Origin of the sequence: Collinsella aerofaciens ATCC 25986 (genome assembly GCF_964259375.1) — a bacterium.
GTDB lineage: Bacteria > Actinomycetota > Coriobacteriia > Coriobacteriales > Coriobacteriaceae > Collinsella > Collinsella aerofaciens_BO.
This window is the reverse complement of the sequence record NZ_CAXVJM010000018.1, coordinates 1-45,209: the sequence shown is the minus strand read 5'-3', so window position 1 is coordinate 45,209 and position 45,209 is coordinate 1. Positions and strand designations below refer to the sequence as shown.

The 45,209-nt window shown below is 61.5% G+C and carries 33 protein-coding genes; 25 read left to right on the top strand and 8 right to left on the bottom strand.

Annotated elements, in window-relative coordinates:
- From ACEXKH_RS08310 to ACEXKH_RS08285, 6 genes are all read left to right on the top strand, one after another.
- A partial coding sequence (locus ACEXKH_RS08310) for a hypothetical protein (RefSeq protein WP_373573756.1) occupies positions 1-210 on the top strand: 210 nt, incomplete at its 5' end.
- 30 nt (positions 211-240) lie between these two features.
- Positions 241-1,686: a glutamine-hydrolyzing carbamoyl-phosphate synthase small subunit gene (gene carA, locus ACEXKH_RS08305; RefSeq protein ID WP_373573755.1), complete on the top strand. Its 1,446-nt coding sequence runs from the start codon at positions 241-243 to the stop codon at positions 1,684-1,686.
- A gap of 1 nt (position 1,687) precedes the next feature.
- Positions 1,688-5,002 carry a carbamoyl-phosphate synthase large subunit gene (carB, locus tag ACEXKH_RS08300; protein ID WP_195644884.1) on the top strand — a complete coding sequence of 1,105 codons (3,315 nt, stop codon included), beginning with the start codon at positions 1,688-1,690 and terminating at the stop codon, positions 5,000-5,002.
- A 534-nt stretch (positions 5,003-5,536) separates the two neighbouring features.
- The gene (gene purE / locus ACEXKH_RS08295) at positions 5,537-6,001 is read left to right on the top strand and encodes a 5-(carboxyamino)imidazole ribonucleotide mutase (RefSeq protein ID WP_006235810.1); all 465 of its coding nucleotides are present in this window, start codon (positions 5,537-5,539) and stop codon (positions 5,999-6,001) included.
- 35 nt (positions 6,002-6,036) lie between these two features.
- Positions 6,037-7,035, top strand: a complete 999-nt coding sequence (locus ACEXKH_RS08290) for a class B sortase (protein WP_373573754.1) — start codon at positions 6,037-6,039, stop codon at positions 7,033-7,035.
- Between the two features lie 67 nt (positions 7,036-7,102).
- Positions 7,103-7,519: a molybdenum cofactor biosynthesis protein MoaE gene (locus ACEXKH_RS08285; protein WP_373573753.1), complete on the top strand. Its 417-nt coding sequence runs from the start codon at positions 7,103-7,105 to the stop codon at positions 7,517-7,519.
- A gap of 100 nt (positions 7,520-7,619) precedes the next feature.
- Here ACEXKH_RS08285 and ACEXKH_RS08280 read toward each other — a convergent pair whose 3' ends face one another.
- Positions 7,620-8,849 carry a putative ABC transporter permease gene (locus ACEXKH_RS08280; protein ID WP_117564037.1) on the bottom strand — a complete coding sequence of 410 codons (1,230 nt, stop codon included), beginning with the start codon at positions 8,847-8,849 and terminating at the stop codon, positions 7,620-7,622.
- Positions 8,850-9,145: 296 nt separating this feature from the next.
- On the opposite strand from ACEXKH_RS08280, the gene purF reads away from it, so the two are divergent.
- The 11 genes from purF (at position 9,146) to ACEXKH_RS08225 (ending at position 19,366) form a co-directional block, all read left to right on the top strand.
- A complete protein-coding gene (purF, locus tag ACEXKH_RS08275; RefSeq protein ID WP_055251559.1) occupies positions 9,146-10,816 on the top strand; it encodes an amidophosphoribosyltransferase in 1,671 nt (556 codons plus the stop codon).
- A 157-nt stretch (positions 10,817-10,973) separates the two neighbouring features.
- Positions 10,974-12,077: a phosphoribosylformylglycinamidine cyclo-ligase gene (purM, locus tag ACEXKH_RS08270; protein WP_055251557.1), complete on the top strand. Its 1,104-nt coding sequence runs from the start codon at positions 10,974-10,976 to the stop codon at positions 12,075-12,077.
- Positions 12,067-12,768 (top strand): phosphoribosylglycinamide formyltransferase, encoded by a 702-nt coding sequence (gene purN, locus ACEXKH_RS08265; RefSeq protein WP_373573752.1) that lies wholly within the window; start codon positions 12,067-12,069, stop codon positions 12,766-12,768. The genes purM and purN overlap by 11 nt, the downstream gene beginning before the upstream one ends.
- A gap of 152 nt (positions 12,769-12,920) precedes the next feature.
- Positions 12,921-13,385, top strand: a complete 465-nt coding sequence (locus ACEXKH_RS08260; protein ID WP_373573751.1) for a PTS sugar transporter subunit IIA — start codon at positions 12,921-12,923, stop codon at positions 13,383-13,385.
- Positions 13,386-13,572: 187 nt separating this feature from the next.
- On the top strand, positions 13,573-14,796 hold the full coding sequence (locus ACEXKH_RS08255; RefSeq protein WP_373573750.1) for a peptidylprolyl isomerase: 1,224 nt from the start codon (positions 13,573-13,575) through the stop codon (positions 14,794-14,796).
- Positions 14,797-14,850: 54 nt separating this feature from the next.
- Positions 14,851-15,294, top strand: coding sequence for a GatB/YqeY domain-containing protein (locus ACEXKH_RS08250; RefSeq protein ID WP_006235801.1), 444 nt, complete (start codon positions 14,851-14,853; stop codon positions 15,292-15,294).
- A gap of 247 nt (positions 15,295-15,541) precedes the next feature.
- Positions 15,542-16,273, top strand: a complete 732-nt coding sequence (locus ACEXKH_RS08245; RefSeq protein ID WP_022094215.1) for an amino acid ABC transporter ATP-binding protein — start codon at positions 15,542-15,544, stop codon at positions 16,271-16,273.
- A gap of 8 nt (positions 16,274-16,281) precedes the next feature.
- Positions 16,282-17,157 carry a transporter substrate-binding domain-containing protein gene (locus tag ACEXKH_RS08240; RefSeq protein ID WP_082435536.1) on the top strand — a complete coding sequence of 292 codons (876 nt, stop codon included), beginning with the start codon at positions 16,282-16,284 and terminating at the stop codon, positions 17,155-17,157.
- Between the two features lie 25 nt (positions 17,158-17,182).
- Positions 17,183-17,929, top strand: coding sequence for an amino acid ABC transporter permease (locus ACEXKH_RS08235; protein ID WP_035136546.1), 747 nt, complete (start codon positions 17,183-17,185; stop codon positions 17,927-17,929).
- A gap of 3 nt (positions 17,930-17,932) precedes the next feature.
- Complete coding sequence (locus ACEXKH_RS08230; protein ID WP_055285379.1) at positions 17,933-18,571, top strand: amino acid ABC transporter permease; 639 nt, start codon at positions 17,933-17,935, stop codon at positions 18,569-18,571.
- Between the two features lie 171 nt (positions 18,572-18,742).
- Positions 18,743-19,366: a cytidylate kinase-like family protein gene (locus ACEXKH_RS08225; protein ID WP_373573749.1), complete on the top strand. Its 624-nt coding sequence runs from the start codon at positions 18,743-18,745 to the stop codon at positions 19,364-19,366.
- A gap of 49 nt (positions 19,367-19,415) precedes the next feature.
- On the opposite strand, the gene ACEXKH_RS08220 is transcribed toward ACEXKH_RS08225, so the two are convergent.
- A complete protein-coding gene (locus tag ACEXKH_RS08220) occupies positions 19,416-20,819 on the bottom strand; it encodes a helix-turn-helix transcriptional regulator (protein WP_373573748.1) in 1,404 nt (467 codons plus the stop codon).
- Positions 20,820-21,045: 226 nt separating this feature from the next.
- Here ACEXKH_RS08220 and ACEXKH_RS08215 point away from each other — a divergent pair, with 226 nt between their 5' ends.
- Positions 21,046-23,406: an LPXTG cell wall anchor domain-containing protein gene (locus ACEXKH_RS08215; protein ID WP_373573747.1), complete on the top strand. Its 2,361-nt coding sequence runs from the start codon at positions 21,046-21,048 to the stop codon at positions 23,404-23,406.
- Positions 23,407-23,742: 336 nt separating this feature from the next.
- Positions 23,743-30,345: a leucine-rich repeat protein gene (locus tag ACEXKH_RS08210; RefSeq protein ID WP_373573746.1), complete on the top strand. Its 6,603-nt coding sequence runs from the start codon at positions 23,743-23,745 to the stop codon at positions 30,343-30,345.
- A 397-nt stretch (positions 30,346-30,742) separates the two neighbouring features.
- On the opposite strand, the gene gltA is transcribed toward ACEXKH_RS08210, so the two are convergent.
- From gltA to glmU, 5 genes are all read right to left on the bottom strand, one after another.
- Positions 30,743-32,152 (bottom strand): NADPH-dependent glutamate synthase, encoded by a 1,410-nt coding sequence (gene gltA / locus ACEXKH_RS08205; RefSeq protein WP_022094914.1) that lies wholly within the window; start codon positions 32,150-32,152, stop codon positions 30,743-30,745.
- Positions 32,143-32,982, bottom strand: a complete 840-nt coding sequence (locus ACEXKH_RS08200) for a sulfide/dihydroorotate dehydrogenase-like FAD/NAD-binding protein (RefSeq protein ID WP_117647773.1) — start codon at positions 32,980-32,982, stop codon at positions 32,143-32,145. The genes gltA and ACEXKH_RS08200 overlap by 10 nt, the downstream gene beginning before the upstream one ends.
- Before the next feature lie 372 nt (positions 32,983-33,354).
- On the bottom strand, positions 33,355-33,984 hold the full coding sequence (gene pth / locus ACEXKH_RS08195) for an aminoacyl-tRNA hydrolase (RefSeq protein ID WP_373573745.1): 630 nt from the start codon (positions 33,982-33,984) through the stop codon (positions 33,355-33,357).
- 242 nt (positions 33,985-34,226) lie between these two features.
- Entirely contained in the window at positions 34,227-35,213 is a 987-nt protein-coding gene (locus ACEXKH_RS08190) for a ribose-phosphate diphosphokinase (protein WP_006235790.1), read from the bottom strand.
- A gap of 192 nt (positions 35,214-35,405) precedes the next feature.
- Positions 35,406-36,818, bottom strand: a complete 1,413-nt coding sequence (glmU, locus tag ACEXKH_RS08185; protein WP_118094046.1) for a bifunctional UDP-N-acetylglucosamine diphosphorylase/glucosamine-1-phosphate N-acetyltransferase GlmU — start codon at positions 36,816-36,818, stop codon at positions 35,406-35,408.
- A 199-nt stretch (positions 36,819-37,017) separates the two neighbouring features.
- Here glmU and ACEXKH_RS08180 point away from each other — a divergent pair, with 199 nt between their 5' ends.
- The 3 genes from ACEXKH_RS08180 to ACEXKH_RS08170 are packed head-to-tail and all read left to right on the top strand — an operon-like array spanning position 37,018 to position 40,266.
- A complete protein-coding gene (locus ACEXKH_RS08180; RefSeq protein WP_373573744.1) occupies positions 37,018-37,905 on the top strand; it encodes an energy-coupling factor transporter transmembrane component T in 888 nt (295 codons plus the stop codon).
- The gene (locus ACEXKH_RS08175) at positions 37,905-39,548 is read left to right on the top strand and encodes an ABC transporter ATP-binding protein (RefSeq protein ID WP_373573743.1); all 1,644 of its coding nucleotides are present in this window, start codon (positions 37,905-37,907) and stop codon (positions 39,546-39,548) included. Before ACEXKH_RS08180 ends, ACEXKH_RS08175 begins: the two co-directional genes overlap by 1 nt.
- A gap of 4 nt (positions 39,549-39,552) precedes the next feature.
- Entirely contained in the window at positions 39,553-40,266 is a 714-nt protein-coding gene (locus ACEXKH_RS08170; protein ID WP_373573742.1) for a DUF6580 family putative transport protein, read from the top strand.
- Positions 40,267-40,801: 535 nt separating this feature from the next.
- On the opposite strand, the gene ACEXKH_RS08165 is transcribed toward ACEXKH_RS08170, so the two are convergent.
- Positions 40,802-41,620, bottom strand: a complete 819-nt coding sequence (locus ACEXKH_RS08165; RefSeq protein WP_373573741.1) for an exodeoxyribonuclease III — start codon at positions 41,618-41,620, stop codon at positions 40,802-40,804.
- Positions 41,621-41,733: 113 nt separating this feature from the next.
- On the opposite strand from ACEXKH_RS08165, the gene ACEXKH_RS08160 reads away from it, so the two are divergent.
- The 3 genes from ACEXKH_RS08160 to ACEXKH_RS08150 all read left to right on the top strand — a co-directional run bounded on the left by ACEXKH_RS08160 (position 41,734) and on the right by ACEXKH_RS08150 (position 45,010).
- The gene (locus tag ACEXKH_RS08160; protein ID WP_373573740.1) at positions 41,734-42,486 is read left to right on the top strand and encodes an NAD-dependent protein deacylase; all 753 of its coding nucleotides are present in this window, start codon (positions 41,734-41,736) and stop codon (positions 42,484-42,486) included.
- Between the two features lie 94 nt (positions 42,487-42,580).
- Complete coding sequence (gene folP / locus ACEXKH_RS08155; protein ID WP_373573739.1) at positions 42,581-44,308, top strand: dihydropteroate synthase; 1,728 nt, start codon at positions 42,581-42,583, stop codon at positions 44,306-44,308.
- The gene (locus tag ACEXKH_RS08150; RefSeq protein WP_373573738.1) at positions 44,309-45,010 is read left to right on the top strand and encodes a hypothetical protein; all 702 of its coding nucleotides are present in this window, start codon (positions 44,309-44,311) and stop codon (positions 45,008-45,010) included.
- The last annotated feature ends 199 nt before the right edge of the window (positions 45,011-45,209 follow it).

Genomic DNA, 45,209 nt, shown 5'->3' with positions numbered 1-45,209 from the left:
ATTCGACAAGGGGCGACCATTGTGCAATCGCAAGAAGATGACGGGGCGGAATGTCAATCCTGGTCTAACAGAGCCTTTTTAATCCCCGTCCCAGAAAAATCATTATGCATAGAAAGTCATAATTATCATTTCGTAAACATTTCGATGAAATTAACGCCTTGGCGCATACTTGCGGTTAAAATACCGCAAGGCCTAACTACCAACCTTTAAGCCGGTCCGGAGAGACCGGGAAGGAGAATTATGGCGAACAACCATACTGCGGGCACCGCTGCCCGCACCTTCGCGCCCAGCGAGCTTTGTCAGCGCATGCTGGCCAAAACCAGCAAGGGCACCTGCGGTCCCTGCATCCTGTACCTTGAGGATGGGACCATTTTTTATGGCCGTGCATGCGGTGCCGAGGGTACCGCGACCGGCGAGGTGTGCTTCAACACCTCGCTTGAGGGCTATTTTGAGGTCATGACCGACCCGAGCTATGCCGGCCAAATTGTAACCATGACCTATCCGCAGATCGGTAACTACGGCATCGACGGGACCGACGTCCAGTCGGCCTTCCCCGGCGATACCGCTCGCCCTGCGAGCGCTCCCGCCATGCGCGGCATGATCGTCCGCGACATGTGCGTCACGCCTTCCAACTGGCGCTCGGCCGTCAGCGTGCCGGAGTACCTGCGTGCCCACGGCATCGTCGCTATCGAGGGCGTCGACACCCGCGCTCTTGTGCGCCACCTGCGCGACAACGGCTCCAAGATGGGCATTATCTCGACCGAGATCTTTGACGTCGCCGAGCTTGCCGAGCGTCTGGCCGCAGCGCCGACGCTGGTGGGCGAGAACCTGGTCAAGACCGTGAGCTGCCCTGAGCCCCACGCTTTTGCCGCGTGCGACCTGCCCGCTACGCATGACTTTGCGCTTGCTCCTGCCGCTCCTGCCCGCCACAACGTGGTCGCCTACGACTGCGGCGTCAAGCGCGGCATTTTGGAGGGTCTCGTCCGTGCCGGCTGCGGCCTTACTGTCGTGCCGTGGGATATGCCCGCGAGTGAGGTGCTCGACATGAATCCCGACGGCGTCTTTTTGTCCAACGGCCCCGGCGACCCCGATGCTGTGGTGGAGACCTACGAGCAGGTGCAGCAGCTGATCGGCAAGGTGCCGGTCTTTGGTATTTGCCTTGGTCACCAGATGATCAGCCTGGCATGCGGTGCCCAAATGGAAAAGCTTAAATTCGGTCACCGTGGCGGTAACCAGCCGGTTATGAACCTGGTGAGCCGTCGCGTGGAGATCACCGCGCAAAACCACGGCTTTGGCCTGCTGTTCCCAAGTCTGGGCAAACTGATCCCGGAGCTTTCCGGCGGCGAGACCGAGCATGAGGCCGACGGCGACCTGCGCGCCTGGGTGCGTCGCGGCATCGCGCCGGTCGTGATGAACGAGCGCTTCGGCCGCATTCGCCTGACGCACGTGAACCTCAACGACGGCACCGCCGAGGGCATCCAGCTGCTCGATGCCCCGTGCTTCTCGGTCCAGTACCACCCCGAGGCCTCGCCCGGCCCCACCGATGCCCACTATCTCTTTACCGCCTTTACGCGACTCATGGACGGCGAGGAGAACTACCTGGACATCGACACCGCGAAGGACCGCCTTGCCGGCTGGAACTTTGCTGAGTCCGAGAACGCCGCGACCGAGACCGAGGAGAACTAACATGCCGAAACGTACTGACATCAAGCGCATCCTCGTCATTGGTTCGGGCCCCATCGTTATTGGCCAGGCCTGTGAGTTCGACTACTCCGGCGCCCAGGCCTGCAAGGTGCTCAAGGAGGATGGCTTTGAGGTCATCCTGGTCAACTCCAACCCGGCGACTATCATGACCGACCCGGGTCTTGCCGACCGCACCTATGTCGAGCCCATCACCGCCGAGTTTATCGAGCGCGTAATCAAGAAAGAGCGCCCGGACGCGCTGCTGCCCACGCTGGGCGGCCAAACCGGTCTGAACGCCGCCGTCGAGCTGGCGAAAGACGGCACGCTCGACAAGTATGGCGTCGAGATGATCGGCTGCGACCTGGCCGCTATCGAGCGCGGCGAGGACCGCAAGCTCTTTAACGAGGCCATGGCTGAGATTGGCCTGGAGGTCGCGCGCTCGGGCTATGCCTACAGCGTGGCCGACGCCGAGGCTATTGCCGAGCGCGTGGGCTATCCCTGCGTACTGCGCCCGAGCTTTACCCTCGGCGGCGCCGGCGGCGGCATCGCTCACACCCACGAGGAGCTTGTCTCCATCGTGAGCCAGGGCCTGGAGCTCTCGCCCGCCCACGAGGTGCTGGTCGAGGAGTCCATCGAGGGTTGGAAAGAGTATGAGATGGAGGTCATGCGTGACCACGCCGGCAACGGCATCATCGTGTGCTCCATCGAGAATCTCGACCCCATGGGCGTGCACACCGGCGACTCCATCACCGTGGCGCCGGCGCAGACGCTCTCCGACCTTGAGTATCAGCGCATGCGCGTGGCCTCGCTCGCCATTCTGGAGAAGATCGGCGTCGAGACCGGTGGCTCCAACGTGCAGTTTGCCGTGAACCCCAACACCGGTCGCTTGATCGTCATCGAGATGAACCCGCGCGTGAGCCGTTCGTCCGCGCTGGCCTCCAAGGCCACGGGTTTCCCCATCGCTAAGGCCGCCGCGCGCCTGGCTGTGGGTTATACACTCGACGAGATCGTCAACGACATCACCAAGGCCACGCCCGCCTGCTTTGAGCCCACGATCGACTACTGCGTCGTTAAGGTGCCGCGCTTTGCCTTCGAGAAGTTCAAGGGTACCGACCCCACGCTCACCACGCGCATGAAGGCCGTGGGCGAGATCATGGCGATCGGCCGCACCTTTGAGGAGGCCTTCGGCAAAGCCATGCGCTCACTGGAGGACGGTCACCAGGGCATCTGCGCCGGTGGCAAGGAGGGTGCCGACAAGCTGAGCGACGACGAGCTCGCCCAGGCTGTGGCCACCCCGACCGAGCACCGTATCTTCTTTGTGGTCGAGGCCCTGCGCCGCGGCTGGGACATCGCGCGTATCCACGCTATTTGCGGTATCGATCCGTGGTACCTCAACCGTATCAACGACATGGTGCAGGTTCAGGAGAGCATCCGCGGCCTGCGCGTGGAGGATATCGACGCCGACGCGATGCGCCTGCTCAAGCAGTACGGCACGAGCGACGCCGAGATCGCTGCGCTGACCGGATCGGACGAGCGCTTTGTGCGCGCCTACCGCAAGGGTCTGGGCGTGGTTCCCAGCATGAAGACGGTCGATACCTGCGCAGCCGAGTTCTCGAGCGCCACGGAGTACCACTACAAGACCTACGAGAACATCTACCGCACGAGCCCGGATGCCAAGAAGTGCGTTGCCCCTGACGAGACCACGCCGGCAGACAAGCCCAAGGCGATGATCCTGGGCGCCGGTCCCAACCGCATTGGCCAGGGTATCGAGTTCGACTACTGCTGCGTACACGCGAGCTACGCGCTGGCGGCCCGCGGCTTTGAGACCATCATGGTCAACTGCAACCCCGAGACCGTCTCGACTGACTACGACACCTCGGACCGCTTGTACTTTGAGCCGCTCACCTACGAGGACGTCATGGATGTCATCGATGTTGAGCGTCCCGACGGCGTCGTGGTGACGCTCGGCGGCCAGACTCCGCTTAAGCTGGCGCGCATGCTCGAGGAGAGCGGCGTGAACATTATGGGCACCAAGCCCGATGCCATCGACTTTGCCGAGGACCGCGAGCGCTTCGCCGCTCTGCTCGACAAGCTGGGCATCATGTACCCGCCGGCGGGCCAGGCCACCTCGTTTGAGGAGGCCGAGGCCGTGGCCGCGCACATCGGCTACCCGCTGCTGGTGCGTCCGAGCTACGTGCTGGGCGGCCGCGGCATGATGATCGCCTACGATGCCGAGCATCTGCGCGATTACATGGCCGAGGCTGCGCGCATTAGCCCCGACTACCCGGTGTATCTGGACCGCTTCCTGGAGGGTGCGATCGAGTCCGACGTCGACGCCCTGTGCGACGGCGAGGAGGTCTACATCGGCGGTATCCTGGAGCATATCGAGGAGGCCGGCATCCACTCCGGTGACTCTGCGACGTGCATTCCGCCGTTCAGCTTTAGTGAGAGCCTGCAGGCGAAGCTCCGCGAGACCACGCGCCGCATCGCGATGGCGTTGGGAGTCCGCGGCCTGGTCAACGTGCAGTACGCCATCAAGGGCGAGACCGTCTACGTGATCGAGGCAAACCCGCGCGCGAGCCGCACCGTGCCGTTTATCTCCAAGGCCACCGGCGTGCCGCTGGCCAAGTGCGCGGCGCGTATCATGGCAGGCGATTCTATCGCGAGCCTGGGCCTGCCGAGCGACGAGCGTCAGCTCGATTGGTTCTGCATGAAGGAAGCCGTTATGCCCTGGGGCCGTTTCCCGGGAGCCGACGTTATCCTGGGGCCCGAGATGAAGTCGACGGGTGAGGTCATGGGTATCGCCAAGAGCTATCCCGAGGCATATGCCAAGACGCAGCTGGCGATTGACTACAAGCTGCCCGATCCGAGCTGCGGCAAGGTGTTCATCAGCGTGTGCGACCGCGACAAGCGTCATATCCTTTCGGTCGCCCGTATCCTGCGCTACCTGGGCTTTGACATCTGCTCCACCGAGGGTACGGCGCGCGTGCTGCGCGGCGGCAACGTGACGTGCGAAGTCGTGGAGAAGATCAGCGGCCCGCACGACGGCGAGCGTCCCAACATCGGCGACCTCATCGCCGATGGCAAGATTGCGGTAATCATCAACACGCCGTACGGTCCGGGCTCGCGTGGCGATGGCTACCTGCTACGTACCGAGGCCGTGCGTCGCGGCGTGACCTGCGTGACGGCGATGTCTGCCGCCAACACCTACGTGAGCGCCATCGAGGCGGTGCGCGAGGACCAGCAGGGTCACGGCAGCGCCAACGACATGGGCATGGACGTCATCGCCCTGCAGGACCTGCCACAGCACACGGTGTAGTTGACCTGGCCGGCCGGGGCGGGAGGGGCCGAGATTTCCCCCTTTCGCTCCGGCTGCAAGCAGAGTCGCTCAGGAGGAAACTCAGCCCCTCCCGCCCCGGCCTGCGGTGACTTGGCTGCACTGCGTGCTGCCGAAGGGGCTTTGCGCGATGACTAGGGCTGAGAAATAAAGTGAGTGTGGGCTCTGTCGTTCGAATGAACGACAGAGCCCACGTTAATATTTCAGCCAACGTACGTCATAGCAATCCCCGGTAGGTCCCCGGGTGCCCCGCGGCGGTCTGGTGTTTTCATCTGAACGACTTTGCGAAGCAACCGGAGCTCATTTATTTCAGCAAACGTACGTCATAGCAATCCCCGGTAGGTCGCAGGGTGGCGGCTGAGCCTTTCCCTCGGGAAACTTCGCGAAGCCCAGTTCCCGAGGGAAAGGCTCAGCCGCCACCACAAAGACCGCAGGGACGGGAGCAGCTATACTACTCTCAGTAGTTAAGGGTCGCGGATTCGCTGCGTCACCGCTCTCAACAGGAGGTCTATGTTTATGGCAGATCAGAAGCCGGTTGTCGGGATCATCATGGGTTCCAAGTCCGATCTGGGCGTTATGGAAGGCTGCACCGCCGAGCTCGAGGCACTGGGTGTGCCCTATGAGCTCGTCATTGCGAGCGCGCACCGCACGCCGGCGAAGGTCCACGAGTGGGCTTCGACTGCCGCCGATCGCGGTATCAAAGTGATTATCGCCGCCGCCGGCAAGGCCGCCCACCTGGGTGGTGTCGTGGCTGCCTTTACGCCGCTGCCGGTTATCGGCGTGCCTATGAAGACGAGTGACCTGGGCGGTATGGATTCGCTGCTGTCGATGGTGCAGATGCCTTCGGGCGTGCCCGTGGCCTGCGTTGCCATCAACGGCGCCAAGAACGCCGCCATCTATGCCACACAGATTCTGGGTGCTTGCGACCCCGAGTACCGCAAGGTTATCGAGAAGATGAAGCAGGAGATGGCTGACGCCTAAGCGTTCCGCCGTTTCACCGCAGTATAAGGAGAGCCATGTCCGATTATCAGGGAAAACGATTCAAGGCTTCTCAGATTCCCGATCCGTCGAAGCCGGGTGCTGCCCGTGCGGCACAGCAGGGTCGGACATCCTCTCCTCAGCAGCCGCGCGCGCCGCGCCCCGTGACACCGGCGACGCATCGTCGACAGGACGCGCCGGCCGCATATCGTCCTTCGTCTTATAGCTCCGCTAAGAAGCCGCCCCGGGCTTCATCGCATGCCGCGCCGTCGGATTGCACCGAGCCGCCGCGCAAAAAGCGCCGCTCCATTATTCCCATTCTGCTCATCATCATCGGTATCGGTCTGATTGTCGCCGCCGCCGCTATTTTTATTAATGCCCAGATTGGCTATAAGCAGGCGAGCGATTCGTATCAGAAAATCGAGAAGCAATATGTAAGCGATAAGGACGCCAGCGGCGTGCCGATTATCGACTTTGATGCGCTTGCTCAGACGAACCCCGAGATTGTGGGTTGGATTTACGTGCCGGGAACCAACATCAACTATCCCGTGGTGCAGACCAACAACAACTCCAAATACCTCAACACGCTGTTCGACGGAACGGCTAACGCGTCCGGTGCCATTTTCCTGGATAGCGATGACACCGCGCCGGGAATGGTCGACCAGCAGACCACGATCTACGGCCACCATATGAACGACGGATCGATGTTCAACGTGATTTCGGACACCACTGATCAGGCGACGTTCGATAGCATCGAGTTTGTGTACTACATCACGCGCGATGCGACGTATAAGCTGCGTCCGCTGGCGACCAAGGTGGTCGAGGACACGTATGCCAAGGCGCGCACGACCAATTTTGAGGGCGACGACGGACTCAAGAACTACCTGTTCGAGATGCTCGACGGCGCTTCTGCCGTGGCGAGTGATGCTACCGATCGTGCCGCTTCGGCAACTAAGGTTGTAACGCTTGTGACCTGTCGTTCGCTGTCGCTGAGCAACACGCGCGCCGTCATGGTGCTCACGCCGGTCGAGGAATAAGTTGTTCGAGAGTAGCTAAAAAGGCCCCGTCCCAAATTGGCTACTCGACGACGGTAAGGGAGAAACGATGCTTGAGAGTGGCAAATTGATGCCTTCGATTGATGCTTGGCTGCGCGAGGCCAAGGCCGATGCTTCGGCGGCAGGCTGCGGGATGTATCTGACGCATAACGGTGTGGTGCGTGCGACGCCCAAGGCCGAGGTGCGCGGAGTCGAGACCGATGGCGTGGCACCAGGCCGCAGGGTGGGCGGCATGGTCTTTGACTACGACGCCGAAAAGGTACGGTCTGCTATCGGGGCCACGCGCGCGATGCCGGGTATCGGCTATGTGCGCGTGTGGCTGGCAAGCGGCGAGCTTGCCGTAGGTGACGACATCATGCTCGTGCTCATCGGCGGGGACATTCGCCCGCACGTGGTCGATGCGCTGCAGGCGCTCGTCGGCACCATCAAAAATGAGTGTGTGAGCGAGGTCGAGCGCGAGGCGTAAGGCCGGCAGCGGCGGCTCGCCAACAAAAAGCCCGCTGGCAGTTCAATCAGTCTGCCAGTGGGCTTTTCTGTGCGTTGGAAAATCTCGGCATTGCGTGGCGCTACACGCGCGTCGCATCCTTGGGGCTCATGGTCATGCTCTGGAAGCGGTTTTCCATGTATTCGTTATCGAAGTGCTCTCCGTAGAACTGTGCGACGGGAATGTCCGGCTCCGTGCCGTTAACGCGCTGGTACCAGTAGTCGAGCGACTGCAGCGTCATGACGCCGTCGACCAGCATGATAACGGTAAAGATGACGGTGGCCGAGTAGCGGCTCTTCCAGGGGATCTTGTTGATAAGCTTAAGCAGCCTCGGCAGCAGCAGCTTGATCCAGATGAGGCCGCCCAGGCCCCACAGGCAGGCGAAGCCCGTGCAGGTGCGTCCGCCCGTGAGGACCACGAGCGGATCGGGCAAACCGAACAGCGTTATGTGCGAGTAGCTCCACGAGACCACGCCAAACGCGGTCTGCATAAACCAGCCCACGAACACCTCAAAGCTGGCGCCGAGCAGGGCGCTCACCAGGAAAATGATGATGGGGTTCTTTTTGTAGAAGCGATTAAGCACCATGGTCATGAGCACGGCGCCAAATCCGTAGATGGGGCTGAAGGGGCCAAACAGCATGCCGGCGCGGTTCTGATAGACGCCCGGGTCGTCGACCGTCATGTGCCAGATGTCCTCGGCGATCAGGCCGAGTATGCAGCAGACAAAGAACACCCAGAACAGGTTGAAGTAGTTGAGCTTGATGTAGCCTTCGCCGGTTTCATCGCGCCCGAGCATGCCCTCGGCGGCGGCGTCGCGGTCGAGCATCTCCTGCAGGCGGCGCTGCAGTTCGCGCTCCTGACGAAGCGTGGGGTCGACGGTTGCCGAAAGTGCAACGAGGATGCCGAGCTGGATCGCGGGACGCAGCAGGAAGGGCCCGATGCCCTGGAGCATCACGTCGACCAAAAGCTCGACGACCGTGAATGCAATAAGGATGTAGGACAGGCGGGCGGCGTTGCGGCGCTGGTTTTTGATAAGGTCCAGGCCAAAGATGATTAGGATGACGGCACTTGCCGCAGAGAGCATGATGCCGGCGACGATAAGGCCGACTGCGACGAGCGTGTTGTCGCCGAGCTTTTCGGTGGCGTTGCCGTTAACAAGTGCCGTGATGACCTGCCACATAAAGGCAGCGACCGACGGGAGCGTGCCCACGCCGGAAAGGATGCACAGGACAGCGTACACCTTAATGATGAGGGGGATCTTCTTGACCTCCGTGGCGCTGGGGACGCTGGGGTCGAGTTCGTTTCGATCCATACAGAACCTTTCTCGCTTTGTTGTAGGTTATAAGGATACGCCGCCGACCTGCCAAAAGACAGGACGAACGTCCCAATTGCAACAATGTAAGCCCTAACGGCGGGCGAGACGCGCCGCAACGGAAGCATGCGGGATCGTCGGTCCCGAGGCGATTGCCCAATAAAATGTTTGGCTGCAAAACGGATTATAAGCTCGGTGGGCTTTTAAAAAGCGCTGCTCATGCGCCGGGGAGCGCGTCGCGCCGTGCGTATAATAAGGCGGGTAACGCCAAAAATACGAGGCTCTGAGGGGATGCCATGTCTCAAGAAACCATCCGCGCGGCCGAGCGTGCCGCGGGACAGGTGAACACCATGTCGACGTATGATCCGGACTCCGACCAGCTGCATGAGGAATGTGGCATTTTCGGCGTATGGGCGCCCGATCGCGACGTGGCTCGACTGACGTACTTTGGCCTGCGTGCACTGCAGCACCGTGGCCAGGAATCGGCGGGAATCGCCGTGGGTGACGGCGGCACGGTTATGGTCCGCAAGGATCTGGGCCTGCTCGACCGCGTGTTCTCCAATGCCGACCTGTCGACGCTCTCCGGCCAGCTGGCCGTGGGTCATGTGCGCTACGGCACCGCCGGCGCCAAGAGCTGGGAAGCCTCTCAGCCGCACCTCTCTACCATCAACAGCGTCATTATCGCGCTTGCTCACAACGGCACCCTCGTCAACACCGACGAGCTGCGCCGCCAGCTGATCGAGCTGGGCGTGCCATTCCTCTCCAATTCGGATTCCGAGGTCGCGACCAAACTCATCGGCTATTTTACCCAGCGTACGGGCCATCTGCGCGAGGGCATTCGCAAGACCATGGAGCTCGTGCGCGGCGGCTACGCCATGACGCTCATCAACGAGCAAGCGCTCTACGCATTCCGCGATCCACACGGCATTCGCCCGCTCGTGCTGGGCAAGCTGGTGGACGAGGGTCTGGACCAGGCCGATGCCGCAGCCGTTTCGCAGCTGCCGTCGCAGGACGGCGCCGCGACGGTCGACTCCGCCGTCCGTGTCACGCGCGCCGGCGGCTGGGTCGTTGCTTCCGAGACCTGCGCACTCGACATCGTGGGTGCCGAGTACGTCCGTGACGTCCGTCCCGGCGAGATCTTGCGCATCAGCGCCGAGGGTCTGGTATCCGAGCAGGGCGTGCCTGCAGCCGAAGAGCCCGCCAACTGCATCTTTGAGCAGGTCTACTTTGCCCGCCCCGACTCCATCATGAACGGCAAGAGCGTCTATGCCTGCCGTTACGACATGGGTCGCCAGCTGGCACACGAGGAGCCCGTCGAGGCCGACCTGGTCATCGGCGTGCCCGACTCCGGCCTGCCGCCCGCGGAGGGGTATTCGCACGAGAGCGGTATTCCCTTTGGCGAGGGCCTTATCAAGAACCGCTACGTGGGCCGTACGTTTATCGAGCCTACGCAGGAGTTGCGCGCCATGGGCGTGCGTATGAAACTCAACCCGCTGCGCGACAATATCGAGGGCAAGCGCCTGGTCGTCATCGACGACTCCATCGTGCGCGGCACCACCATGGTGCAGCTCGTCAAGATGCTGCGCAACGCCGGCGCCAAGGAGATTCACATCCGCATCAACTCGCCCGAGGTCATTTGGCCGTGCTTCTACGGTATCGATACCGACGTGCAGTCGCAGCTTATCAGCGCCAACAAGACGGTCGACGAGATTTGCGAGTATATCGGCGCCGATTCGCTGGCCTTCCTTTCGGTCGAGGGCCTGCTTAAGGTCATGCCCAAGGGCGGCTACTGCGACGCGTGCTTTACCGGCCGCTATCCCGTGGCGATTCCCGAGAGCTTTGGCCGCGACAAGTTTATGGAGGGCTTTAAGCCCCGCAACCTGGACAAGCCGCTGTACTTTGACGACGACGCCGTGGTCGAGAAATACGACGACCGCAGCTGGGAAGAGGAGCACGGCGAGGCCTAAAACCTGCCATATGGGGACAGGTATATTTTGGTAGGTTTTACCTGCTGTTTTGTTGATATGACGGCGGGTGCTGTTATGGCACACGCCGAAATGAACGCAATTATGAGCACCGTTTGGCGCCCGCGCGGCGCCACGGTAGTGGGAGAGGAAGGCTCAGATGAGCGACAGCAAGCATGTGACGTACGAGGACGCCGGCGTCGATACCGCCGAGGGCGGTCGCGCCGTCGACGCGATTAAGCAGATGGTCAAGGACACCAATCGTCCCGAAGTTATCGGCGGCATCGGCGGCTTCGGTGGCCTGTTCTCGGCTGCCGCGCTTAAGGATATGGAAGACCCGATCCTGATCAGCGGCACCGACGGCGTGGGCACCAAGCTTGTGCTCGCCCAGATCATGGACCGTCACGAGACGGTGGGCCAGGACCTGGTCGCCATGTGCGTCAACGACATTTTGGCTTCGGGCGCCGAGCCGCTGTTCTTCTTGGACTACGTCGCCATTGGCCACATCGAGGCCGAGCATATGGCAAAGATCATCAAGGGCGTTGCCGACGGCTGCAAGCTCGCGGGCTGCGCGCTCGTGGGTGGCGAGATGGCCGAGCACCCGGGCGTCATGGCTCCGGCCGACTACGACCTCGCTGGCTTTACCGTGGGCGTCGTCGACCGTCCCAAGATGCTCGACCCCGCGAACGTTCGCCCCGGCGATGTGATCCTGGGCCTGCCTTCCACCGGCGTGCACTCCAACGGCTACTCGCTCGTGCGCAAGGTCATCGGCGTCGACGGCATCAAACCGGGCACGCCCGAGGCCGCCGCTAAGGCCGAGGAGCTGAGCCGCCCGCTCGAGGAGCTCGGCGGTGCATCGCTGGCAGACGCCCTGTTGGCTCCTACGCGCATTTACGTCAAGCCGATTCTGGAGCTGCTCCGCGGTGGCGCCAACGTTCATGCCATTGCCCACATCACCGGTGGCGGTATTACCGAGAACCTCAACCGCGCGCTCGCCGACGACGTCGACGCCGTGGTCACCCGCAACGGCGCCGAGATGGGCTGGGACGTTCCGCCCGTTATCACCTACGTGTCGCGCCAGGCCGAGCTTGCGCCCAACGAGGCGTGCAAGACCTTCAACATGGGCGTTGGCCTGTGCCTGATCGTCGCCCCCGAGGACGAGGCCGCCGTGACCGAGGCTCTGGTCGCGCTGGGCGAGAAGCCGTTCCGCGTGGGCGAGTGCGTCGAGGGTTCCGGTAAGGTCGTGTACTCCGATGAGCGCTAACGAGCAGATGGCTGCTGCCGAGGTCCTGGCTTGGGGCCCGTATACCCGACCGACCGGCACCGATACCGCCGAGCCGCTCAAGATCGGCGTGCTCATCAGCGGCTCCGGCACCAATCTGCAGGCGTTGATCGACCTGATCGCCACCGGCAAGCTCAACGCCTCGATCGAGCTTGTGGTGTCGAGCCGTCCTTCGGCCAAGGGCCTGCGGCGTGCCGAGCGCGCGGGTATCCAGACGCTGACCCTTTCCAAGGATGTCTATGCCGACCCCATCGCCGCCGACGAGATCATCGCGCACGAGCTGCTCGAGCGCGGCTGCGAGTATGTGGTCATGGCCGGCTACATGCGCATGGTGCATACGCCACTGCTGGCGGCGTTCCCCAATCGTGTGGTCAATTTGCATCCGGCGCTGCTGCCGAGCTTTACCGGTGCGCATGCGATTGACGATGCCTTTGCGCGCGGCGTCAAGGTAACTGGCGTGACCGTGCATTTTGCCAACGAGATCTACGACAACGGTCCCATCATCGCCCAGCGTGCGCTGGCTGTTGAGGAGGGCTGGGATGTCGACACGCTCGAGGAGCACATCCATGCGATTGAGCACGTGCTGTATCCCGAGGTCGTGCAGATGCTCGCCGACGGCCGCGTTCACGTGCTGGAGAGCGGCAAGGTCGCAATTGACGCGCCTCGCGGCTAGCGGCGCACAGTACAATTTAGCCGAGTAGTCAGGGTGGTCATTGGCGCCAAGTCGCAAGTGGCCACCCTTTGTTTTAGGTAATCACCTGCGACGCTCTTCAATGACTAGTCGTTAAAGAACGTCGCAGGTGACAAGGTGAGAGAGGTGGGCCCATGGCGGATAACGAAGCATTGTTTACGCCTGAGCTGGTGTTTTTTGATTGGGAGTGTGCGACGCCGGATGAGGTGTTTGCGCAACTCGAGGACGAGCTTGCCCCGCGCGGCTACATTGCCGCGGGTTGGCTCAACGCCGTCCGCACGCGCGAGGACACCTATCCCACGGGTCTCGCCATGCCGGCGGCAAACATCGCCATTCCGCATACCGATCCGGGATTTGTGGCCAAGCCCTATATCGCGGTGGTAAAGCCCGCCGCACCTGTGACGTTCAACGCGATGGCGGGCATGGGCGCCCCGGTGCCGGCGCAGATCATCATCAACCTGGGCATTGCCGAGCCGGGCGGGCAAGTCGAGGCCCTGCAAGCGCTCATGAATATCTTTATGGATGCCGATGCCGCAGCCGATGTACTCGGCCAAACCACGCCGCAGGGCATGGTCGACGCCATCCGTCGCCACTTTTAAGGTCGGCGCTGGGGGACTGTCCCTAACTGCCGGCAGAAAAGGAACGTCCCTAATTGCCAACTGCCAGACTTGTCCCCTTTGCACCAAAATGGTGCAGATTAACCTGTCCCCCATGCACCAGGTGTGCCGCGGGGGCCGCGTTGTGACACAATGGCGTTTGTTCGATTCGTGATGCGAAAGGCCAAACATGGTAAACAAGAAAAAGAACCCCGAGGCCGCGCCGACGCCCGAGCAGCGGTCCCGCGCCGCCTCCAGCTCTCGTAAGAAGCAGCGCAAGACCTATGTGTCCAAGACCGTCAAGATTGTCCTGGTGGTCATCGGCGTGCTGGCGATGCTGCTTTCCGTCTCGGCCATGGCGTGCTCCGGCCTGATGTCGCAGACCGAAAGTGCCAGCTCGGGCTATAAGCTTACTGGTGGCGTGGCTGCTACCATCAACGGCACCAACCTCACCGAGGACACCGTGACCAAGCAGATCATGAGCATGCGCACGTCCTACGGCTACACCAAGGACAAGGACTGGGCACAGTACCTGGTCGACAACGACCTCACACCCAAGAAGTACCGCAAGCAGCTCATCGACTCCTACGCGCAGCAGATTCTGCTTCAGCAGGCGCAGAAGGAAAACGGCGTGACGGTGTCGGACAAGGAGGTCGAGAAGGCTTGGAAGGACGCGTGCAAGAGCGCGGGCGGTGCCAAGACCTTTAAGAAGACGCTTAAGACCTACGGCTACACCGAGGACACCTACAAGGATTCGCTCAAGGAGAGCCTGGCGCAGCAGAAGCTCAAGGATGCCGTGGCACCCACCAGCAAGCCCAAGGACAGCGAGATTGTCGATTACATCAATGAGAACCTGTCCAACTACAACGATGCCCGTCGTTCGTCGAATATCCTGATCAAGGTCGATTCTGACGCTTCCGACGAGGACAAGGCTGCCGCCAAGGCCAAGGCGCAGGAGTGCCTGGACAAGATCAACTCCGGCGAGCTGAGCTTTGAGGATGCCGTGAAGCAGTACTCTGACGACACCGGCTCCAAGGAGAAGAAGGGCGATGTGGGCTGGGACAAGCTCACTACCTTCGTCGACAGCTATCAGGCGGCACTCGGGGGACTCAATAAGGGCGATGTGAGCGACGTCGTCGAGTCGACCTATGGTTACCACATCATCAAGTGCACCGACTACTTCCATGTCGATAATCAGGTCGATGACATTAAGCAGGTGCCCAAGGCCATCAAGAAGTACGTCTCCAACGTGGTGAAGACGCAGGCGGCCAGTACTGCATACAGCGAGTGGCTGGAGCAGTACAAGAAGGACGCCGACATTACCGTCAACCCCATGCCCAAGGACGTGCCGTACAACGTCAGCCTGAAGGGCGTCACCAAGAGTTCGACCGACGATTCGTCGACGACTAAGTAATCATGGGGCGGCGCTCGCGCGAGTGCCGCCCGCACTATTGAGGAGGATTTGCAGATGACCAACGAAGAACTGCAGAAGGAAATGATTGCGGCCATGAAGGCCAAGGACAAGGTTCGCCTGTCCATCATTCGCCAGGTTAAGGCCGAGGTGAAGAACATCGAGGTCAACGAGCGCCGCGATGTGACCGAGGAAGACGTCAACAGCATGATCAAGCGTCTGATTAAGCAGACGAGCGAGACGTTGGAGATGTCCATCAAGGCCGGTACCGACCAAGAGCGTACCGACAACCTGACCGAGCAGGTCAAGATTCTGGAGAGCCTGCTGCCCGCGCAGGTTTCGGGCGAGGAGCTCGAGGCCTTGATCGAGCAGGTCATCGCCGAGCTGGGCGCGACCTCTAAGAAGCAGATGGGCCAGGTCATGGGCGCGCTCGGCAAGGCCACTGGCGGAAACTTCGATAAGCCGGCAGCAGCAAAGATCGTCGGTGCAAAATTGGCGTAAGCGCCGGCCGACACATAGCCGATGCTGAGGGGGCGTGACCATCGCGGTCGCGCCCCTTTTTGATGAGCTGGGTACTCATTGGGGACAGGCTTAAATGAGTACCCAATGAGCGGGCACTCATTTAAGTCTGTCCCCAATGAGTGGGTTAAAGGTTGCGGGTTCTTTACGGGAATGTAGTGTGGGCTGCGGAAACGTGGTTCTTTCCGTACAATGGTTCAACTCGTGTAAACGCAGGGAAGGGACATTCATGGCAGACATGATCGAGATCAAGCATCTCAACAAGTACTTTGGCGACCTGCATGTGCTCAAAGATATCAATCTCACCGTCAAGCGCGGCGAGAAGCTCGTGATGATCGGGCCTTCCGGCTCGGGTAAGTCGACGCTCATCCGTTGCGTCGATTATCTGGAGGAGCCCACGTCGGGCGAGGTCGTCATCGACGGTACGCCGCTCACAAAAAAGAATCACCTGGAGATGGCTCGCAAGTATAGTTCCATGGTGTTTCAGCAGTTCAACCTGTATCCCAACATGACGGTGCTGGGCAACCTGACGCTCGCGCCCATCAAGCTGCAAAAGAAGAGCAAGGAGGAGGCGACCGAGATCGCCATTGCCGCGCTCAAGCGCGTCGGCATGGCTCATAAGGCCGGCGAGTATCCGCAGAATCTCTCGGGCGGTCAGCAGCAGCGTATCGCCATCGCCCGTGCCCTGTGCACCAAGCAGCCCATCATCCTGTTTGACGAGCCGACCTCGGCGCTCGACCCCGAGATGGTCCAGGAGGTTCTGGACGTTATGATTGAGCTTGCGCAGGAGGACATCACCATGATCTGCGTGACGCACGAGATGGGTTTTGCGCGCCAGGTGGCCGACCGCGTCATCTTTATGGAGGACGGCCGCATCCTGGAGGAGGGCACGCCCGAGCACTTCTTCGATAACCCCGAGAACCCGCGCTGCCGCGAGTTCCTGTCCAAGATTCTGCACTAGGCGCGGTGATGGACATGACGGATATGACGAGGGCGGCCGTGTCGCGCCGTCACTTTTTGCAGCTGGCTGGCGCCGGCATGCTCGCGCTGACGGGGACCGCGCTTACCGGTTGCGGCAACTCCACCAGCGGCGAGGGCTCCGACAAGGGGTCCAAGCTTGCGGCCATCAAGTCGCGTGGACATCTGAATGCCGGCGTTAAGAAGGATGTTCCCGGCTACGGCTATTACGACACCGCCAAGGGCCGCTTTGAGGGCATGGAAGTCGATTTGTGCTACCAGATCGCCGCTGCCGTCTTTGGCGTGAGCTACAAGGAGGCCCGCGCTCAGGAGCTTGTCGAGTTTACCGACGTAACGCCCAAGACGCGCGGCCCGCTGATCGATAACGGCCAACTCGACGTGGTCGCGGCGACCTACACCATCACCGACGAGCGCAAGAAGAGCTGGGATTTCTCGACGCCGTACCGTACCGACTACGTGGGACTCATGGTCAAGAAGCGTTCGGGCTTTACCTCGATTGAGGACCTGGACGGCAAGGTCATTGGCGTGAGCCAGGGTGCCACCACGCAGGGCCTGATCGAGCAGATGATCAAGGACAACGGCTTTAGCTGCAAGCCCGAGTTTAGGGCCTTTAGCGGCTACCCCATCATCAAGAGTTCGCTCGACGCCGGCAATATCGACGTCTTTGCCATGGACCGCTCCACGCTGGCCGGTTACATGAACGAGACCGTTGAACTGCTGCAGCCCGAGGTCAAGTTTGGCGAGCAGGGCTACGGCGTGGCGACCAAGAAGGGCTGCGACCTTTCGGCCGTGGTCGATCAGGTGATTTGCGATCGCCTGGCCGATGGCTGGCTCGACCAAGAGGTCAAGACCTGGGGTCTTGTATAGGCGCATCGTCCAAGGAAGGAATCAAATGCTCGAAGGATTGTTTGACGCCGACCGCTGGTCGACGACATTTCAAAACATGGGGCCCTTCTGGGAGGGCTTTGGCGTGACGCTGCAGGTGGTCGTTGCCGGTCTGCTGCTGTCGCTGGTGCTGGGCACGCTGCTGGGCGTGTTCTCTACCACCCGTTCGCGCGTGCTGCGCGCCATAAGCCGCGTGTACGTGGAGTTTTACCAGAACACCCCGTTGCCCGTGCAGGTGCTCTTTATGTACATGGCCGGTCCGCAGTTTTTGCAGGCCATAACCGGTGCCGACCAGCCGGTGCGCATCGCGCCGTTCGTGCTGGGCTTCTTGGGTGTGGGCCTGTATCACGCGGCCTACATTTCGGAGGTCATCCGCACTGGTATCGAGGCGGTTCCGCGCGGTCAGATGGAGGCGGCCCAGAGCCAGGGCTTCACCCGTGCGCAGGCGTACTGGTACATCGTGCTACCCCAGACGTTCAAGATCATTCTGCCGCCGCTGTGTAACCAGGCGCTCAACCTGGTCAAGAACACGTCGGTGCTGGCGCTTGTGGCCGGCGGCGACCTTATGTACCGTTCCGACAACTTTGTGAGTCTGTACGGTTACCTGCAGGGATACATCGTCTGCTGCCTTATGTACTTCATCATCTGCTTTCCGCTCGCCATGCTGGTGCAGTGGCTCGAGCGCCGCTCCAAGGAGCGTCCGCGCGGTGTGAGCCTGGCCGAGCTGGGGCTCGACAACGTAGAGGAGGCCTAGCGCATGGAAATCTTCAACGCGACCAACCTGCTCTACATTTGGGGCGGCTTTGTTAAGACAATCGAGATCTCGGCGCTGTCGATCTTTTTCTCGCTCATCTTTGGCACGGTGCTGGCGCTTGTTAAAAGCTATGCGCCCCGCCCATTCCGTATTTTGGTGAGCGCCTATATCGAGCTGTTCCGTTGCACGCCGAACCTGCTGTGGATCCTGTTTATCTACTTTACGGTGCAGGGTTTGGACATTGTGATTTCGACCATTGCCTTTACGCTGTTTACCAGCGCTGTTATGGCCGAGATTGTGCGCGGCGGTCTCAACTCGATTCCGCGCGGCCAGTTTGAGGCAGCGCAGAGCCAGGGCTTCGGCTTCTTTGCCACCATGCGCTACATCATTCTGCCGCAGACGTTTAAGACGATCATTCCGGCACTGTTTAGCCAGTGCACGACCGTCATCAAGGACAGCTCGTATCTTTCGGGTATTAACGTGGCCGAGCTCATGTACACGGCAAATGTCGTGATGGCCCACGCGATCGACCTGTCGCAGGTGCTTATGCTCTACGGCCTGGTGTTTGCGATGTACTTTGTGCTCAACTTTGGTATCTCGCTGCTGGTCCGAGCATATCAGCGCCGCATCGTAGCCGCATAGTCCTGCTTCCCCAAGCACGGCACCTTGCCCCTCAATCGTCGCTTGCGTACATTTGGTACGCGGCGCTCCTCTTTCGGGGCAATCTGCCGCACTTGGGAAACCAGGACGGTCGTAAGTGACAAAATGGGAATCAGGAATCGCCTATTTCTCATTTGTTAGAAAGGAATCGCGATGAGCGATCTGGAGAACAAGAAGAGTCCTGTGGTCATTACCATCGCGCGCGACTTTGGTGCCGAGGGCCACGAGATTGGCCGTATCCTCGCCAACGAGTTGGGGATTCCGCTGTACGATAACGAGCTGCTGGTGCGCGCGTCGCTGCGCGCGGGCGAGTCGCTCGATAAGATGGCCGCCTACGACGAGCGTCTGGCCGTGGAGAACATGGCGTTCCTGCCCGACCGCTACGACGCGCGTTCGTACTCGGATAAGTTGTTCCAAAAGATGAGCCAGGTGATTTTGGATCTGGGCGAGACCGAGAGCTGCATTATCGAAGGCCGTCTGTCCGATTACCTGCTGCGTAACAACCCCAACCACATTGCCGTGTTGGTGACCGCACCCTTTGAGGACCGCGTCGAGATCGTGCGCAAGAAGCGCGGCCTTAACAAAAAGAAGGGTGCCAAGCTGGTCAAACAGCAGCAGAAGGCGCGCGAGGCGTTCTATAAGCGCTACAGTGCCGGCAAGTGGAAGATGACGAGCGGTAAAGACATCGTCGTCAACCGCGCCAAGTTGGGCCGCGAAGGCTGCAAGGACGTCATCGCCGCAGCTTACCGCTACAAAGTCGCCCAGCTCGAAGCTTAACCGACCAAAACCGCCACAAAGGGCAGGCACCTTTGTGGCGGTTTTTGTTTTAGGCCGAGGGGAAGGCCTTGGTGAGACCGGCGCGCGTTTGCGTGTCGGTCTTTTGGTAGATAGAGCTCAGGTGGCGCTGTACCATGCGCATCGAGATACCGAGCTCCTCGGCGACCTGTTTAAGTGGACGTTCGTCCCGGGTAACGGCTATGAGCACGTCAACTTCGCGCGGGGTGAGAGCGTGGTTGGCGATGAAGGCCTGACGCTGCTCCTCGACGGTGGGCGCGGCGAGTGCTTCCTCGGCAAGCTGTTGATGTTTGCGCTCCTGCTCGGTTTGGGGCAGGCGAAACAGGCCGGCTGCCACGAATGCCGCACAGGCGGCGACGAGCAAAACGAGCGCACCGATCATGATGAGGGCAACGTTGCCCGAGGTCACGAGGGCAAGCGAGATGCCCGCTGTAGTGAATGCACATGCATTGTTGGCGGCGCGTCCCATGCCGGCCCAGAGGGCGGGCGCATGCATGCGCGTTGCCAGCTGTGTAAAGGTGGCGGTAAAGAACGTGACGAAAAAGCCCGAGCTCAGGTAAAAGACGACAAGGCCCAGATTGGGATCGGCGCCGGCCTCCACGGCCAGGATGGAAATGGTCGAGAGCACGGCGATGCCGAGCATGACAAGTCCCATGTAGCGGCGCTCGGCAAGATCAAAGATAAGACCGGCGGCAAGACCGCTCGCCGCCAAAAAGAGGCGCGGCCAGGCTTGTACGGCGATGGTGCCGTGGGCATTGGAGAGCGTGACCACGTTGTCCAGGGTCGAGAACAAGCAGGCAAGAATCATGACGAGCGCGATGCTCCAGCATGCCTGTTTGGCGAGGGCGTGAGAGGGCTCAACAAAGGGATTGATGGCGGGGTTCGCGGCTGTGTCTGTGTTTTGAAGAGCAGCGCTGAGGGCAGAGATGGCGATCGTCGCTGTGCCGAGAACGATAAGCTCTGCGATACCGCCGCAATTGAGCAGGTTGACGGCGAACTGCATCAGGATGCCCGCGGCATAGGCCGCTCCCGCGCCGGTGGCGAGTTTGGGGTCATCCCGGAATGCCAACGAAAAGGCGTGGTGAGCAGCGGCGCCTAACAGTCCGAGTCCAAAGAATGCGATGCAGCCCAGGATCTCGAGGGCAAGTGGAGCCGTAGGGGACTGGATTTGGGTCAATCCCAGGATGGCGATGGGAACAGCGGCGTTGGCGGCTGCCAATGAGTGGCCTTTGCGCTGTGCGAGCCCGAGCAGCGGCGCGTATCCGATAAAGCCGAGTACACTCGCGCCCAGAATAAAGCCCTGTGCGATCACAACGCGTTCGGCACCGGCGAGCAGCCCGACATTGATATCGAAGCGAAACTCGGCGGCAAGGAAGGCGAAGGTGAAGAGCGCGAGTGCCAGAAGCGCGTTGATTTTAGGCCTGCTCAGGTTCAAGGACGGTCCTTTGGGTGGACGAGTAATCGTGTCCTCGATTGTAGCGTTCCCGGGACGAGTGTGGCGATGGCGAAATCATATTGAATTAAACCGCAGGTAGATGCCTAGGTTCGCATCTACGAACCTAGGCGTACGGAGTCATTTGACACATCTTGGTGGTACAGGACCACCACAAAGGGGACGGGCACCTTTGTGGTGGTATGCCCCTACGACCAAGGAGGCCGTTATGTGCGGAAGCCACTTTGGAAAGCAAATCCAGCGCGAGCGTACCTGCTCGCTGGTTCACGGTACCTGGCGTTGTGTGGGTGCCAAAATAGCTTGCGCCGGCGCGTGCGCGCTTATGGTCGGTCAGCTGCTGCTGCCGAGCGTGGCGCTGGCGACGGAATGCGCCGACCTCGCCGCTGGGACGGATGAGGTTGCCGCAGCTCCGGTGACGCCGACGGTTGCGGGGGATACGGCTGCAACGACCGCACCAGCTGCTTCGACCGCGCCTGCAACCGATGCTGCTCCGGCGGCGCAAGCCACCGTTGAGCCTCAGCAGACGGCCCCGACTGGCGCCACCGATGAATCCAACGATGCGGCACCCGCTGAACAAAATACTCCCAGCGACAACGCCGCCACGCCGGCGAATGACGCCATCATGCCCTGCGGTGTGACCGATGTTGTTGGCGGCAGCGGCGTTAGGGTCAATATTACGGTGCGGAACAATTACACCGACATCAAGAAAGAAGAAACGATTGAGTATGTGGAGGGGATTGCCCTTGTAGATGGAGACCAGTCTGCTCTCGATGGTAGCGCTTTGACTTTTATCGGCCTGGGGGACTTGATCGTCCATGCGGCGTATAACAGTGCGAGCAATAAAACAACGCTTACCCTGGATATCAGCAAGATTCAGAGACAGAAGGAGGAGCAGAAGTACTTTACGGAGTACAAGGAGAATAAGTCCAAGATGACGACCACCTATGATGGATCCAAGCTTACGTATACGGGTACAGAGCCCGGGAATATCATCATCGGTGATCCGGACGACGCCTTTAAAGGAGACACCGAGGCGACCGGGAAACCCACTATTAACGAGATCCGGGATGACTACTACACCCGCACCCATGTCTACGAGAGGGCGTGCCTTGTTATCCCGGCAGCGGAATCAGAATCGGAATCCATCTCCTTTGCCAATGTTCAGAATACGAACTTCAATTGGCAGCTGGATACTGGTCCGCAGGCGACGGCAGGTGTCCCTAACTACGATGCAGATAAATACGAAATCGCTTATGAATGCTGGCAGGAATTTGAAAACAACGAACCCGTTGCTGCCTGGTATTCCGATAACGGCTCACATGGTTCCCTGCCGACTATTACAAAGTTTAAAAGCGGGAAAGAGTACGTGTATTCTCTTATGCTGAAGCCAAAAGACGGATATTCCTTCAGCGATGAAACCGTTGTTACCGTAAACGGGGAAACCGTAAAGTCGAGTCTAAGCGGAGAATTCCTGTATGTCCCTGCTATTAAAACAATTACGATGCCTGCTTCGTCGGAAAACGAAGCCCTCCATAACCTGAACGTCAACGACGTGAAGACCGACTACGCGCCCGGCGAGGCGCCGCGTGCGACCGCGACGATTCCTGCCGCCGATGCCGATAAGTATGAGATCGCCTACGAGTGCTGGGAAGAAATGGAGCTCGATATGGAATCCGGGGAGTCGGTACCCGTCGCCTTCTGGTATTCCGATCCCGCGGAGTACAAGCCGGGCATGAAGAAGATTGACCACTTCGAAGAGGGCAAGTTCTACATGTATTCCGTCGAGCTGAGGCTCAAGGGCGACAATACCGTGGCCGATGACTGCAATATGAACGTCAACGGTCATTGGGCGCACCACATCAAGACCGACAACGGCGTCTTCGCGCCAAACGCTGACAATATGCTGTGCGAGCAGCCGATCGACGAATGGCGTGCCATCGACGTTATCGAGGTCAACGGCGCCACGACCACCTTCAAGGCGGGCGATAGGCCGGTCTTTACGGCGAATGTTCCGACGGGTTCCAACTCCCTTCCTCAATGTGAGTTCTGGACGGGCAGCGACGGCAGCGAAGTGAACTCCGTGGATTTCTGGGATCAGAACATTACGAACCACATCGACGCCTTTAAGCCTGGCGTGACCTATCGCTACGGCATCTACCTCAAGTCCGCGCGCGGCTTCTACTTCACGTCCGACACCAAGCTGGTGATCAACGGCCAGGAGTGCGGCTACCAGGTCGCGGACAGCGTATCCGATGAGGACAGCGGTTGGATCTACACCCTGTGGCTCAACACCGATCTGACCTTTACGCCCGAGGCCACGCCGACCCCCGATCCGCAGCCTACGCCGGATCCCAAGCCGACGCCGCAGCCTGGGGTGAAGCCCGCGGCCAAGCCGGCCACGACAACCGCCACGACCAAGACGGTTGAGAAAACCACGCAGGCCAAGAAGGGCGATGCTGTCCTGGCTACCACGGGGGATACCACCGCGATGACGGTCGCCGCCCTAGGCATCGCCGGCGCAACCGTAGCCGCCGCCGGCATCGCCGTGACCAAGCGCCGCAAGCGTTAGAGCTGGGTGACGGCTCTCGTTCTCGGCTTCAGTAAAATCTCAATCTGTAACACCAGACTGCCCAAAACGGCTCCAGATGTTACAGATTGAGATGAACCGAATGGCCGCCAATCTAATGTCTCGATCTGTAACACCAGGCGGGGAATTTGACCTCTAACTGTTACAGATCGAGACAAACTGGCCGGCCAAGTCCAGAACCGCCACAAAGGTGCCTGTCCCCTTTGCGGTGGTTTACGCAGGTAGAACGGTAGGTTCGTATATATGAACCTACCGTTCGCTTTGTTTTTGGACGACGATTACGCTGGATGACTTTAGGTTTGCAGGAAAGGAACGACCATGAGGTGGACTACTGTTCGAGCGCTTTGCCGCCGCCTGACCGTTGCCGCGGTGACCCTCGCTATGGTGACGGGCTCGTTGCCTGTGGGCGCGTTTGCTGAGGCTCTCAACACCGACGGCGCTTTTGTGCAGACGGATAACGGCCAAGCAGCCGACGCCGCTCCCGTCGATTCGGCTGACGCCCAAACGTCAGACTCTGCTTCCGCCGACCCCGCGCCCGATGCCGGCGCTGCCGACTCCACAGTGCTCGATACCGGTGATACCCCTACGCCCCCGCCCTTCGAGATTGCATCGGCGGCAGGCCTGACGGGCGCTGGGCAGACCGAGAGCACGCCCGTGGGCACGCTCGCCACCGATCTTGTCGAGGGCAAGGAACTCGCCGAGCAGCAGAAGCAGGAGGAGACCGCCGAAGCCGAAGTAACCTGGAATGAGGATCTTGGGCTCTGGATGACCTCGAAGGGCGCTACGGGCGTAAAAGGCGAATACGATGATGGCTACGTGGCCGGCGAGCAGACTCCCGCGCAGTACTACTTCTCGATCGATAGCCTCACCAACGAAATTTCTATCGAGTATGGCGACGCGGGCATTACCACGTTGGAGGTGCCCTCGACCATCGACGGCAAAAATGTCGTGAGTCTTAAGGGCATGGGAAACGTTGCGCTCACATCAATTACGTTTGCCCCCGATTCGCATATCCGCTCTGTGGGCGGTTTGGGCGGCAGCAGCATCAAGGAAATCGCACTGCCCGATTCGGTTGAGGAACTGGGCTGGAATGCGTTTACCGGAAGCAAGACACTTCACACGGTGACCTGGCCCAACAACGCGGCCTTTACCACGATTCCCGAGCAGGCCTTTGAGGGCTGCGAACAACTTGACGACAATGTGGTGGCAACGCTGCCGCCTTCGGTTAAGACTATCGACTATCGCGCCTTCGCCAATTGCGGCGTACCGCAGTTCTATGTCTCGGACACAACGGTACTCACCTTTACGCAGATCAACGTGCCGGGCACGGTGGAGCGGATTGAGCGCTATGCCTTTGACGGGTGCTCGCATGTGTCGTCGGTGACGATCGGCGACGGCGTTAAATATATCGGAGCGCACGCGTTCGCCTCTCTTGATCCTGCGATTGCCGGCAAAGAGATTGTGCTACCCAAAAGCGTGGAAATGATAGAGTGGGGAGCTTTTGAGAACACGAGATACGGAAACGAGACGAACCATAATGCCGTTGCCCTGCGCGTGATGAACCCCGATCTTCAGTTTGGTGAGGCGGGCTATCCGGGCGACTATAATGAGCGCGTGACAATCGATGGCGTAACGTATGCGATTCCCTTTGGTGAAGGCCAGACCATCTATGCCTATGCGACCGATTCGGCTGGCAACCCCTCGATGGTCAAAAAGCTTGCCGATGCCGTGGCCGATCGCAAGGACTCCGTCGATTCCTCGAAGCCTGCCTACACGTTTGAGTGGATGGGCGAGGCGGCCCAGGTGACGGGCAAACTTCCCCAGAGCGCGACGGCTACACTCGTGCAGGCGGGGCAGTCCACGCCGCTGGCGGTTGGCGATGACGGCAGCTTTACAGCGGACGCTCTCTCCAAGACAGCAGCCACCCTGCGCATTTCGCTCGGCGGTTACTATGACATGGTGCTGGCGCGCCCGGGCGACCAGATGACGGGCACATGGAATATCGGAGAGATTAAGGCGGAGGACTTTACCAAGATTCCGGCTTCGCGCGCGATTGAACTTAATGTGGCCTATCTCGAACCGGTCGCAGGCCAGGATAAGACCGAACGCATTGAGCTCGATAGTCTCGATAACATCGATCTGACGGTGAAGAGCGGCGGCAAGACGCTCAAACCTGCCAAGGGCGACAAGGAAAACGACTTCCGTATCCAGGGCACAGCACTCGTGGTGTCGCAGGCCATTGCCGACGCGGACCAGGATCTGGAGATAACGCTCGAGCCCAAAGACAGCCTCAAGCTGGGTGGGGCGACGGCGACGGTGAAGCCCTCGGCCGGCAAGGTCGATATCGACTTGAAGCCCTGGGGTACGGCGACGGTCACGACCAAGGGCGACTACCAGGGCGCCAACCGCGTGTTGGTGTTCCGTACGTCCGACGGCAAGCTGGTTGCCGACGGTGTCACCTATTTGATGGGTTACGAAGACGATGGCACCACGCCTATCATGAAGGCCGAGACGCCGCGCCTTAAGGCCGGTTCGTACACCATCGTCGCCTTTAACAAGACGAGCTACGACATCCAAGCGACGAGCTATTCCACGTTTAGCCGCCTAGGGCTGACCGTGGGTAAGCATATCGCGCAAAAGCAGGTGAAGATTGAGGACGGCAAACAGCTCGACGTGACGCTCGACGTCCCCACGTTTGACGTGGAGACGTATCGTGCCGAGCGCGGGCTGACGGCGGGCTCGGTTATCGCTGATTCGTCCGCGGTCGTTGGCGTGGAGACCGAGCTGCGCATTCATTACGAGCTCAAGGACAGCCAGGCTGCCAAGATTGAGATTCCGCTGGCCAAGGATGCCGTCGAGGATGTGTCCGCAGGCGCTCGCGAAGCCGGCGCCAGCTCCGATGCCATGTGGGCTGGCACAACTTGGGAGGGCGACAACCTCGTTCTCGATATGAAGAAGAGTGCGGGCGCCGATGTGTTTGTGCGCTTTAAGCCTAAGGCTGCGGGCACCTATGCCATCTCGCCGCTCATTACGCTGGGCGAGGTGACATTGCCGCTGGGAAGCACCACACTCGAGGTTAGCGGATCGCGCATCGAGGTTGACAACACCGACGTTCACAGCCTGCTGGGCAATGTGGCCTACGTTTATGCGGCACCGGGCAAGAGCGTGCAGCTCACCGTGGGGACGGGCTCGTCGGCTGCAAAGTACACCGGTAAGACCAATAAACTCGGCCGTGCCAAGATTGAATACGACCTGCCGCAGGATACGCTTGCCGCCGAGCGCGTGACGCTCGAGGCACGCGTGGGCTCGACCGATGTTGCCGCCGCTGCTGCCGAGGTAACGGCTCGCAATTATGTGCGCTATGTTCCGGGCGCTTCGGTCTGGAACTTTGATGTGACGTATCGTGGCGGTACGCAAAACCTGGTCAAGGATGGCAAGGACACCGGCAAGAGTCTGTGGACCTTCCATCATCTGCCGCAAAAGAAGAACGCCTACTGGACCTTTGACATCACGCTCGAGGTGGGAAACGAAGAGGCCGCCGACACGCTCGACCTGTACGTGGACTGCGTGGATGGCAAGACGGTGACGATTCCTCTGACTCAAAAGTCGCGCGAGGGCACCCATGTGCGCTATGTGGCGGAGTATGTGGACGAGGGTTACCTTAAGCTGCTCGACGAGTTTAACAAGGCGAATGACTCGACCTATGTGAACTGCGGCAACTTTGAGCAGATCTTTATGCCGCAGACCTACCGCATCTCCAATGCTCAGCTTATGACCATGCTGAGTTTTGACGCCAACGCTTCGGCCAAAAAGCATTCCGCCGCGGCCGAGGAGCGCCAGCAGGAGTTCTCGAATGCCGTGCAGCAGTGGCACGAGTATATGATGGATAACTCGTTTAATGATGTCGACGAGGCCTTTAACGACGCGATTGACCAGATGGTCGCTGATGCGTTTGCCGAGGAGGACGAGAACGGTAAAGAGGACGAAGCCCAAGGTGGAGCTGCCCGTAAGGCTCGTCGCGCCCCTGCCGCCAGCGACGGCGAGGGTGATGGTGCTGGCAACGACGAGGCCGCGCAGTTTGCGGCTGAGCTCAAGGCCGCGGTCGGCGGGTCGGCGGCGCTGCTGACCCAGCAGGGCGACAGCTATGGCGTCAATGTGGACAAGATGATCTTTGAGGATGCTTACGGCACCAGCGAGGATTGGTATCAGGAACTCGCGGCGGCCCAGGGCGCGAACGCTGCGGATGCGGCCGCCATCAAGGAGCTCGTCGACCATGCATCGCGAGCGGAGTTTATTGCCCAGCAGGCCGAGGATCTGGTGGGCCAGTCGATGGGTATCGGCCAGCTCAACCAATACGGAAGCTGGAATGACGCAACCGCTGCGGCGCTCAACAAGTGTGCGGGCATTAAGGCCAGCGAGTACAACGGCCAGTCGACGAGCGGGTTTAACGATTTGGGCCAGGCGCTCGGCAGCTCGCTGAGCTACAAGGCGGCTGACGACGATACCGTCAAGGGCTTTAAGGTCGCCGCGCCCGATGGCGAGCAGACGGCCTATATCGAGTCGGAATTTATCGAGAACTCCAATAACAACAAGAACCAGGCGCTTCTGTTTAACTCGATCGCCATGCAGTGCGACATTCTGGACGACCTGTACGACAACTGGAATGTGGTCCATAGCCTCAACAACTCCAAGGTGCGCGGATGGCTCATGGCCTGGAAGCGCAACGGCGACGTGAGCGCCCATATGAAGCTCATCCGCACGATCCGTTCGCTCAAGAGCTATAAGATCGAGTGCGAGATGTTCGGACAGGTCTTTAAGACCGATGCGTGGAAGGCGGCCGGCCAGGCGTTTCCCGCGGCGACCCAGGGCATCGGCATCTTTACCGGCATTTACGGCGTGAACGATGCCAGCAAGAACTGGGAGAACGTGAACGTCCGTATGCAGAAGGTGAAGGGCGAGCGCGAGGGCTATGAGCTTCAGCATACGCGCTTGCTTGCCAAGCCCGAGAAGACCGAGGACGACTGGAAGTGCATTTACGCGCTGCGCGACGCCATGGAGAAGGCGCGTGCGTTTGAGGATCTGCTGTATCGCCAGCTCTGCCACGACAGCACCGATGTGGCAGTAGGCTCCATTATGACAATCGCCGGCGTGCTGACGGCCGGTTCGGCGGGTACCGTGGTGGGCGCTGCCTATGACGCGGCTTCGACCAGCGTAGGTTCGGAGCGCGCGATTAAGCTGACCAATGCCGAATGCGCCTACGATGTTGCCTGCGAGCAGGTGGAGCGCGCGTGCCAGAATCGTATTACGGTCAACTGGGGCGAGCTGACCGATGCCGAGGTCTACAAGGCCAACAAGGACGGCTTGATCTCGGACGAGAAGATGCAGTCGATCTTCGAGGCGCGTTATCGCAATGTGGCTGCCAAGGCTGCACCCGACCCTGCGGGCGTGGTGTACGAGGGCCTGCTGTCCAATACGGTTGAAGGCGCGACGGTTGAGCTGTGGAGCGCCGACGATGCGGCCGGTACCAATGCGGTGCGTTGGGATGCCGAGGAGTATGAGCAGGACAATCCGCTTGCGACGGGTGCGGACGGTGCATACAACTGGAATACGCCGACCGGCTGGTATCAGGTGCGCGTGACCAAGGACGGGTATGAGGAGGCGCGTTCGGCTTGGCTGCGCGTGCCGCCGATTCAGACTGAGGTGAACATTGGCTTGGTGTCGACGACGGCGCCCGAGGTGGCTTCGGCCCATGCCTATACCGATTGCATCGAGGTTGAGTTTGCGCAGTATATGGATGCGAGCGACGATGCCCTGGTCGCATTGTGCGCGCAGGGCTTGGGCGACGTGACGTATACGTGGCTCGACAAGCAGGACGATCCCAATGGCAAGCCGCTGTCGCGCGTGCTGCGTATTCGCTATGCCGATGCGCGTGAGGCGGGCTCGACGGTGGCGTTTGAGCTCGACGGTGCTCGCAACTACGCCGGCACGGCCATGGCGCGCTGGGCAAGTGGCGAGCTTGTCGTGGGCGTTCGTGCCGACAAACTCAAGCTCAACGTGGAGCAGGCCGTGACCATGCTTGATGGCAGTGACTTTGAGCTGGTGGCGCATGTGACCGATAAGGCGGGCAAGCCGTTTGCGGGCGCCAAGGTTAGTGTTGGGCTGGAGTCCTCGGCTATCTGCTCTGTCGATGCCACCCAGGCCGTAACGGGCGAGGACGGCGCGGTGACGTTTGTGCTGCATGGTGCTCTGCCCGGTTTGACGACGTTGACGGCGGCGGTGGACGGCACGGCGCTGTCCAAGCAGGTCGACGTTCGCGTGTCTGCCGAGGCGGTGCGACCGGCGCGACCGGTGGCGACGATTGGTGCGACGACGTTTGGTGCATGGTCGCCCAAGGAGAACTACATTACGGTGCCCAAGGGAACGAAGCTGGAGCTTTCGGCCGAGGATGGCACGACGATTTGGTACACCACCAACGACACCTGCCCCTGCCGTGACGAAGGCCGCGTAAAGTACACCGAGCCTATTGCGCTCGATAGCAACATGTATGTGCGCATTGCGGCACAGCGCCCTGGCATGTCGTACAGCGAGTATTCTGAGCGTCTGAACATTACGATCACGGTGACCGATGAGGCGGTGCCTGAGCCGACGCCCGATCCCGAGCCGACGCCTGGCGACGGCGAGCAGGGCGGCGGTGCGGATGGCTCTGGCGGCACCGGGGTACCTGCGGGCGGTTCGACTTCGACGACGACCACGGTGACGACGAACAAGTCCAAGGGTAAGGGCGAGAACGACAAGAAGTCCGGCGGCACGGAGCTCGCCAGCACGGGTGACTCCACCGCGATGACGGTCGCCGCCTTGGGCATCGCCGGCGCAACCGTTGCCGCGGCCGGCATCGCCGCGACCAAGCGTCGCAAGCGTTAGGTTTTGGCGACAACGCCCATTCTCGGCTTTTGCAAGATCTCAATCTGTAACACCAAGCTGCCCAAAACGGCTCTAGATGTTACAGATTGAGATGAACTGCTCGGCCGCCAATCTAATGTCTCGATCTGTAACACGTAGCGGGGAATTTGGTCTCTAACTGTTACAGATTGAGACAAAGCGGAGGCGGCTGGCGCAAGATCTCGATCTGTAACAACTACAAGGCTCAACGGGCTCCAGGTGTTACAGATTGAGACAAAACGACCAAGCAAGTCCCCAACCACCACCACAAAGGTGCCTGTCCCCATCGTGGTGGTCGGGGCGGCCGGTATAGAAAAAGTCCCCGCCGGGCGTGTGCTCGACGGGGACTTTGCCGTTTGATGGCTAGCGCTGCAGGTGATTACTCGCCCAGCAGGCTCTTGGTGATCGAAGCGGCGGCCTTCTTGCCGGCGCCCATCGCCAGAATGACCGTAGCGGCACCGGTGACGATGTCGCCGCCGGCCCAGATGCGGGGATCGGTGGTCTGGCCGGTCTCCTCGTCGGCAACGATGTAGCCCCACTTGTTGAGCTCCATCTTGCCGCCGATCTTCTTTGCGAAGGGGTTGGCGTTGGTGCCGATAGCCGAGATCGCGACGTCGCAGGGGATCTCCTCGATGGCGCCCTCGATGGGCACCGGGCGGCGACGGCCGGACTCGTCAGGCTCGCCGAGCTCCATCTTCTGGACCTTGACGGCGCACACGGAGCCGTCCTCGCCAGCGACAAACTCGAGCGGGGAGACGAGCGGCAGAACCTCGACGCCCTCGGCCTTAGCATGGTGCAGCTCGGCGCGACGGCAGGGCATCTCGTCCTCGGTACGACGGTAGGCGATGATGGCATGCTCGGCGCCCAGGCGCTTGGCGGTACGGACGGCGTCCATAGCCACGTTGCCGCCACCAAAGACGACGACGTTCTTGCCGTGCTTGGTGGGGGTGTCGTACTCGGGGAACTTGTTGGCCTTCATCAGGTTCACGCGGGTGAGGTACTCGTTCGCGAAGAAGACGTTGGGCAGGTTCTCGCCGGGGACGTTGAGGAACTTGGGCAGGCCAGCGCCGGTCGCCACGTAGATGGCGTCGAAGCCCTGCTCGAACAGCTCCTCGGCCGTGGCCATGTTGCCCACGACGGAGTTGTACTCAAACTTGACGCCCATGTCCTCCAGGCCGTCAATCTCGCGCTTGACGACTGCCTTGGGCAGACGGAACTCGGGGATGCCGTAGACCAGCACGCCGCCGCCGGTGAAGAAGGCCTCGAAGACGGTGACGTCAAAGCCGTTGCGGGCGAGCTCGCCGGCGCAGGTGATGCCGGACGGGCCGGAACCGACGACGGCGACCTTCTTGCCGTTCTTGGGGGCCATCTTGGGCGTGGAGGCGAGCTCGGGGCGGTCACCCAGGAAGCGCTCGAGCTGGCCGATGGCCACGGGCTCGGACTTCTTGCCACGGATGCACTTGCCTTCGCACTGGTTCTCCTGCGGGCAGACGCGACCGCAGATGGCGGGAAGCATGGAGTCCTCGCGGATGGTATCGAGAGCGCCGCCGAAGTCCTTTGCGCGGATCTGCTCGATAAAGCGGGGGATGTTGATGTTGACGGGGCAGCCCTCAACACAGAACGGCTTCTTGCAGTTGAGGCAGCGCTCGGCCTCGGCCAGCGCCATCTCCTCGGTGAAGCCCTTGTCGACGGGGCGGAAGTCGCAGGCGCGCTCGGCAGCCGGCTCCTCGTTATCGGGGGTGCGGGGCGACTTCATATCGGCAACGAAACGACCGTTAACTAGTGGCATGCGCAGCTCTTTTCCTCATAGGCCTTGAGGGACGCGCCCTCTTCGGAACGGTAAGCGGCCTGGCGGGCACGAAGGTCATCCCAGTCGACCAGGGTGGCATCGAAGTCGGGGCCGTCGACGCAAGCGAACTTGGTCACGCCGCCCACCTCGACGCGGCAGCAGCCGCACATGCCGGTGCCGTCAACCATGATGGGGTTGAGCGACGCGGTGATGGGGGTGTCGTACTTCTGGGCGGTGAGGGTCGAGAACTTCATCATCGGAACGGGGCCGACGCAGAAGACCTGGCTCACGGCCTTGTCCTGCAGCAGGCGCTCCAGCGGAGCGGTGACAACGCCCTGCTCGCCGTAGGAGCCGTCATCGGTAGTGATGTGGATGTGGTCCTCGTCGAGGAGCTCGCGGAACTGGTCCTCCATGAGCAGGAGGTCCTTGGTGCGGGCGCCCATGATGGCGTGCACCTCGTGACCGGTCTCGACCAGGTGCTTAGCGACCGGGAAGGCAATTGCCAGGCCGACGCCGCCGCCAATGACGGCGCAGGGGCCCTCGGCCATCTCGGTGGGAACGCCCAGCGGGCCCACGACGTCGCGCAGCGACTCGCCGGCCTCGTAGGTGGAAAGCATCTCGGTGGTCTTGCCGATCACCATGAAGATGAACTCGACCCAGCCCTCGTCACCGTTCCAGCCGGCCAGGGTAAACGGGACGCGCTCGCCCGTCTCGTTGGCGCGAACCATGAGGAACTGTCCAGCGTGCGCATGTTTGGCGATTGCAGGCGCCTCGATGCGGAACTTGAACACCTTCTCAGAGAACTGCGTCTTCTCCAGGATCTTATACATAGAACCCCTCTCTTGTTAGGGCCGCCGAACCGTGCCTCCACGGAAATGGACGGTAGCCCGAATAAAACCGTACGCGCACAGGCGTTGTGCAGACATACGGTACAAATTATACCCTCATGGACATGTCACTTACGTGTGTCTTCGGCGGTTGGGAGCAGGGTTTATCCACTTCGGCCTACCAAACAGGGGCAGGTATATTTTGGTCAGTTTTATCGGGTAAAACGGCAAAGGGGGCCGGCCTCGGGTTGTGATGAGGCCGGCTCCCTTTGGGGTGCTATGTGCGTATGGCGGCGCGCGGTTTATTACGATGCCGCAAATGGAGCGTTTCCGCAGGTAAAACCTGCCAAAATAAACATCCCTAAATGGTAGGTTTTAGTGCTTGCCGTTGGCGGAGGCGGCGCCGTTTACGTGATCGCGGGCATAGATCACGCCGTGCACGATGGCCAGGCCGGCGGCGTCGGCCGCGCGGGCGCAGGTGTCCTGGAAATCCTCGGCCTCGCGGGCGCGCAGCTGCTTGAGCACGTAGTCGGCGACGGCCATCTTGCCGGGAGGGTTGCCGATGCCGGTGCGGATGCGGCTGAAGTCGCGGCTGCCCATCTTGTCGATGATGGAGCGCAGGCCGTTGTGACCGGCGTGGCCGCCGCCCACCTTGACGCGCACGTCGCCGGCGGGAATATCGAGCTCGTCGTGGATTACGAGCAACTCCTCGGCCTTGATCTTGTACTCGCGGCAGAGCTTGGAGATGGGACCGCCCGAGGTATTCATGTACGACTGCGGCTTGACCAGCACAATCTGCCGCTTGCCTCCCTCTTCCTCGGGGTCGTTGATGTTGATGACCGCGACCTCGGCGCCGGCCTGGTTTTTCCAGTACGTGACGCCGGCCTGACGGGCCAGCTCGTCGATTGCCTTAAAGCCGGCGTTGTGGCGGGTCTCGGCATATTCCTCGCCCGGGTTGCCAAGCCCGGCAACCATGCGAATCTTAAGCGGCTGTGCAGCTGCCATATGCTTCCTTTCGTTACACAAAAGTTTAATCAACGACAAAGGCTACCACGCCCGCCGAAGGCGAGGAAAGGTTGCAGCAAAGTCATTTCAGAAAACAGCTGCCCCGAGACAGCAGGAAGCCCCGGACACGCTGGGAGGGGTTATCAAAGCGAACATCCCGCAGCCGCAAAGCGGCGAGGACGTTCGCGTGATAACCCCGCAGGCGCGTCCGGGGCTTCCGGAGGGATGCGAGGGTCGAGCGACTACAGCGCGAAGTCGCCGCCGACGAGCGTGGAGACGGGCTCCTCGTGGTAAACGGCGGAGATGGCCTGAGCGAACTCCTCGGCGACCGAGATGGTCTTGATCTTGCCGCCGACCTCGACGGGAATGGCGTCGGTGACGACGCACTCGACGATCGGGGCGTCGTTCAGGCGCTCGATGGCCGGACCGGAGAAGATGCCGTGGGTGGCGCAGACGTAGATGTCGCCAGCGCCCATAGCCTTGAGCTCCTTGACGTTGGCGCACAGGGTGCCAGCGGTGTCGATCATGTCGTCGTTGATGACGCAGGTCTTGCCCTTGATGTCACCGATGATGCCCATGACCTCGGCGGCGTTGTGGCGCGGACGGCCCTTGTGGGCGATGGCCAGGTCGCAGCCGAGCATGTCGGACAGCTTCTTGGCGGCCTTGGCGCGACCCACGTCGGGGGAGACGACAACCAGGTTGTCGGTGTCGAAGTGCATGTCGTTGTAGTACTGGCCAAACAGCGGCAGTGCGGACAGGTGGTTAACCGGGATATCAAAGAAGCCCTGGATCTGACCCTGGTGCAGGTCGAGGGTGATGATGCGGTCGACACCGGCGCGCTCGAGCAGGTTGGCGACGAGGCGGGCGGTGATGGGCTCGCGCGGGCCGGCCTTGCGGTCCTGGCGGGCATAGCCGTAGTGGGTGATAACGGCGGTGATGGAGCGGGCGGATGCGCGCTTGGCAGCGTCGGTGGCGATGAGCAGCTCCATGAGCATGTCGTTGACGTTGCCGCCAGCCACGGACTGAATCAGGAAGACGTCGGCGCCGCGGACGGTCTCGTCGTAGCGGGCGTAAATCTCACCGTTGGCGAACTGCTTTAGCGTAAGGCCCGAAAGCTCGACCCCAAGGTACTCAGCGATCTTCTGAGCGAGGGGACGGTTGGAGGAACCGGAATACACGCGGATGGACTTGCGCATATTCTCCGACTTCTCGGGATCATTAATCGGCATTACCCTTCTCCTTTATACATCGAATGCCATATAGATGCCTTTTTGCATTGTAACCGTGCGGCGGGGTTAATCGGGTCTTGATAACGTCTTTACCGTCAACGGACACGAACCGACCACTCATCCGGTCGCGCAGGTCACGATAGAAAAAGGAGCCGTCCCCATGGAACAGCTCCTTTTGTGCTTGGTAAAACGTTATACCTCGTCGTCCTCGTGCAGACGGCGGCGATAATCGGCGGCCCAGCCCTCAATATTTACCTGACGGGCGCGGCCCAGACCGAGTGCGTCGGCCGGGACCGGCTCGGTGATGACGGAGCCGGCGGCCACGAGCGCACCGTCGCCAATCTGGGCGGGCGCGACCATCATGGTGTCGGAACCGATGAAGGCATCCTTGCCGATGACGGTCTTGTGCTTGTGGACGCCGTCGTAGTTGCAGGTGATGGAGCCCGCGCCCACGTTGACGCCGGAGCCCATGGTGGTATCGCCGATGTAGGACAGGTGAGGCACCTTGGAACCCTCGCCGATCGTGGACTTCTTAATCTCCACGTGCGTACCGGCCTTGGAGCCGTCGAGCATGTGGGTGCCCGGGCGCAGGTAGGCGCGCGGGCCGCAGTCGACGCCGTTCTCGATGACGGCTTCGATGGCGATGGTCTCATCGATGATGCAGCCGCTGCCGACGGTGGTGTCGGTGAGGCGGCTGTTGGGGCCGAGCTGGCACTCCTCGCCCACGGTGACGTGGCCGATCAGGTGCGTCTGCGGCCACACGACGGTGTCGCGGCCGATGGTGGCGTCGGGGCCGATCCAGGCCTGCGTGGGGTCGATGAAGGTGACGCCCTCGGCCATCCAGTGCTCGTTGATGCGGTCGCGCGCGATGGCGGTGAGCTGCGCGAGCTGGATGCGGCTGTTGACGCCCAGGCCGTCGCGGTAGTCGTCGCAGTGGAAGATGGAGACCGCCTGGCCGTGACCCTTGAGGATTTCGAGCATGTCGGGCAGGTAGTACTCGGACTGTGCGTTGTCGTTGCCGATCTCGTTGATGTGGGCGGCGAGCTGCGCGCCGTCGAAGGCGTAGCAGCCGGCGTTGCACTCCAGCAGCGTGGCGGCCTGCTCGGGCGTGCAGTCCTTCTGCTCGATGATGCGCTCGATCTGACCATCGGCGCCCAGCTTGATGCGGCCGTAGCCAAAGGGATCGGGCGGGGTCATGGTCATGACGGTGCAGGCGAGCTCGCCGGTGGCGACGGTCTGCGCGAACTTGGCGACGGTGTCGGCGGTGATGAGTGGCAGGTCGCCGTTGAGCACGACGACGGGGCCTTGCGTGATGCCGCAGGCCTCGAGCGCGACCTTGACGGCGTGGCCGGTGCCCAGGCGCTCGGTCTGCTCGACGCACTCGACCTTGGTGGCGCTGTTGGCATAGGCGCCATCGATGAGGGCGCGCATCTCGTCGGCGTGGCTGCCGATGACGACCACGACGCGGCTGCAGCCGGCCTTGATGGTGGCGTCGACGATCCACTGGACCATGGGCTTGCCCAGGATCTTGTGCGAAACCTTGCAGTGGTTCGACTTCATGCGGGTGCCCTCGCCGGCGGCGAGGATAATTGCGGTTGCGTCCATGTGATCTCCTGTTACGTTATAGAGACGTGTGTTTGGAAACGATACACGGCGCAATATGATACCGCAGGCATATGATGAGCGCGTAACGATTGGTTTGCGGCGGTTGAGGCTTGCGCCGCCGGCGTGGCGTTTGCGCCGCTCGCGGGCGGCGTTGGCGGTATTGCGGAGCTGTCGTTTGAGCGAGGGGATGGGGGTGCCCATGGATATCATGCGAGAGGAGTTTGGCGGCGAGCCCGTCGCGGCATTCTCGATGTCGCATCCGGCGGTGCCGGCGCTCTATATAGTGCTGACGCTGGGGCTCACCATGTTCTCGATGCAACCGGTGCTGATCGCGCTGTCGCTTGCGGGCGGGCTGGCGTATGGATTTGCGATGCGTGGGGCTGCCCGCACGCTGGGCGCACTTCGCTGGCAGCTGCCGGTGATTTTGATTATCGCGCTGGTCAATCCACTGTTTAGCGCTTCGGGTTCGACGGAGCTGTTTCGTATTGGCATGCGTGCGGTGTATCTAGAGAGCATGGTTTACGGCCTGTGCATGGGCGGGCTGTTTGTGGCGAGCGTGCTGTGGTTTGAGGCCGCGGCGTCGATGCTCGAATACGACAAGGTGCTCGCGCTGTTGGGCAACGCTGCGCCGGTGATCGCGCTCATGATTTCGATGTGCATGCGGCTTATCCCACAGTTTTTGCGCCGCGGCCGCACGGTGCTGGCGGTACAGGACGCGATCGATGTGCCGGGGCGTGCGCCCGCCGATCCCGTGCGATCGCGCCTGCGGGCATCGAGCGTACTGATGGGCTGGGGCATGGAAGATTCGCTTGAGCGCGCGGATGCCATGCGCTCGCGCGGGTGGGGCGCCGCGACGCGTCGCACGACGTACGCGCGGTATCGGCTAGGGCGCGGCGACGCTGCCGCGCTGGTTGGACTTGCGGTGTTTAGTGCCGCCGCGGTGGCGGTGGCATGGACCGCGACAACGCAGTATTCGTTTTACCCGCAGCTTTCGGTGCCCGCGCCGTGGCTGGGCTATGCCGTGTACGCTGCCTGGATGGTGCTGCCCTGTGTGTTGCATGCGATCGATGAGAAGAGGTTTGGCTGATGGCTCGGTTGGATAGGGGCCCGGTGTCGGGCGCGGCGTGCGGCCCGGATATGCCGGCGATTGAGGTGCGGAGCCTGAGCTTTGCCTACCCCGGGGCTGATGCTGCGGTGCTCGAGGGGCTCGACTGGTCTGTTCCCCAAGGTGCATTTGCGCTGCTTGTTGGCGGTACCGGATCGGGTAAGTCGACGCTGCTCTCGCTGCTCAAGTCCGAGATTTCGCCGACGGGCGAATGCGCTGGCGAGCTGCGCGTGCTGGGCGAGAACGTTGCCGACATGGACGTGCGCGCGTCTGCGGAGCGCGTGGGCTACGTGTTCCAGGATCCCGAGAACCAGATTGTGTGCGAGACCGTGTGGCACGAGATGGCGTTTGGCCTAGAGAATCTGGGTGTGTCGCGCGACGAGATGCGCCGCCGTGTTGCCGAGACCAGCTATTTCTTTGGTCTGGAGGACTGGCTTCATCGCGATACCGATACGCTTTCGGGTGGCCGCAAGCAGCTGCTGTCGCTTGCCGCCGTTCTGGCGCTGCGTCCGCGCGTCCTGTTACTCGACGAGCCCACGTCTCAGCTCGATCCCGTTGCCGAGAAGAATTTTCTGCACGCGCTGTTTCGCGTGAACCGTGAACTGGGCTGCACGGTTGTTGTGGCCACGCATCAACCGCGGCCGATGCTCGAGTATGCGACGTGTGCGTACCGGATTGAGGGCGGTCGCGTGCGCGAGGTGGCGGATATGGCTTCTTTGGGACGCCGAGAATCGCTGTTTTCCGATGACATGTTGGGGTGGGGTGCCATCCGATGTGCAAAAAACGGAGTATTCAGCAGGCGTGAGGACAATTTGGGCTCTCTGGAGCCGCCCGGGGACGTATCGAGCGCGAAAAAAAGTTCGGAATTGGACAAATCGTCCGAATTTGTGGCGCAAACGTCGCTCGAGAACGGCTCGGAAGCCTTCCCGCGCACGGATGGAAACAGAATACTCCAAAAAATGCACGGCGGGTCGGCTACCACCCTGTCGGAAGGCTGGTTTCGCTACGATCGCGCGGGCGGTTGGGTGCTGCGCGGGCTCGATGTGACATTTTCAGCCGGCGCGGTTCATGCGGTCGTGGGCGGAAACGGCTGTGGCAAGTCGACGATGCTCTCGGTGCTGGCCAAGACGGCTAAGCTGCAGCGTGGCCGCATGGTGCGCGGGGCGGCTTCGGCGGCTCTGCTGCCACAGAATCCCAAGGCATTGCTGGTCGCCGAAACGGTGCGCGACGAGCTGATGGAATGGGCTTCGACCTGCGGATACGACGAGGCCGCAGTACAGGAGCAGACAGCGCGCCTGGGCCTAGCGGGCTTGGAGGCGCGTCACCCGTACGATCTTTCGGGCGGTCAGCGCCAGCTGCTTGCGTTGGCAAAGCTGCTGTTGATTGGCCCGGAGCTGCTGCTGCTTGATGAGCCCACCAAGGGTTTGGACCTGGCCAGCCGCCGCATCATCGCTCGCGCCCTGCGTGACCATGCGAATGCCGGCGGCACCGTCATCATGGCCACGCATGACCTGGACTTCGCCGAGCAGGTTGCCGACGACATTGCCATGATGTTCGACGGCGAAGTTGCCTACATGGAGCCGCCGGCAGATTTCTTTGCCGACAACGTGTTTTATAGGGCGTGATGGAATGGCGGATTATCGCGGCTTGCGCCTGCTTACAAAACTGGAGATTCCGCTGTTGTTGGCGGTGCCGGTGGTAATGGCCGCCGCATTGCTGGCGGGCATTGAGCAGGCGGCGCTTGCCATGCTGGTTGTAGTGGCGCTCGTGCTCGCACTGTTTTTTGCGGGCTATGAGACATCACGTCCAGGCCTGCGCCAGATCATGCCCACGCTGGTGCTGGCGGCGCTGGCCGCGGCGGGGCGCATCCTGTTTGGGCCCATTCCCGATTTTAAGCCCGTGAGCGCTATCGCCATTATCGCGGGTGCGACACTTGGCCGTCGCAATGGTTTTATGGTCGGCGCGTTGGCAGCGCTGACCAGTAATTTCTTTTTTGGACAGGGTATGTGGACGCCGTGGCAGATGTATGCCTGGGGTCTGGTGGGCTACATCGGTGGCGCACTGGCGCATGCGGGCGCGTTTGACCGCGCCGATGGAACCGTGCGAATGCCGGCGCTGTTGGCGTATGGCTTTGCGTCGGGCCTGCTGTATGGCGTCGTGATCAACGCGTATGACATCATCGGTTTTGTGCAGCCGCTCACCTGGGCAGGCGCCATAGCGCGTCTTGCTACGGCGGTGCCGTTCGACATCACGCATGGCCTCGCGACCTGCGTGTTCTTGGCCGCTCTGTACAAGCCCTGGTGTCGCCGCATCAACCGCGTCGTCGTGAAGTACGGGCTGTAGGGCTGGTTATGCTGGGGTGGGAATCAATACTGCCGAAGTGCCATTTCAAAACTATGCCGGTTTACGGGGCCAGATTGGCACAGGCAGACCATACCGGCTATTTTTGAAATAGAGCAAGCCGTTTACCTGCGGTTTTATTATTTCGGAATTGCGTATGGTTGGGGGTTTGCGATTCAGCCCCGTAAACCGGCATAGTTTTGGAATGGCCGGCTGATATGACGGGCATCGTGGCCCTCAAGAGCCAAATTGATCCGTTTTCTTCCGTCTCCAGACATCCCCGGGGAATCAGCTGAACCCGCCCGCCACGGAATCGGCCTATCTACTACGTTTGGCCCGACACCCCCAAACACAACCGCGTTTTATGAAAAACCGCAGGCTTTCTACCTGCGGTTTTCTTTTTGCGTTGTTCGCTGTGGTTGAGGGTAGTGGCTTAAACGTAGTAGATGGCCCAGTTTCGTGGCAAGCGGGCCGCGTGGATGCCCTCGCGAGGTGAAAAATGATCCCTTTTCCTCCGTCCCCAGGGGATTAGTTGGGGCTAGAGCTCTAGGGTGACGGTGACGGGGCAGTGGTCGCTGCCAAAGATGTCGTCGCGGATGCCGGCGTCGCGCACGTTGCCGGCGATTGCGTCGCTCACCAGGAAGTAGTCGATGCGCCAGCCGGCGTTGTTCTTGCGGGCATTAAAGCGATAGCTCCACCAGCTGTAGACGCCCTCGACGTCGGGATTTGCCGCGCGCCAGGTATCGGTAAAGCCGGCGTTGAGCAGCTCGGTGAACTTGCCGCGCTCCTCGTCCGAAAAGCCTGCGTTGCCGCGGTTGGACTTGGGGTTCTTAAGATCGATCTCCTCGTGTGCCACGTTAAAGTCGCCGCAGGTCACCACGGGCTTTCCGGTCTCGCGCTCGAGGCCTGCCAAAAAGCCGCGGTAGGCATCGTCCCAGGCCATGCGTACATCGATGCGCGCGAGCTCGTTTTGGGCGTTGGGCGTATAGACGTTGACAAACCAAAACTTGTCGAACTCGAGCGCACAGACGCGGCCCTCGGTTGCGGCTTGGGCGACGAGCTCAGCAGCCCCGCCCTCGCCGGCGTAGGGCAGCAGCGCGTCGGCGCGCAGCACGCGCAGCGGTTCCTGGCGGCTAAAGACCGCGGTGCCCGAGTAGCCCTTGCGCTCGGCGTAGCTCCAGGTTTGGTGATAGCCGGGCAGGTCGATATCGACCTGACCCTCTTGCAGCTTGGTCTCCTGCAGCGCCAGGATGTCGACGTCGAGGTCCTGTGCGATCTGGATAAAGCTCGGGTCTTTTTTGAGCACGGCGCGCAGGCCGTTGACGTTCCACGAGGCGAAAGTGTAAGTCTGGGGCATGGTGTCCTTTCAACGGGGTTGGCAGGCTTAAGATTAACGCAACAAGAGCGGGGCGGAGTCCGCGAGTGATAGTGCGAACGCCGCCGTCCCGGAGACACGGACGGAGGACATATATGACGCAGGCAATATCGGACTCCAAACAGGCCTCCGCCGCGCTGGCGGAGCTGTTCGAAACCCATAGCCACGTGGTCTTCTTTGGCGGCGCGGGCGTTTCCACGGCAAGCGGCATTCCCGATTTCCGCAGCGTGGACGGTCTGTATCACCAGCGGTTTTCCTATCCGCCCGAGACTATGCTCTCGCACAGCTTTTACGAGGCGCATCCGGCGGAGTTTTTCGACTTCTACCGCACCAAGATGATCGCGCTTAACGCTAAGCCCAACCGCTGTCACACCAAGCTGGCCGAGCTGGAGCGTGCCGGCAAGCTCGACGCCGTGGTGACGCAAAACATCGACGGCTTGCATCAGGCGGCTGGTTCACGACGCGTGTTTGAGCTGCATGGCTCGGTCCACCGCAATATCTGTCAGACGTGCGGCGCGGTCTACAGCGCCGAATGGATTTGCGCGCGCGAGCACGAGGATGCCGCGGGCGTGCCCGTGTGCCCTGCGTGCGGCGGTCGCATCAAGCCAGATGTGGTCCTCTACGAAGAGCCGCTCGATGAGCGTGTGCTTACCGGCGCCGTTGCTGCCATCGCCGCAGCCGACGCCCTCGTCGTGGGCGGAACCTCGCTCGTAGTGTATCCGGCGGCGGGCCTCACGCGTTACTTTACTGGCGATACGCTGGCCATTTGCAATTTGGCGCCTACCGATCAGGATGCAAATGCCGACCTGCTGATTTCTTGCGACATCGCGGCCGCGTTTGCATTCTAGCCCGCGCGCGCGGATACAATAGAAAGACTGATTGCAAAGCGACCCCGCCGCCAGCGCCCGAGCGCGGCGGCGTGGGCATTTTAGGAGGATGTTCATGGCGAACGACAGCAAGACATGGCGGTGCGGAAAGTACGAGCTCAGCTTTGACCGTCCGCGCATCATGGGCGTCCTCAACGTGACGCCCGATTCGTTTAGCGACGGCGGTGAGCACTTCGACCCGGATGCCGCCATCGAGTACGGCCTGGCGATGCTCGACGCCGGCGCCGATATCATCGACGTGGGCGGCGAGTCCACGCGCCCCGGCTTTACCCCGGTCAACCCCGACGAGGAGGCGCGTCGCGTGCTGCCCGTCGTGCGCGCGCTCGCCAAAGAGGGCGCCATCGTCTCGATTGATACGCGTCATGTGGCGGTTGCCAAGGCGGCGGTGCGCTGCGGTGCTTCGATTGTTAACGACGTGACGGGCTTCACCGACCCCAAGATGGTTGAGTTCGTTAAGACGAGCACCTGCGGCGTCATCGTAATGCACGCCGGCGAGGTCGCCGCACCCGCCCGCACGCACGCGACGGTGCAGCTCGATACCTCGGCTGCGGCGTTTGTTGCCGAGAAGGCGCGCGAAGCGGCTGCCGAGGCCGCGCGCGAGGCCGAGAAGCCGGCCCGTCGCCGTCGCGGCAAGTTGCTGGGCGAGCCCAAGACGGAGGCCAAGCTGCCGGGTGGCGTGGTGCAGCCCTCGCTGCCGTTTGGCGATCCGGAACCCGCGCCCGAGCCTACGGACGAGCAGAAGCAGGAGGCACCGGCCGCCGAAGAGGCCGCCCCTGTCGCCGAGGCCGCCGCGAGCCCTGAGTCCGCGCCGGAGCCCAGCGATCACCTGGCAGCCATGATGCGCCGCAGCGCCCGCCGCGAGGAGGCCTACGTGCCCACCTCTCAGCTCCGCCGCTTTACCCTGCCAGATTCGGCGCCCATCATGCGCCGCGTCATGGGCTTTCTGTCCGATCAGGCCCGCGCGCTCATCCACGCCGGCGTGTCGCGCGACCGCATCTGCATCGATCCGGGCCCGGGCTTTGGCAAGACGGCCAACGAGGACATCGTCATCCAGCGCGAGACCGCCAAAATGGCGTCGTTGGGCTATCCGCTCATGTGCGCCGTGTCGCGCAAGCGCTTTGTGGGCGCTGTCTCGGGCGTGACCGAGGCCGCCGAGCGCGATGCCGCCACGTTTGGCGTGTGCCTGGGCGCCATCCAGGCCGGCGCCAACATTGTGCGCGTGCACGACGTCGCGGGCTTTGCGCAGTTCCTGAACGGTTACTGGGCTGTTGCCAAGCCGCAGCCGCGTCGCGCGTTTGTGGCCGTGGGCTCCAACCTGGGGCATCGTTGCGACAACATCCGCGCCGCGCGCGACATGATTGCCGAGGTTCCGCTCACCTGCGTGTCCAACTGCTCGCGCATCTATGAGAGCGAACCGGCCTACGAGACGCGCCAGGACGCCTTTGCCAACGCCGTCATCGAGATTAAGACCGAGCTGGCACCGCTGGTGCTGCTCGACGAGCTTATGAAGATCGAGGCCGAGCTGGGCCGCGACCGCTCCAAAAAGGCCAAGGCAAACGGCCCGCGCACCATCGACTTGGATCTGCTGTGGATGGACGGCGAGACCCACGGTGGCAAAAAGCTGCGCCTGCCGCATCCGCTCATTGGCGAGCGCGACTTTGTGCTTGTGCCGCTCGAGGACCTGATGCACGACCCGGCGCGGTTCTTCCGCTACAACGGCGTCGAGGTCAAGGAGCCCGAGGATCGCGTGGGCCATATCGTGGGCGAATTGGGGCGTATGTAGATGATCGAGATGAATGCTGTTGCCGCCGGTACCGAGCTCGACGCGGCGCGTGACGCGGGCCGCGAGGGCATGTCCACGGGCTGGTGCGCGTGGAGCGCGGGCGATGCATCGCTGGCGTTTTCGCTGGTCGTGCGCCCCGATGTGAACATGCACGCCTTCCACGGCCTGCCGTTTGTGGCCGCAATGGGCATGATGGACGCGCTCGCGGGCACGGCCGCAACGCCGGGTCTGGGGCTTGCCGGCAAGGTGGGCATCCGGTGGCCGAGTGACATCGTGTGCGGCGCTCCTGCGTTTGAGACATCGCTCGCGCGCGTCGCCGTCAACGGTGGTGCCGGTGCCGCGGGCATGTTCGGTGCCGTGACGGTGGATATTGAGCGCGCGGCGCTGGGCGAGCTTGGCGTGGATGTGGCTGACGAAGCGCTGGTCGAGGCATTAGCCACCGCCGTGTTGACCCGCGTTGACGCCTGGGCTGTTGCCGCCAACACACCACAGGGCGCTGCCGGCCCGCTGGCCCCGGTGCTGGGCGAGTACTTCGACATGGTGCCGCTGCTGGGCCGTCAGGTCGCGGCGGTGTCGCCCAACGGCCTGCCGCTCGCGGTCGGCGTGTTTGCGGGCCTGGACATCTGGGGCCGCGCGACCATTAAGACCGACGCCGGCGAGCAAGAGTTTCCGCCCGAGGCCGTACGGATTCGCGGGCTGTAACGCGAGGCGCCCGCGCTCAAAGATAACGATGACAACAAGACCCTCCTCGGCTGTGCCGGGGAGGGCTTCGCTTGTTTGAGGAACGGGTTGCCAGCGCCCTATTCCTCAAAACTGAAATATTTGGTTGATTTTCAATCTCAACGCAACAGCCTGAACGGACCCCGCGTTTCCGCAGCTATCGCAACGCGGAAATAGCTCC

Coding starts and splice junctions, on each gene's coding strand:
- carA (WP_373573755.1), top strand. CDS start 241: ATGGCGAACAACCATACTGCGGGCACCGCTGCCCGCACCTTCGCGCCC.
- carB (WP_195644884.1), top strand. CDS start 1,688: ATGCCGAAACGTACTGACATCAAGCGCATCCTCGTCATTGGTTCGGGC.
- purE (WP_006235810.1), top strand. CDS start 5,537: ATGGCAGATCAGAAGCCGGTTGTCGGGATCATCATGGGTTCCAAGTCC.
- ACEXKH_RS08290 (WP_373573754.1), top strand. CDS start 6,037: ATGTCCGATTATCAGGGAAAACGATTCAAGGCTTCTCAGATTCCCGAT.
- ACEXKH_RS08285 (WP_373573753.1), top strand. CDS start 7,103: ATGCTTGAGAGTGGCAAATTGATGCCTTCGATTGATGCTTGGCTGCGC.
- ACEXKH_RS08280 (WP_117564037.1), bottom strand. CDS start 8,849: ATGGATCGAAACGAACTCGACCCCAGCGTCCCCAGCGCCACGGAGGTC.
- purF (WP_055251559.1), top strand. CDS start 9,146: ATGTCTCAAGAAACCATCCGCGCGGCCGAGCGTGCCGCGGGACAGGTG.
- purM (WP_055251557.1), top strand. CDS start 10,974: ATGAGCGACAGCAAGCATGTGACGTACGAGGACGCCGGCGTCGATACC.
- purN (WP_373573752.1), top strand. CDS start 12,067: ATGAGCGCTAACGAGCAGATGGCTGCTGCCGAGGTCCTGGCTTGGGGC.
- ACEXKH_RS08260 (WP_373573751.1), top strand. CDS start 12,921: ATGGCGGATAACGAAGCATTGTTTACGCCTGAGCTGGTGTTTTTTGAT.
- ACEXKH_RS08255 (WP_373573750.1), top strand. CDS start 13,573: ATGGTAAACAAGAAAAAGAACCCCGAGGCCGCGCCGACGCCCGAGCAG.
- ACEXKH_RS08250 (WP_006235801.1), top strand. CDS start 14,851: ATGACCAACGAAGAACTGCAGAAGGAAATGATTGCGGCCATGAAGGCC.
- ACEXKH_RS08245 (WP_022094215.1), top strand. CDS start 15,542: ATGGCAGACATGATCGAGATCAAGCATCTCAACAAGTACTTTGGCGAC.
- ACEXKH_RS08240 (WP_082435536.1), top strand. CDS start 16,282: ATGGACATGACGGATATGACGAGGGCGGCCGTGTCGCGCCGTCACTTT.
- ACEXKH_RS08235 (WP_035136546.1), top strand. CDS start 17,183: ATGCTCGAAGGATTGTTTGACGCCGACCGCTGGTCGACGACATTTCAA.
- ACEXKH_RS08230 (WP_055285379.1), top strand. CDS start 17,933: ATGGAAATCTTCAACGCGACCAACCTGCTCTACATTTGGGGCGGCTTT.
- ACEXKH_RS08225 (WP_373573749.1), top strand. CDS start 18,743: ATGAGCGATCTGGAGAACAAGAAGAGTCCTGTGGTCATTACCATCGCG.
- ACEXKH_RS08215 (WP_373573747.1), top strand. CDS start 21,046: ATGTGCGGAAGCCACTTTGGAAAGCAAATCCAGCGCGAGCGTACCTGC.
- ACEXKH_RS08210 (WP_373573746.1), top strand. CDS start 23,743: ATGAGGTGGACTACTGTTCGAGCGCTTTGCCGCCGCCTGACCGTTGCC.
- gltA (WP_022094914.1), bottom strand. CDS start 32,152: ATGCCACTAGTTAACGGTCGTTTCGTTGCCGATATGAAGTCGCCCCGC.
- ACEXKH_RS08200 (WP_117647773.1), bottom strand. CDS start 32,982: ATGTATAAGATCCTGGAGAAGACGCAGTTCTCTGAGAAGGTGTTCAAG.
- pth (WP_373573745.1), bottom strand. CDS start 33,984: ATGGCAGCTGCACAGCCGCTTAAGATTCGCATGGTTGCCGGGCTTGGC.
- ACEXKH_RS08190 (WP_006235790.1), bottom strand. CDS start 35,213: ATGCCGATTAATGATCCCGAGAAGTCGGAGAATATGCGCAAGTCCATC.
- glmU (WP_118094046.1), bottom strand. CDS start 36,818: ATGGACGCAACCGCAATTATCCTCGCCGCCGGCGAGGGCACCCGCATG.
- ACEXKH_RS08180 (WP_373573744.1), top strand. CDS start 37,018: ATGGATATCATGCGAGAGGAGTTTGGCGGCGAGCCCGTCGCGGCATTC.
- ACEXKH_RS08175 (WP_373573743.1), top strand. CDS start 37,905: ATGGCTCGGTTGGATAGGGGCCCGGTGTCGGGCGCGGCGTGCGGCCCG.
- ACEXKH_RS08170 (WP_373573742.1), top strand. CDS start 39,553: ATGGCGGATTATCGCGGCTTGCGCCTGCTTACAAAACTGGAGATTCCG.
- ACEXKH_RS08165 (WP_373573741.1), bottom strand. CDS start 41,620: ATGCCCCAGACTTACACTTTCGCCTCGTGGAACGTCAACGGCCTGCGC.
- ACEXKH_RS08160 (WP_373573740.1), top strand. CDS start 41,734: ATGACGCAGGCAATATCGGACTCCAAACAGGCCTCCGCCGCGCTGGCG.
- folP (WP_373573739.1), top strand. CDS start 42,581: ATGGCGAACGACAGCAAGACATGGCGGTGCGGAAAGTACGAGCTCAGC.
- ACEXKH_RS08150 (WP_373573738.1), top strand. CDS start 44,309: ATGATCGAGATGAATGCTGTTGCCGCCGGTACCGAGCTCGACGCGGCG.